The following is a 51,455-nucleotide window of genomic DNA, read 5'->3' on the forward strand; positions in this document are numbered from 1 at the left end:
TCCCGCCTCTTGCACCTCATATCCGCCGTACAAGTGCCTCGACCGCCGATCGGATCGGCGGGCTGCAGCTTATGTCAAAGGCCATTGTCAGCAATCATGAGAGTGGGGACACCCCAGTGGGGAGATGTCCGGCCGGCGCGAAGGATCACTATAGAGCTGTAATTCTGCGCCGCTGCTAACCGCTCAAAATCACAGTGGCGATGGACTGGAGATCCCTCCGTTTCCACCCTCACTATCACGATCTCGTGTGCGTGAAACGTTCCAGCTTGCGGGGACGAACCATGAAAGGGGCTCAACGCGCCGCAGGCGCAAATTCAGGAGGACGCAATGCATTCACTCAGGTTGGTCACGATGGCCGGTCTCGTCGGCCTTTTTGCTTCGCAGGCCTTTGCGGAGGACGCGATGGGGACAATGACGATGATGAAGGGTGGGGAGGTCATGGCGATCATGCCCGATGGGCATATGGGCACCATGATGCCCGACTCGAAGATGAGCGCCGAGATGATGAAAATGGCGAAACCGATCAAGCATTGCATGATGTTGATGACCGACGCCAAAGGCAAGACATTCATGATCGATACGTCTTCGGCAAAGGCTCAGGCCGAATGTAAAAAAATGGCGATGTGACAAAGAAATCGTGGTGAGAACCCGCCGGCTGCTGCCGACGGGTCCACGATGGGATACAAGGCCAGAAGGTCTAGCCGGCTTTTTTCCTGGTCATGAAGGCGGTCAAGGCTGCGCGGGCCTCGTCGGACTTTAGCCGCTCGCGGAAATGCTCGCTCTCCTGGCCGATGCGGTCGACAAGGTCGTCGCGCGAGCCACGCATCAGATCGCGCGCAATCTTCAGGGCTTGCGGCGGTTTGGCCGCGATCTGGCCGGCGGCCGCCAACACCGATGCTTCGAGGGCCTCTTCCTCGACCATCTCGTAGATCAGCCCGGCGGCCTTCGCGCGCTCGGCCGAAAAGCCCTCGCCAAGGCCAAGCAGCGCGAAGGCGCCTTGCCGGCCGAGGATCTGCGGTGCGAGCAGGCTCGAACCTGCCTCTGGCACCAGGCCGAGATCGACGAAGGGTGTCCGGAACACCGTGCGCGGCGTGGCGAAGGTCAGGTCGCAATGCAGGTTGAGCGTGGTGCCGATGCCAACCGCAATGCCGTCGACGCCGGAAACCATCGGCTTTTCCACTTTGGCCAGCGCCATCAGGAAATCCCAGACTTCGGAGCCGCCGTCGCCGCCTAAGGCAACAACCATGAAATCGGCAAGGTCGTTGCCGGACGAAAAGGCGCCGGGCACGCCGAGAAAGACATGGACGCGGATCGCCGGATCGGCGTCGCCGCCGGTAAGAGCCGCCGACATGGTCGCGTACATAGCGCGGGTCAGCGCATTCTTCTTCTCCGGACGGTTGATGCGGATGATCTGGATGGCGCCCTGGCGCTCGACGAGGATGTGGTCTGTCACGGATCGATCCTTTGTGAATTTCGGCACGTTGCGAACGTCAGGCTGAAATCAGCGCCTTGCCGGCAACCGCGAGGCTTTCGGCGCCGCCGACGACGCGCTCCCTCAGGGCATCCACCTCGCCCAGCAGGTTCTCGGCGAAGAAGCGGCAAAGCGCGATGCGGCTTTGATCGGCAAGCGCGCCGCGCGCCAGATAGACGCCGCCCGCGGCAAGCGAGATCAGCCTGAGATAAGGTGTCGCGCCGGCCAGCGCCTCGTCCGAACGGCCTTGGTCGAGCAGGTCTTGCAGGAAACGGGTCGCCTGTGACAGGTCGTCGAGCGCCTGATCGAGGCGATCGGCGGTGCGGCCGAAGCCCTCAACATTCGACGTTCGCACCGCATTGGCGACGGCCTTGAGCTCGGCGATGTAGCCATGCACATGCTGACCGCCGCCAAGCGGCAGTTTGCGCATCACCAGATCGATCGCCTGGATGCCATTGGTGCCTTCGTAAATGGGCGCAATGCGCGCGTCGCGATAAAGTGCTGCGGCCCCTGTCTCCTCGATGAAACCCATGCCGCCATGCACCTGCAGGCCGAGCGAGGCGACCTCGACGCCGACATCGGTGGAAAACGCCTTGGCCAGCGGCGTCAAAAGATTGGCGCGCTCCTGCCAGTGCTTTGCATCTTCGCTCTCCGACGCGAGATCGATGGCGTGGGCGCAGGAATAGCAGATGGCGCGGGCAATCTGGGTCAGCGCCTTCATGGTCAGGAGACTGCGCTGTATGTCGGGGTGATGCACGATCGGCGCCATGCCGGCACCGCGATAGCTTGCCGCCTTGCCTTGCCGGCGATCATTGGCATAGGCGAGCGCGTTCTGCGTCGCCGCCTCGGCAACCGCGACGCCCTGAATGCCGACGGCAAGGCGCGCATTGTTCATCATGGTGAACATGCAGGCGAGGCCTTTGTTCTCCTCGCCGACCAGCCAGCCAATCGCGCCGGGCGTGGTGCCTTCGAACCCATCGCCATAGATCATCGTGCAGGTCGGCGAAGCGTGGATGCCCAATTTGTGCTCCAGCCCGGAGCAGAAGACGTCATTGCGCCCGCCCAGCGCGCCATCGTCGCCGACCAGGAATTTCGGCACCAGGAACAACGAAAGGCCGCGCGTGCCGGCCGGCGCGTCCGGCAGCCGCGCCAGCACCAGATGGATAATGTTGTCGGTGAAATCGTGCTCGCCATAGGTGATGAAGATCTTTTGCCCAAAGATGCGGTAGGTGCCGTCGCCGGCCGGCTCGGCACGGGCGCGCAACGCATTCAGGTCCGAGCCGGCCTGAGGCTCGGTCAGGTTCATCGTGCCCATCCACTGGCCGGAGACAAGCTTTTCCAGATATTTGGCTTTGAGCGCCTGCGAGCCATGCTTGTCGAGTGCTTCGACCGCGCCCATCGTCAGCGTCGGACCGATGCCGAATGCCATTGCAGCCGAGTTCCACATTTCGAGCGCGGCGACGCCGAGCATGGTCGGCAGTGCCTGGCCGCCATACGCTTCCGGCGCCGACAGGGCATTCCAGCCGCCGTCGATCCAGCGGCGATAAAGTTCCTTCCAGCCGGGTGGCGTCTTGACGGCAGCGCCGTTGAGCACCGCGCCTTGCTGGTCGCCGATCTTGTAGAGCGGCGCCACCTCCTCACCGGCGAAACGCCCGGCTTCCGCCAGAATGGCATCGACGAGGTCTTCGCCGAATTCGCCAAAAGTGCCGGCATCAAGCGCCGGCTTCAAGCCGGCGACATGCTTCAGCGTGAAGGCAATTTCCTCGACCGGTGCCCGATACATGCCGTTCGCTCCTCCTCAGTCCGGCCCTCCTCAGTCCGGCCCCCCGCAGTCCGGCAGGTCAACTTAAGACCCGTGCCGAGGCAAAACCATCTGCTTTCGGGCTTCCCTGTCCATGTTCTTTTTACGTAAACGTCAAACTTTGTCACGCAGATTTTGCAATTGCTGCGACGCAGGCTAAATTCGGCAAAGCCGGACACGTTCGACCGGCGGAATCAAGAATACCGGATCGGACCGCCCGTGCTCGCCAGACCTGACGCCTATCGCTGCATCGAATGCGGCCTGCCCTACCGGGCGGCCGGTTTTTGCTATCATGAAGGTAAGATCGAGAACGGCGCATCCTATTGGTCGGATCGCGGCATTCTGTGTTCGCCACAATGCTCGCTGGCCCATCATCGCAAGCGCGAGGCCGAGGGGACGCTGCCGCAAGTGCCGGCGCCCGACCCGTTTCAAATCCCCTCTCGCCATTGACGACGATCAAAACCATCGACGGAGAAGCTGTCCGAGCCGTGTCATCCGCGGGCCGCAGCCGAAAGCATTTCCTTAACCATGGCGGTTCAGGATTGGGCTTTGGCCAGCAAGGACCTGCTGTTTGAAAACGCCGGCGCACCCTCTTGTCCGCTCAGCGCTTCTCCTCGTCGCGGCCGTGACCTTGACGCTGACGCCGGCAAAGGCCTCGGATTTCTCCGAACCGTGGAAGGATGCCGACCGGGCACTGGTCGTCGACGCCTACGAATACAATTCCATCGACTGGGCAGAGCTTGCTACCGACAAGCGCCTTGTCGGCTTCATCAACAAGGCGTCCGACGGCATGCCGCCACCCTATTTCTGTTTCGGCGACGAGACCGAGGTACGGCTCTGCAAGACGCTTTGGAAGCGCCATGCGGTGGCGCGCGAGCTGTTCCAGACGCGCAAGGTCGTGGCCAAGGCGCTTGGCTTGAAATGGGGCGCCTATCACCTCGCCCGTCCCGGCAATCCGGTCGGCCAGGCCAATCATTTCATCGATTTCGCCGAACCCGGGCCGGACGACCTGCTTGCCCTCGACATCGAGGACGACGACCCGACGCAGTGGATGTCGCTCGACGACGCCGAGGAATTCGTCCGCCAGGTGCATCGGCGGCTTGGCCGCTTCCCGGTGCTCTACACCAATGGAACAACCGCCAGGCATATCGCCGACAACAAGTACAAATACCGGCTGCTGTCGCGGCTGCCGCTGTGGTACGCGCGCTACAAGCCCGACATCGACGTGCATTTTCCAATGGGCAATTGGCAAGGCTATGCGCTTTGGCAGTTTTCGGCGCGGGCAAATTGTGGCCGGTTCCGCTGTCCTTACAGGGTTGCGGGCACGCCCAACGACATCGACGTCAACGTCGCGCCGATGAACGCGACGGAATTGCTCGCGCAATGGCCGTTCGGCGGCCTGATCGACGTGCAGCCGGATTACCTCGCCTCGATACCGGTGCCGCTCTCACGCGAAGCCGGGCTCGCCGGCGGCGCCATCACTTATGCTAGCGTGACGCCAGCAAGCTTCGAGGAGATGGTCGCGGTATTCAGGGCGCGCCTGGCCAGGTTCAGCAGCGGCTTTCAAATGCCTGCGGCGAAGGCGGCGCTGAGCCTTCCGCGCGGGATTGCCGAATATGTTGCCTGGACGCGAAACGAAGAGCGCCTGGCATCGGTGTCTGGAATTGCCCCCACCGCCGATGCGGTCAGCAGCGTCTCGACCGGATTCGACCGCGGCCTGCGCTGAGGCTGAGGGCCGCCTGAAGCGTCAATTCGCCTGCTCGCGCGCCACCGCCAGCCAGCCAATGTCGCGGCGGCAAAAGCCTTGTGGCCAGTCGATCCGGTCGAGCGCGGCGTAAGCCTTCTTCTGCGCCTCGCCGACGGTGCGGCCGGTCGCCGTGACGTTGAGCACGCGGCCGTCATTGGCGACGAGTGCGCCGCCGTTGATGGCGGTGCCGGCATGAAATATCTCGACACCGTCACCTGCCGCCGCCTCGACGCCGCGAATGACCGAGCCCTTTTCCGGCGTGCCGGGATAACCCCTGGCTGCCATCACCACGGTGAGCGCCGCTTCGTCGCGCCAGCGCACCGAGGTGTGCGCCAGCTGGCCGTCGGCGGCGGCGTTGAGCAGGACCAGGAGATCGTCCTTCAGCCGCATCATCAGCACCTGGCATTCCGGGTCGCCGAAACGGGTGTTGTATTCGATCAGCTTCGGCCCCTTGTCAGTGATCATCAGCCCGGCAAACAGCACGCCGGAAAACGGTGCGCCTGTTTCAGCCATGCCGCGCATGGTCGGCTCGACGATCTCGCGCATGGTGCGGTCAATGATCTCCGGCGTCATTACCGGAGCCGGCGAATAGGCGCCCATGCCGCCGGTGTTGGGGCCGGTGTCACCGTCTCCGACGCGCTTGTGGTCCTGCGCGGTGCCGAAGGGCAGTGCGGTGGTGCCGTCGCAAAGGCAGAAGAAACTTGCCTCTTCGCCGGTGAGAAACTCCTCGACCACCACTTCCGCGCCGGCCTGGCCGAAGGAGCCGTCGAAACAGGCATCGAGCGCGGCCAGCGCCTCGTCAAGCATCATGGCGACGGTGACGCCCTTGCCGGCAGCGAGGCCGTCGGCCTTGATGACGATCGGCGCGCCCGCCTTCTCGACATAGGCCCTGGCCGAAGCCAGATCGCCGAAGCGGCCATAGGCGGCGGTCGGAATGCCATATCTGGCGCAAAGGTCCTTGGTGAAACCCTTCGAGCCTTCCAGCCGTGCCGCTGCCTTTGACGGGCCGAAGACGCGGATGCCCTCGGCGCGCAGATCGTCGGCAATGCCGGCGACCAGCGGCCCTTCCGGCCCGACCACGACGAGGTCTATTTCTTTCTCGCGGCAAAACCGGACCACCGCTGCGTGATCCGCAATATCGAGCCGCACCAGCTCGGCTTCGCGGCCGATGCCGGGATTGCCGGGGGCAGCGTAGAGTTTGGTCAGCAGCGGCGACGCCGCGATCTTCCATGCCAGCGCATGTTCTCGTCCGCCGGAGCCGATCAGCAAAACACGCATGCCCAGATTCCTCACCGTTCCACGATCAAGACTGCGCTATTGCGCCCCGCCCGACGGGTCAAGACATTTGGATGCTCCTGCGGCGATTGCGCGTGGCGAGCGTGCCGGGCATGCTTCACGCTTGACGGCATTCGCCTCTGCTGCCACTCCAGCAAAATGGAAACCGTCCAGTCGAAAGCGGCCCAGGGCCGCGTCGCCGATGCGCCGAGCGGCCACTGGGTCTATCGCGCGCTGCCGCGGGGATTGTGGCCCTATGCGCAGCTTGCCCGGTGGGACCGGCCGATCGGCTGGCAATTGCTGCTGTGGCCATGCTGGTGGTCGGCTGCACTTGCCGCGAGCGCCTATCCGCGCACTACGGATCCGCTGCTCTCGCTGCTGCCGGCGCCGTGGTATCTGCTGCTGTTTTTTCTTGGCGCGTTCGCCATGCGCGGTGCCGGTTGCACCTACAATGATTTGGTCGACGAGGATATCGACAATCAGGTGGAACGCACACGCTCACGGCCGCTGCCGGCCGGCAAGGTCACGCGCCGGCAGGCCTGGATATTTGTCGTCGTTCAGGCACTGGTCGGGCTCGCCGTGCTTTTGCAGTTCAACAGCTTCGCCATCCTGCTCGGCATCGGCTCGCTGGTCATCGTCGCGATCTACCCGTTCATGAAGCGATTTACCAACTGGCCGCAACTGGTTCTCGGCCTTGCTTTTTCCTGGGGTGCGCTGATGGGATGGGCGGTCGAGTTCGGCGATCTCGATGGCCCGGCCGTCATGCTCTATATCGGCTCGATCCTGTGGGTGATCGGCTACGACACGATCTATGCGCATCAGGACAAGGAAGACGATGCCATCGTCGGCGTGCGCTCGACCGCACGCCTGTTCGGCGACAATACCAAGGCCTGGCTCGTCGGGCTCTATGGCGGAGCGCTGGTCTGCTTCGCCATCGCCTTTGCCTCGGCGCAGGCACCGGTGCCGGCACTGGCCGGGCTGATCGCCGCCGGCGCCCATATGGCACGGCAGATTGCCGTGCTCGACATCGACGATCCGGACCAGTGCCTAAGGCTGTTCAGATCGAACAACCAGGTCGGCTGGCTGATCTTCCTCGGCCTGATCGGCGGCGCGGTCTGGGTGGCGCTGAAGCCGCTGGTGTAGCTATTCCCGCGAAATGAGCTCCTCGCCGCCGATGACCAGCCTGAGGCCGAGGTCGCCGGCGCGGCGGCGGGCCAGGAAGCGTGGGCGGCGCATGGTCGAGACGCGGCCCTTGCGGCGGTCCTGCGCCGGCAGCGCCTTGATGGCGGCGCCAAGCGATTCTTCCAGCGTGCGGGCAATGCCGTCGGCCTCGATCAGAAGCATCGGCAGGCGGTAGGCATCGGCCCAGGCGCGCCAGTCGGCGGCGACATCGTCGAGATCGTCGGCCACCAGCAGCGGCACCGACAGCATCGGGTCGTTGTGCAGAAGCTCAAGCGTCACTGTGACATTGCCATCCGGATCCTCCATCGCGCGGGCGGCGACGCCGCGAAATGCGTTGGCGGGCAGAGCGATGATCGCCGGCACGCCGCTCATCTCCAGCGTGCGGCGGATAACCGCGCCGCGCTGGTCGATGGTGAAGGTAACGTCGCCATAGTCGTCGCGCGTGGCGTAGCTCACCACCTGCGGCAGGCGGAATGGGTCGAGGCGCATATTGCGACCGGCCCAGACTGGCTTCAGTCCAGTGTTCATATCGTGCCTTTCCTGTTTCTCCTGAGAGCCGGTGTTTCCGGTTCTCCGGGCCGGTTTTCCCAGCCTCGTTGTGGAGAAACATTAGCGCGGGCTTCTTATCCCCGCGCTTAAGAAAGTCGGTTAAATTTTGCTGATCTGGGGCGGATGGTTATCGGAATGCGAACCGGCGCAAGCCAGCGAAAGGATCAGATAACCTTACCGGGATTCATAATGCCGGCCGGGTCGAAAGCGGCCTTCACTCTGCGCATCAGCTCGATCGCCATCGGCGGGGCCGTCGCGATCAATTCGTCCCGCTTCAACTGGCCGATGCCGTGCTCGGCCGAGATCGAGCCGTGAAACGAGCGCACAACGTCGTGCACGGCCTTGTTCATGGCGTGGTACAGACCGAGAAACGCCTCGTCATCGCCGCCGACCGGCCGTGATATGTTGTAGTGCAGGTTGCCGTCGCCCATATGGCCGAAGCAGACGACGCGTGCGCCGGGGCTGACCGATTGCACGGCGCCGGCGGCCTTTTCGATGAACGGCGGGATTGACGCCACCGGCACCGAGATGTCGTGTTTGATCGAGGCACCTTCCGGCTTCTGCGCCTCGGGCAGCACTTCGCGGAAATTCCAGAACGCGTCGCCCTGGGCAATGCTTGCCGCGATCACTGCATCGCCGACGATCCCTTGCTCGAGGCCTGCCGACAGCACCTCCTCGATCAGTGCCCTTGCATCCTCCGCCGAGCGCCCCGACGAGATCTGCATCAGCACATACCACGGCCAATCCCCGGTCAGGGGTCGCACCACGCCTTGCGCGTGGCGAAGCGTGAAGTCGTAAGGCCTCTGGGCGATCAGCTCGAAGGCGGTGAGAGCTGCTCCGGCGCGATCCATCGCCAGGCTGAACAGCGAGAGTGCCGCCTGCGGCGATGACAGGCCGGCAAACGCCACCTCGCGCCCCTTTGGCTTGGGGAAAAGCTTGAGCACGGCGGCGGTAATGATGCCGAGCGTGCCCTCCGCGCCGACGAACAGGTTCTTCAAATCGTAACCGGTATTGTCCTTTTTCAGCTTGCGCAGATCGTCGAAGACCTCGCCGGTCGGCAGCACCACTTCGACGCCGAGGCAGAGCTCACGCGTATTGCCATAGGCGAGCACGCCGGTGCCGCCGGCATTGGAAGAAAGATTGCCGCCGATCTGGCAGGACCCTTGCGCGGCAAGCGACAGCGGAAACAGCCGGTCGGCGGCGTCGGCCGCTTCCTGCAGCGTCTGCAGGATGACGCCGGTTTCGACCGTCACCGTGTTGGACAGGGTATCGATCTCGCGAATGCGGTTCAGCCGCGACAGCGACAGCACGATCTCGCGGCCGGAAGCGTCCGGCACCTGGGCGCCGACCAGCCCGGTGTTGCCGCTTTGCGGCACGATGGGCGTGCCCGTTTCGGTCGCCAGCCGCATGATGCGGCTAACCTCGTCAACGCTGCCCGGCCTCAGCACCAGCGCCGTCCTGCCGTGCCAAAGTCCGCGGCGCTCGGCGAGGTAAGGCGCGATGTCCTGCTGGTCGCGCAGCGCATATTTGTCGCCGACAATGGCTGCAAAGCGCTCGATGAGGGCGGGGTCGATATCCGGCGAAATGTCGTTCATGGGTGGAAACTATGGTGCTCGATCGATCTTGTCACGCGGGGCGGCGGCGCGCGAAAGCCGGTCGTTGATCGCCTCGCCCAGCCCGTCGAACGGGATCGGCTCGACGGCGATGGTTTTGGCACCGCTGGCATCGAGATCCTGCATGTAGGCAAAGAGATTGCTCGCCGCCTCACGCAGGTCGCCGGTCTCCGACAGGTTGCGCAGGGCGGCTGCATCGCGCCAGCCTTCGGCACGGCGGCGGCCGAAGGCCAGCAAGGCTTCGCCCGGTGCGACCTCCGCAGCATTGAGCCGCACTGCCGCACCTGGCGCATAGTGCGAGGCGAGCATGCCGGGCGCCTCGATGCCCGAAGCGCCGCGCAGCAACTTTGTCCCGGCCACTGCTTCGATCTCTTCGGCGGCAATCCCGCCCGGCCGCAGCAGCCGCAGCTTTCCAGCTTCGACCTTGACGATGGTCGATTCCAGCCCGACCGGCGCCGCGCCGCCGTCGACCACAAGCTTGATCCGGGGACCGAGATCGGCGGCCACGGCTTCGGCCGTCGTGGCGCTGATCCTGCCCGAGGAATTGGCGCTGGGCGCTGCCAGCGCGCGGCCGAACCTGGCGATCAGCTCGCCGCCAAAGCCTTTCGGCATGCGCAGCGCGATCGTTTCCAGGCCGGCGGTGACCAGCGGATGAATGCCGTTGCCGGGCCGTTGCGGCAGCACCAACGTCAGCGGCCCCGGCCAGAATGCCTGCGCCAATCTTTCCGACAGCGGGTCGAACAGCGCGATGCGCTCGGCCATCGCCGGATCGGCTATATGGGCGATTAGCGGGTTGAAGCGAGGTCGGCCCTTGGCTTCGAAGATACGAGCCACGGCAACGCCATTGGTCGCGTCGCCGGCCAGCCCATAAACGGTCTCGGTCGGGATGGCGACGACATCGCCGCTCTCGAGCAGCGCCAACGCCCTTTCCATCGCCTCGCCGACGGCACAAATTTCAGCCACTGTCGTCACCTCACGGATGCGGGTGCCTAATACGGCGACGCCGGCGGAGCAAGTCCGGGCGTCGGCGAATCGCAAATCGCTAAAATGCAATGTTTCCTCGCAAGCCGGCATCAATTGCCCTCGGCTAGGGTGCCGTCGTCTTGGGCAAGGGGAATTGTCATGCTTTCGGTGCGTATCCTTGGAGCGCTTGGTCTGGCGGCTATCACCAGCACGGCACAGGCTTCGTCGCTCGTTTTTCTCGGGCAAACGACGGCGACCCCCTCGGTGGTCAGTGCCGGCGCGCTCGAACGGGCGAAAACACCGTCGATCATCGCGTCCGGCGAGACGCTGCCCAACGTCGATGAAAACATCACCGATGAAAAGGTCGCGGCGATCCCGAGCCAGCCGAGCCATGGCTTCACCGGAAAGCCGATGATCATTCGCGGCGGTATCGTCGGCGATGCCTTTGCAACGCCCGCGCCCAAAGCCGCGCCGGCCACTGCTGCCGCGCCCGCCGCGGACAGCAAAGCCGATCCAAAGGTGGCAAGCCAAAATCCCGAGGCCGCAACACCGCAGCCTGCGCCGCTCCCCGCCGCCGACAAGCCCCAATAACGCCTGAAGAAACATTGGAGACCAGGGCCGCGCGAGTGCGCCGCCCTGGTTCCCTGGTTCACTGACTGAAGCGGAGTGAAGCGCCTGAAATCTCAGGCTGCTTCTTCTTCGTCCGTATCGTCGGCGTCGTCTGATTCTTCGTCGTCATCAGCGTCTTTTTCGCCGGCGCTTTCGGCCTTCACGCTGTCGTCGTCGTCTTCCTCGTCTTCTTCGTCGTCGTCCGAGAGGGTAGCCGACTTATCGTCTTCGGTACCTTCGTCGTCGGTGTCTTCGTCGTCGCCGTCCTCATCGTCCGACAGATCGGCGGCCTCGACCGCAACGGCAGCGGCCTTGTCGAGCGTCGTTTCGGAGGTGGGTTCAAGCGTCTCGGTCTCTTCTGTCACTTGGATGTCGTGAGCGGAATTCATGAAAGCCTCCGTGGGTTGGGAACATGTCCCTTTTGCCACGCAGAGATCATCGGCATATGACTGTAAGCCGGCTCGAATGGCCGGCAGCGATGATTTTTTCTCGGATGTCAGCCGGCTATCTTCGAGAAGTCCGCGACCCGGTCGGTCGCCGCACGGATGCGGGCGAGCAATGCCAGGCGATTGGCGCGCACGGCCTGGTCCTCGTCGTTTACGAGGACTTTCTCAAAGAATGAATCAACCGGCTCGCGCAACACGCTAAGCGCCAGCATGGCGGCGGAAAAGTCTTCGTTTTGAATTGCTTCGCCGGCTTGCCTCTCGGCCTGATTGACCGCCGCAAACAGCGATTTCTCGGCATCCTCGCGAAATAGAGCCGGCTCTACATGCTCGGCGATCGTCGTTTTCTTCTTCTCCTCGGCCGCCAGAATGTTCGCCGCGCGCTTGGTGCCGGCAAGCAGGTTCTTGCCGTCGTCGGTGTCAAGGAAGGAGCCGAGCGCCTCGACCCGGCGGACGATCTGGAGGAGATCGTCGTTGGACGAAGCCCCCTCATCCGGCCGCTTCGCGGCCACCTTCTCCCCGAGGGGAGAAGAGGTCGCCAACGCCGGCGCCCGCCTCTTCTCCCCAGCGGGGAGAAGGTGGCCCGAAGGGCCGGATGAGGGGGCAGCGCCGCTTGCCAACACAGCATCGATGAGATCATGCCGCGCGCCCTGATCGCGGAGATAGACTTTTAGGCGATCGTGGAAGAAGGCGAGGAGATCTGAACACTTTTCCTCCGACCAACCGGGATAAAATTCCGCAACTCCCAGATCGTCGCTATCGTCTACTGCCTTCACTGACCCGCCAAAACGTCCTTCCAAATCCTCAACAAAATCGTCTGAAATTCCCGACTTCGGTAGCGCCTCTATTTGAGAGAAGGATTCAGACTTCCCGCGAAGGTATAGGGTTGTCAGTACTCGGTTGAAGAGCCGAATTAGTATCGGGCTACCGGCCAAACTCACCCCGTTCTCGACCAAAATCCTGACCACCCCCAGCGCCGCTCTTCTGAGCGCATAGGGGTCCTTCGATCCCGTCGGCTTTTCATCGATCGCCCAGAAGCCGACCAGCGTATCCAGCTTGTCGGCGAGCGCCACCGCAATCGAAACCGGATCGCTCGGCACGCGATCTGACGGACCCTGCGGCTTGTAATGTTCCTCGATCGCGGCGGCAACGGACGGATGCTCGCCCTGCAGCAGCGCATATTTGCGGCCCATGAGACCTTGCAGCTCGGGGAATTCGCCGACGACTTCGGTGGTGAGATCGGCCTTGGCCAGGATGGCGGCGCGTCGCGCCAGCGCGGCAATCTCCCCCCTTGAGGGGGAGATGTCGCCGAAGGCGACAGAGGGGGTCGTCTCGCGTGGAGTGCCGACTTCCTCTTTCTTCGAAAGACCAGATCGCGTCGCGCCAGCCGAAGCGACCCCCTCTGGCCTGCCGGCCATCTCCCCCTCAAGGGGGGAGATTGCGCGCGCCACGATCGGCGCCAGTTCTTCGGCCAGCTGCGCAATCCGCTTCACCCGCTCGCCCTGGGTGCCGAGCTTGGCGTGGAAGGTGACGCCGAGATGGTCGAGGCGGGCCATGCGCTGGTCGAGCGGTTTTTTCAGATCAAGCCCGAACTTTTCCGCCGATCCCCGCAACTGGTCGAGATCCGGCAGGTCACCCTGATCGGTCTTCCAGAAATAGAGCGCGTCGGACAGGCGGGCCCGCACCACCTTGCCGTTGCCGTGGGCGATCTCCTTGCCGCCATCCCTGGCCTCGATGTTGGCGGTCAGGATGAAACGGTTGGAGAGCTCTTCGCCGGCACTGTGTGACCGCGTCACGAAGCACTTCTGGTTGGCGCGGATGGTGAGCCGGATCACCTCGGCCGGAATGGCCAAGAAATCCTGCTCGAATTCGCCCATCAGCACGACGGGCCATTCGACCAGGCCCGACACTTCCTCCAGCAGCCCCTCGTCTTCGACGAGATCGAGCCCACTGGCGAAGGCGAGGTTCCTGGCGTCGGCAAGAATGATCTCTTTGCGCCTGTCGGCATCGAGCACGACCTTCGCCGCTTCCAGCTTGGCGACATAATCGTCGAAGCGGCGCACCGTGATGGCGCCCGGCGCCTGAAAACGGTGGCCGTAGGTGACGTTGCCTGAGCGGATGCCGTCGATCTCGAAATCGATCACCACCGGCTCCTCGGTTTCGGGGCCGAAGGTGCACAGGATCGATTGCAGCGGCCGCACCCAGCGCAACGAGCCGGGCTTGGCCGAAGCCGGCCCCCAGCGCATCGATTTCGGCCAGGGGAAGTTGCGGATGATACCTGGCACCAGCTCGGCGATGATCTGCTCCGCCGGCCTGGCCGGCTTCGCAATATGGGCAACATAGAAGTCGCCCTTCTTCGGATCGGAATGAACATGCGCCTCGGCAATCGAGGCAAGCCCGGCCTTGCGCAGAAAGCCCTGCACCGCCTGCTCGGGCGCCTTGGTCGAGGGGCCTTTGATCTCCTCGCTGATGTCCTTCGAGCGCGCGGTCAGGCCGCGAATGTCGAGCGCAAGCCGGCGCGGCGTCCAATATTCGCGCGCCGCCTCATAGGTCAGCCCGGCGTCGACCAGCCCGTCGGTCATCATCTTCTTCAGGTCGCCGGCAGCTTTCCTCTGCATACGAGCAGGAATCTCTTCCGAACGGAGTTCTAAAAGCAGGTCGGGCATTGATTGTGCTCACGCGGCAAATGGTCCGGGCGGGGCATAGCAACTCGGCTGGCCGCTGTCACCCTTCCCTGCAAGATCGGCGCGTCCAACGGCGATTTCCGAAAAAATTCAGCCGCCTGTCGGACACGGCCCGGCCCGTCCGTCCTTGGGTCAAAGATTTCCATGAACCGAACGCAGCGCTGAAGCGACCAACGCTCAGGCAGAGAGCTATTGGCTGAACGACCATGAAAACGGCATCGATATTCCTGCAGATCCTTGCGCTCAGCGCCTGTTTTACAGCGCAGGTGCATGGCACGTTCTCGATGCCCGGCGTCAGGCAAGCGCTGCGGACAATGGCCGGCTCCAGCGGCCAGGGCGTATTGCCAATCAGCGCTCCTGCCGAAATCGCCTGGAGCTAGGCCGCAAGCCCGCCCGCCTGCGTCAGCAGAAACGCCTCGCCGCAGGCTTTGGCCAGATTGCGCACCCGCAAGATGTAACTCTGCCGCTCGGTGACGGAAATCACGCCGCGTGCATCGAGCAGGTTGAAGACGTGGCTGGCCTTGATGCACTGGTCGTAGGCGGGGAATACCATGCGGTGGTATCCCTCCCCCTTGAGGGGAGGGTGGCCAGACAAAGTCTGGCCGGGAGGGGTCGCCCGCGCAGTGCTCGATGCCTGGCTTGAGGTGCCTTCAGAGATGACCCCCTCTGCCCGCTTCGCGGGCATTTCCCCCTCAAGGGGGGAGATAGGCGCGCCGGCTTCTAGCAGCGCCTTGCACTCGGCCTCGGCGTCCTGGAAATGGCGCAGCAGCATTGCCGTGTTGGCGAATTCGAAATTGTGGCGCGAATATTCCTGCTCGGCCTGCAGGAAGACATCGCCATAGGTCACCTTGTCGGCGCCTTCGCGGCCGTTGAAGTTGAGGTCGTAGACATTGTCGACGCCCTGCACATACATGGCCAGCCGCTCCAGCCCATAAGTGAGCTCGCCGGCCACCGGTGCGCATTCGATGCCGCAGACCTGCTGGAAATAGGTGAACTGCGACACCTCCATGCCGTCGCACCAACACTCCCAGCCCAGCCCCCAAGCGCCCAGTGTCGGGCTTTCCCAGTCGTCCTCGACGAAGCGGATGTCGTGCAGCAGCGGATCGATGCCGATCGCCGCCAGCGAGCCGAGATAAAGCTCCTGCAAATTGGGCGGATTGGGCTTCAGGATCACCTGGTACTGGTAATAATGCTGCAGCCGGTTCGGATTCTCGCCATAGCGCCCGTCCTTGGGCCGGCGAGAGGGCTGGACATAGGCCGCGTTCCAGCGTTTTGGGCCGAGCGCGCGCAATGTCGTGGCCGGGTGGAATGTGCCGGCGCCGACTTCCATGTCGTAAGGCTGGAGGACGACGCAGCCGTAGTCCGCCCAGTAATTATGCAAAGTCAGGATCAGCCCCTGGAACGAGCGGCTGGGATGCATGTGGGCAGGGATATCAGCGGTCACGGCGGCCTCGACGGAGCGGCGGGATGCGGCACCTCGTAAAGTGCCGCTCCGCGACCGTCAAGGCGACGGGTTATCCCTTCGGGGCGGGCGCCGGCTCGGGCTTCACGTTCGGGGTTTCCTGCGCCGTGTTGGATTCGATCGGCGGCAGGCCCTTCATCAGTTTTTGCTGCAAGGCGGCAAGCACGTCCGGGTCCGGCTTCAGGTCGCGGGCCTGGTTCCATTGGAAGGTGGCTTCCAGCTTGCGGCCAACGCGCCAGTAGACGTCGCCGAGGTGATCGTTGAGCACCGGATCCTCCGGCTTCAACGAAACGGCGCGTTCCATTTCGCGCACCGCGTCATCGAACTGGCCCAGGCGGTAATAAGCCCAGCCCAGCGAATCGACGATGTAGCCGTCGCTCGGCCTCAGGTCGACGGCCTTCTGGATCATCGCGAGGCCTTCCTTGAGGTTCATGTTCTTGTCGACCCAGGAATAGCCGAGATAGTTCAGAACCTGCGGCTGGTCGGGGTAGAGTTCCAGCGCCTTGCGGAAATTCGGCTCGGCCTTCGGCCATTCCTTCAGCCGCTCATAGGCGATGCCGCGCTGGTAGAAGATGTTCCAGTTGGCGCTGGTCGGGGTCTTCAGCACCTCGACCGCCTTGTCGTAAAGGTTGGCGGCGGAGCGGAAATCCTCCTTCGAGGAATAGACGCCGCCGAGCGCCAGATAGGCCCGCATATCGTCGGGATGCGCATCGACGATGGCCTTGAGGTAGGCGATCGCCTCGTCCTTGCGGTCGAGATCGGCAAGGTTGAGGCCAAGCTGCAGGTCCGAAAGCTCCTTCAGCGGCGAGCCGGCGGGAATGCGGCGATAGAGGGCGATAGCCCCCTCGCCGTCCTTCAACTGCTCGGCAACGGCGGCAAGCTGAACGAGCGCCGCGTCGTTGTCGGGCCTCAGCGCCAGGGCATATTGCAGATAAAGCCGCACGAACGGCTCGCCGCCGCCGCGGTTGAGCGCGGTGGCGAGATCGAGCAGGATTTCCGAGGCGCCGTCCGACGGACCGGCAACGAAGGGTTCGATCTTTTCGCCCTTGTTGATCTTGTTGCGAAGCGCTGCGATCTCGATCTTGCCGGGCGCAAACGTCTCGGCCTGGTCGAGCACCGACAGCGCCTTGGCCTTGTCGCCCTTGCGGGCGAGGAAAGAGGCATAGGCCTGCGCGTTGCGCATCCATGTTTCGGGAGCGGCGCCACCGGCCGCCGTGTCCTGCAGGGTGGCGGTGTAGAGCGCATCCGCCCTGTCGGGCAGGCCGGAGGCGTCGGCAATCAACGCACGGTGGAAGGACTTGAACAGACCGAACCAGTCGGGGCCCTGCAGCTTGTCGATTGAAGCCATGGCCTCGCGGGCGTCACCCGCACCCTGCTTGGCCCAGCCGGTCATGACGCCGGAGATCAGCCGGTCAAGATCGGATTCCAGCGAAAGCTTGAGCCAGTATTCGGCCTTCGAGAAATCCTTCTTGTGGAAGGAATCGATGGCCAGCGCCAGGCGCGAGAAGCGCTCGACGTCGGGAACCGCCTTGAGCTTGTCGGCATAGACCAGGGACTCATCGAAGCGCCCCTGCGCGATCAGCGACAGCATCAGGCTCTGCTGCAGTCCCGTATCGTTCGGATCGAAGGCGAGCGCCTGCTTGTAATAGGAGATGGCGCTGTTGAGATCGTTGTCGCCTTCGGCAATCCGCGCGGCGAGATAGGCTCCCGAGAAGGACGTGATCCTGACCGGCTCGCTGGTCTGTTTGGCATGAGCCGGCAGAGCCGAGATCGCCATGCCCGTCACTATTGCCAGCCCAGTCAGCCAGCGCGCACATCCTTGCCGCATCGTATCCCTTTCAGCCAAACGCGATGTCCCGCGTCAGCGGGATCGCCGTAGACTCGATCTTTCCAGGTAAAGCATGGCCTTTTTGGGGTCGGGCTTCAACCCGGCCCGAATTCACAATCGGGTCAAGCAATTAATAAACCATGCCGAAAGGGCCTAACTGCGGCCCTCGACCGCATGGCGTCCGCTTCGGCGCTTCCGCTCCGCGCACGAAACTCAGGACCCCAGCGACAGACGTGCGTCCAGCGCCTGCATCGAAACGGTGACCAGAGCGTGCAGCCGCTCTTTCGGCACGCCGTCGCGCGCCTGCACCGACAGACCAAACAAAAGCGTGGTGTAGTAATCGCCGAGGGCCTCCGGGTCCGTGCCCGGTTTGAGTTCGCCGTCCCGAACGCCCTTTCTCAGGCGCTCGACAATCAGTGCATTGCGCGCGTGGCGACGCTCGGCCAGCCAGCGCAGCACACCGTCGTTTTCAACGGCGCAGTTGGTCGCGGCCGAGACAACCATGCAGCCCCGCGACAGGCCCGGCCGGGCATAGATTTCGATTGCATCACGCAGCAATCGTTCGACAAACCGCCGGGCGGTTGGCTCCTCGGCAAGCGCGCGGCTGGCAAAGCTTCCTTCTTTGGTCTCGTACAGAACGATAGCTTCCCGAAACAGGTTCTCCTTCGAGCCGAACGCGGCATAGATGCGCGGCGAGGCCAGTCCAAGCACCGACACGAGATCGGCCATCGAGGTCCCCTCATAGCCGCGCGTCCAGAAGGCGTCGCGCGCTTTCTCCAGCGCCTGATCCCGATCGAACTCCCTTGGCCGTCCTGCCATTGCGACCTCCATTTTTTATCAATCAACAAATAATCCGCTTGACTTCGGATTGCAAATTTAATTCTTTGTCGATCGATAAAGAATCACTGCAAATGGAGATTGACATGAGTTCACTGGATCAAAGCGCGCCGTTCGGCGCCGCGGCAACAGGAGGGGTCGGAGCGAGGCGCGGTGCAACGCTGGCGCTGCTCTCCTTCGCGCAGCTTATCATCGCGCTCGACCTCAACATCGTCTTCGTGGCGTTGCCGGAAATCGGCGCGGGGCTGGGCTTTTCGGGCCAAACCCTGCAGTGGTGGTCAGCGCCTACACCGTCTTCACCGGTGGCTTCCTGCTGTTCGGCGGCAGGGCCGCCGACCTGATCGGCCAGCGCCGGGTCTTCATTTTCGCGCTCTGGCTCTATGCGCTTTCGTCGCTGGTCGGCGGCCTCGCCTGGTCGCCGGAAATGATCATCGCGGCCCGTGCGGTGCAAGGTATCGGCGCTGCGTTCCTGTTCCCGGCCACGCTGTCGCTGATCAATCGCCTGTTTGCCGAAGGGCCGGAACGCAACCGGGCGCTCGCCGTCTGGGGCGGCGCCGGAGCAAGTGGCCTGACGCTCGGCTCGCTGGCGGGAGGGCTTCTCACCAGCGCCTTCGGCTGGCCCTCCGTGTTCTATGTCAACGTGCTTTTGGCCGGGGTCGCCATCATCGCAGCTTTCGCCATCATTCCGCGTGACCGCCAGCGGCATGAACATCGCAGCTTCGATCTGCCGGGCGCGCTGACCGTCACCGCCGGCGCGACGCTGCTCGTCTTCACGCTGGTTCAGGGGCCTGAATATGGCTGGGGTTCGACCGCGATCATCGTCAGTGCCGCACTGGCGGCATTCTTCCTGATCGCCTTCGCAGCGATAGAGGCAAGCAGCGCCGACCCGCTGATGCCGCTGCGCCTGTACCACAACCGCAGCCTCGTCGCCGGCATGACGATCACCTTCCTCTTCATGGGGACGTTCGGGGCCCTGCCCTACTTCCTCACCGTGCTTTTACAGAACGTGCATGGCTTCACCGCCTTGCAGGCCGGCCTTGCGTTTCTCGTGCCATCGGTCGCCATCGCGGCCGGCACGCAGGTCGGCGAACGTCTGGCAACGCGTTTTTCGACACGCGCCACGCTGGTCGGCGGCATGATTGGCGGCGCGATCGGAACGGCCGTGATGGTATCCGGTGCAAACGCCGACAGCAGCTATCTGTCCCTCGTGCCTGGCCTTATCATCTCCGGTGTCGGACAAGGCATCGTCTGGACCGCCATGTGGATCGCCGCCGCTTCGGGTGTTTCCCATGACGAGCAAGGTGTCGCGTCGGGAATGGCCTCCACCATGCTCAATGTCGGCAATGCGATCGGCATGGCGGTGTTGATCGCGATTGCCAACCGCCATGTCGGTGGATTGACAGGGGATGCCTTGAAGATCGCCGTCGCCGACGGCATCCAGGTCGCCTTCTGGCTCGCCGCGGCAGGTATCGTCGTCAGCCTGCTCGCTGCAATGGTTCTTCCGGGGAAACCAAAATGACGGGCGGGCGCCATGCCGGCCACATACCGGCGACGTCTCTCAGTTCACCCGGCTGATGCAGAAATCGATGACGTCGATCAGCGCCGACTTTTGCGGCGTCGCCTCGAGCGGCGCCAGCGCGTCACGAGCGATTTCGCCGAAATGGCGGGCGCGCCCGATGGTGTCGGCAATCGCGCCGTGGCGGAGCATCAGGCCGATTGCCTTTTCCAGCCCGGCATCGTCGGCTGCATTGTCCTCGATGGCGCGTTTCCAGAAGCTGCGCTCGGCCTTGGTGCCGCGCCGATAGGCGAGGATCACCGGCAGCGTCACCTTGCCCTCGCGAAAATCGTCGCCGACATTCTTGCCGAGGTCCTTGCTGGTGCCGCCGTAATCCAGCGCGTCGTCGATCAGCTGGAAGGCAAGGCCGAGATTCATGCCATAGGAGCGCAGCGCGGCGCGATCGTTGCGCGTCGCGAGCGCGATAACCGGCCCGACTTCGGCGGCGGCCGAGAACAGCGCCGCGGTCTTGGCCTTGATCACGGCGAAATGCTCGTCCTCGGTGGTCTCGAGGTTTTTGGCCGCGGCGAGCTGCATCACCTCGCCTTCGGCGATGACCGAGGCCGCACTCGACAGGATGTCGAGCGCCTCCAGCGAGCCGACATCGACCATCATGCGGAAAGCCTGGCCGAGCAGGAAATCGCCGACCAAAACGCTTGCCTGATTGCCCCAGATCATGCGGGCGGTCTTCTTGCCGCGCCGCATGCCGCTTTCGTCGACGACATCGTCGTGGAGAAGCGTGGCGGTATGCATGAATTCGACCGATGTGGCGAGCTTGACATGGCCGTCACCGGAATAGCCGAACATCTGGGCGGCGGCGAGCGTCAGCATCGGCCGCAGCCGCTTGCCGCCGGACGAGATCAAATGGTTGGCGATCTCCGGGATCATCTCGACGTCGGACCCGGCCTTCGACAGGATCAGTTCGTTGACGCGTCCCATATCGGCTGCGGTCAGGTCGATGAGATCCTTGATCGAGGCGGCTTCCCGCTTCCCGTTTTCAATGTTGAGAACGACACCCACGGCAAAACTCCCAACCTCGATATGCACGACGGCAACATGGTCCCTGGACAGACTCTAGGGCGGCACCCACCGATGCGGCAAGAGGCGAATTGGCGCGGCGGCTCTGGTACATGATCACGTCCACGTTTACATCAACGCCGCAAACTGCGAGTTTCATCCGATGATAGAGCTCATCCGCACCAACGACGCCGTCATCATTTCGTTTGTCGAATCGCTGATGCGCGATGCCGGTATCGGCTGTTTCGTCGCCGACCAGAACATGAGCGTGCTCGACGGCTCGATCGGCATCCTGCCCCGCCGTGTCATGGTGGACGCCGACAAGGCCGATGCTGCACGGCGCATCCTGACGGATGCCGGCATCGCCAACGAGATCCGCCAAAAATAATGTCCGCGTCGCCCGCTGCCCTTGTCCCGGACATGCCGGCTCATACGGTCGATGCCTTTCATCGCGGTCGCTTCTGGCTGGTGCAGCCGAGAAAGGCAGGCCACCGCGCCGGCATGGATGCGATGATGCTGGCGGCTGCCGTGCCGTCCTCCTTCGCCGGGCGGCTTGCTGACTTTGGCGCGGGTGCCGGTGCGGCCGGCCTGGCGGTGCTATCGCGCTGCCCCGGCGCCGAGGCAGTGCTCGTCGAGCGTTCCCCGGAAATGGCGGCCTTCGCCACAACGACGCTTGCTCATCCCGGCAATGCGCATCTCAGCGACCGCGCCTCCGTGCTCGTTGCCGATGTCGCGCTGTCGGGCCGGGCGCGAACGGCCGCCGGCCTTGAGGACAACAACTTCGATTTCGTCATCATGAACCCGCCGTTCAATGCCGCCGAGGATCGCGCGACGCCCGATCCGCTGAGAAAGGCCGCGCACGTCTCGGAGGATGGATTGTTCGACAGCTGGGTCCGCAGCGCGGCCGCGGTGGTCAGGCCGGGCGGCGGGCTGGCCGTCATCGCCAGGCCGGAACAGCTCGGCGCCATCCTCGATGCCATCGCCGGCCGCTTCGGCGATGCCGAGATGCTGGCCGTCCACCCTCGCCCCGAGGCGAAGGCGATCCGTATCGTCGTCAGAGCAATTCTCGGCGCACGCGGAAAGCTGTCGATCCAGCCGCCGCTGATGCTGCATGCATATTCAGGCAATGGCCCCTCGGAGCGGACAGAGCTGATCAATAACGGGCTGGCATCGCTGTTCGGAGACTGATCCATTTTGATTGCCGGCGTGACGGCATTGCCGTTGGCCGGCGAATTCCTACATGCCTCAAGCAAATCGACCGGAGACAGCCCCCTCGTGAAACGCCTTTTCAATCGCCTGCTGCCGAAATCCTGGCGCTCCACCGTCGTCACCATTCCGGTCATCCGGCTGCACGGCACGATCATGGCCAGCAGCGGTCAATTCCGGCCGAGCCTGTCGCTAGCGTCGACCGCCGGCCTCATCGAAAAGCTGTTTTCCTTCGAAGCGCCGGCGGTCGCCATCTCGATCAATTCGCCAGGCGGTTCGCCGGTGCAGTCGCGGCTGATCTTCAGGCGCATCCGCGACCTGGCGACGGAGAAGAACAAGAAAGTCCTGGTTTTCGTCGAGGACGTGGCGGCATCGGGCGGCTACATGATCGCGGTCGCCGGCGACGAGATCTTTGCCGACCCGTCCTCCATCGTCGGCTCGATCGGCGTGGTGTCGGCCTCGTTCGGCTTTCCGGAGCTGATGAAGAAGATCGGCGTCGAGCGCCGCGTCCACACCGCCGGCCAGAACAAGGCGGTGCTCGACCCGTTCAAGCCGGAAAAGAAGGAAGACGTCGAGCGCCTGAAGGCGCTGCAGCTCGAGGTCCACGAGACGTTCATCGACGTCGTCAAAGACAGGCGCGGCACCAAGCTCAAGGACGATCCAGACCTGTTCACCGGCCTGTTCTGGACGGCCAAGAAGGGGCTCGAGCTCGGGCTCGTCGATGCGCTCGGCGACATGCGCAGCGTGCTGAAGGGCCGTTTCGGGCCGAAAACCCAGCTCAAGCTGATCACCGCGCCGCGCGGCCTGTTCGGCCGGTTCGGCCTTTTCGGCTCGAGTTTTTCGGCGCCCGATATTGCCGCCGCGGCTGCAAGCGGCGTCATCGATGCGGCGGAAGAGCGCGCACTTTGGGCGCGCTTCGGGCTTTGAAAAGCCGGTGAAAGCGTCTAGCATAAATCATCAACCGACCCGACCGGCCGCCTTGCCGGCCTTGCGAGGGAGGAGTTTGACATGCCGCAGATCATTTTCTTCGCCGTCGTCGGCATTGCCGCCTATTTCGGCTACCGCTCCTTCGTTAGGGAAGCCGACCGGGTGACCGCCAAGGTGCGACGTACCGAAAAGCAGGCCGCCAACGGCACGATGGGAACGCTGGTCAAGGATCCGAAGACCGGCGAATACCGTCTGGCCAAGGATTGACCGTCGTCCCCCTCGCGGCCGAGCCAGTGAACTCCGAGGCCAGCATCCGGGCATCGCATGCGCACGCCAAGATAAATCTGGCGCTGCATGTCACCGGCCGGCGCGCCGACGGTTATCACACGATCGAAAGCCTGGCTGTATTCACGCGCTTCGGCGACCGGATCGAGACGGAACTTGCCGACGGCGACGGATTTTCCGTGTCCGGCAAATACGCCGCCGCGGTACCGGCCGACGACAATAATCTGGTGGTGAGGGCGCGCGACGCGCTGCGGCGCGAGGCCGGTTCCCAGCATGCGCCGGCTGTCGCCATCAGGCTCGAAAAGAACCTGCCGGTTGCGTCCGGCGTCGGCGGCGGGTCGAGCGACGCGGCGGCGGTGTTGCGCGCTCTGGTCCAGACCTGGGGACTTGATGTCGGCGACGCCGAACTGGCGCGGATCGGCCTGTCGCTAGGCGCCGACGTGCCGATGTGCCTCGCCGCCAAACCGCTGATCGCGCGCGGCGTCGGGGACGAGTTGACGCTCGTGCCGGGTTTCCCGGCCCTGGGTCTGGTGCTCGTCAATCCCGGCACTGCCGTCTCGACGGCCGAAGTGTTCGACGCGCTTGGCCGCCGCGACAATGCGGGGCTGCCGCCGCTGCCGCGCATTGTCGACTTCCACGGCATCCGCAACTGGCTGGAGATCACCCGCAACGATCTCGAGCCTGCGGCGCGCGCAATCCAGCCGGCCATCGGCAAGGCGCTTTCCGTGCTGAACAAGGCCGGAGCCGGTTTTGCCCGGATGTCGGGTTCCGGCGCCACTTGCTTCGGGCTGTTCGAGACCGGCAATGTGGCCAAGCGCGCGGCCGTCGATATCCGCGGCCGCCATCCCGACTGGTTTGTCGCAGCAACGCGAAGCCTGACCTCGGAGGCTGAGGCCCATGGCCAGGATTGACGAGAGCCGCCCCTTCGTTCCCGTGCGCATCGCGGTGCTGACCGTTTCCGATACGCGCAGCCTCGCCGACGACAAATCCGGACAGACGCTGGCCGACCGCATCACGAAGGCCGGCCACGTTCTCGCCGCCCGCGACATCGTCACCGACGACCTGGAAAAGATCCGCGACAGAGTCCTGGGCTGGTCGAAGGACGATGCGATCGATGTCGTCATCACCACCGGCGGGACCGGCTTCACCGGCCGCGATGTGACGCCTGAAGCGCTGGAGCCGATCTTCGAAAAGCGCATGGACGGCTTTTCCCAAGTGTTCCACCGCATCTCCTACGACAAGATCGGCACCTCGACGATCCAGAGCCGGGCAACTGGCGGCGTCGTCAACGCCACCTTCGTCTTTGTGCTGCCGGGCTCGCCCGGCGCCTGCAAGGACGCCTGGGACGGCATCTTGAAGCCGCAGCTCGACTACCGGCACATGCCCTGCAACTTCGTCGAGATCATGCCGCGGTTGGACGAGCATTTGCGGCGCGGCTGAGACGGAGCGAGGTATCGGCCGGACGACACCGCCTCAGCGAATGACCGGCTCGCCGTGAAAGCGCCGGCGCGACGGCGGCGAGACGCCGAAGCCGACTTCCATCATCAGCCGCGGCGTGCGCGTCGGCACGGTGCCCATATGGAAGCCGAACGGATCCTCGACAAAGCCGAGGCCGGCCGGCCCGGTCAGCGTGACCGGGCTCTGCTCGCCGTAGACGCCCAGCACCTCTTCCGCCGAGTGGCCGACCAGCAGCGTCAGCTGATGCTTCAGGATGCGGCGGTTGTGGGAGCCGCGGACATAGACATGCGGCCCGGTGTCGGCGTCGACCGGCACCAGGTAGAAAAAGAACTTCAGCATGCGCCAGTCGTCGAGGTCGAAATGGTATTTGCCGAGCGAGGCCATGTTCTTGTCGGCGTCCGAGACGCCACCGGTCGGAAAGCTCCACCAGACGCGGGTCGTGATCAGCTTGGCCTGGCTGCCGAGATAGTGTGCCGCGACGTCGAGAAGCAGCGGATCGCGCTGCACGGCGACCGCAGCGCTGCAGTCGAGAACCCGCTCGAAATAGTGACCGCTGAGCAGCGGTCGGCCGAAATGCTTTTCGGCATCGGCGTGTTTTTCGGGCAGGAATTCGAGCCGGCGGTCGAAATTGCCGAAGCATGGCGTGCGCTCGGCGAAGCGGGCGATCTCCTCATGGATGGCGGCCGGCAGCGTCAGGCCCGAATAGAGCCCCTCGGAGCGCAGCGCGCCGACGACGGCATCGCGGTCGACGCCGGCGAACATCGTTTCACCGACATTGCGCGCCGGCGGAACGGGCTTTGCACCGCGCCAGTGCAGCCGCCGCGCCGGCATGGTGCGCGCCAGCATGAACATCGGCAACCATGCCGGATTCTCGCGAAGGTCGGACAGGTAGGTCGGGATCCGGGCGGCGATGCGGCGCAGCGTACCGCCGTTGCGTGCGATCGCCTCGAGGCTTGCAGCGCCGGATTTGTCAGGGCTTGAAAGGGTCATCGGGGTCCTCAAATGTCTGGGGAACAGCATCGACGATAGTCGTCGCCGCTCCGGCACATCCCAAACCCTATTCGCCCGTTTCGCCGGGAATGGTACCCCCCAGCCACGTTTTGTGCAATGCACAATAAATGAAACCTCGGCAAAAATTCGCTTCGGCAGTTCCCCGAACCGAGACGGTAAGGCGTCACTTCCGCGGCGCCACCCATATCTCGGCGTCGAGCCTTCTTGTCGCCAGGCCGCGGGCAATCGCTTCGGCGCTGCGGGCGCTCTTAGACAGCGCCGCGGCCTGACGCTTGCTGATCACCAAGCCTTCGGCGAGAGCGCGATTTCCGGCAAAGACGCGCGACAGGAACGGCGCGCGGCTGCCGCGTGCCCGCGAAAACCGCGCCGCCATGGTTTGCCTCGCCGTATGAGCGACGACCTCGTCGATCCAGCCCTCCCCCAGCCGCGCTCCCGGCTCCAGCAAAAGCAGCCACTCGCCTTTGGCCTGCCTGATGCCGGCAGCGATGCCGCCGCTGACATAGTGGCAGCCGGCATGTTCGGCGACGCGGTGCGTCTGGTCGGTCGAGCCGGTGTCGCAGACGACGACGTCGCGCACCACGCCCTCGACCGCGCCGCCGATCAGCGAGGCGAGCGTGCGGGCAAGGCCCTCCTCGTCATTCAGGGTTTCGATCAGAACGCTGAGCATCTTTAGCCGAATAGCGGAAAGCGCTGGGCTGCGCCAGTTTTTGCGGCGTGCCGCTAAAAAGTTCTTGCTTTGTTCTCACCAATCAAATAGGAATAGTTTCCATGAGCAGAGCGATTCGACAGCGGGCAGACAGTCCCTGGGAGAGGGCCAAAATGGAACAGATCGTGCGTGCCGATATTGCAGCCTTCGGAGCTGGCAGGGCCGAGATGGCGAATGCGATGATCGAGCAGAGCGGCATGCGCGTGCGTCCGGAACGCAATCGCGGCAGGTCGGCGGGCATCAATCCGTCCGGCCGTTTCGAGCCGGTCAGCCGGCATGTGTTCGACGACGGCTGGAATTCGCTGGAGGAGCTGCCGCCCTTCAAGACCGAGGTACAGGTCGAGAAGCCGCGCACCATCATCACCCGCAACGAATCGCCCGACATCTCCTTCGATCGCTCGATCAACCCCTATCGCGGCTGCGAGCATGGCTGCGTCTATTGTTTCGCACGGCCGACGCACAGCTTCATGGGCCTGTCGGCGGGGCTGGATTTCGAATCGAAGCTGTTCGCCAAGCCGGATGCGGCGCGGCTGCTCGACAAGGAATTGTCGAAGGATAATTACCAGCCGCGCACCATCGCCATCGGCACCAACACCGATCCCTATCAGCCGATCGAGAAGCAATACCGGATCATGCGCGAGATCCTCGAAGTGCTGGAGGCGCGCGGGCATCCGGTCGGCATCGTCACCAAATCGGCGCTGGTGACACGCGACATCGACATCCTGTCGCGCATGGCCGAGCGCGGGCTGGCTAAGGTGGCATTGTCGGTGACGACAATGGACCGGATGTTGGCCAGAACGATGGAGCCACGCGCGTCGACGCCGACCAAGCGGCTGGAGGCGATCCGGCAGCTTTCGGATGCCGGCATTCCGGCCTCGGTCATGGTCGCGCCGATCATCCCCGGACTGACCGACCCGGAGATGGAGCGCATCCTCGATTCGGCGCGGGCCGCAGGCGCGCGCGAGTCGGGCTATGTGCTGCTGCGCCTGCCGCTGGAGGTCGCGCCGATCTTCAAGGACTGGCTGCTGCGCCACTATCCTGACCGCTATCGCCACGTCATGTCGCTGATCCGTTCGATGCGCGACGGCAAGGACTACGATTCGGAATGGGGCAAGCGCATGAAAGGCTCCGGCCCCTATGCCTGGCAGATCGGACGGCGCTTCGAGATCGCCGCCAAGCGGCTCGGCCTCAATGCCGAGCGGCGCTCGCTGCGGACCGACCAGTTCATCCCCGCTGCCAAGGCAACCGAGCAGCTGATGCTGCTGTGAAGTCTTTGTTTATGCATGTCGTTTTCCCAAAACCGCGACACACTTTTGGGCGACATGCAGTGTTGGCGCCGGCCGCCATTGGCTGGGGCGAAAAATCCCGTCCGGCCTGTCCTGTCCCCGGGCTTCAGACGGTAACCCTCCGGGTCCGGTGCCCCGCCCGACCCAGAGGGACTTGCGGAGAATCGGAGCCGATGCGAACCTCGCCGCACCATGGCTCGCGCGCGTTCCGATTCTCCGCTTCTCTTCGAAATCGTCGAGAAACCCGACTTCTCCTTCGAAACGAAGGCGATGGCCGAAGGCCTGTGGCCGGTGGCGGGGATGGACGAGGCCGGTCGCGGCCCGCTCGCCGGGCCGGTCGTTGCGGCAGCGGTGGTGCTCGATCCTGCCAACATCCCCGATGGGCTCGACGATTCCAAGCGGCTGACGCATTTGCAGCGCGAGGCGCTGTTCCTGAAAATCCTCGGCTCGGCCTTGGCCGTGTCGATGGCGTCGGTCAGCGCGGAAGGCATCGATGCCAGCAACATCCTCAAGGCCAGCCTAGAGGCGATGCGCCGTGCCTTGGCCGGCCTGTCAATCCGGCCGAAGCTGGCGCTGGCCGATGGCCGCGACGTGCCGCCCGGCCTGCCCTGCGAGGGCAGAGCGCTGATCAAGGGCGACCAGCGCTCGCAGTCGATCGCCGCAGCCTCGATCGTCGCCAAGGTGATGCGTGACCACATGATGTGCGGCTGCGGCAGCCATCATGCGCATTATGGCTTCGAGCTGCATATGGGCTACGCCACTGTGCGCCATCGCACGGCGATTGATCTGCATGGGCCGGTGGCACGGCTGCACCGCGCCTCCTTCGCACCGTTCCGGTTCGGCGGGACTGAGGTGCTGGAGGAAGAGAGCCTTTCGGGCCTGGATTGAGGTGAAAGCGGCTAGCCGTATATCTCCCCCCTCGAGGGGGAGATGTCGCCGAAGGCGACAGAGGGGGTCGGTACGTCCTGGCGCGACGCCATGAGGGACGAAGGAGAGGGTTGGCGCTCCACGCGCTGCTACCCCCTCTGGCCTGCCGGCCATCTCCCCCTCGAGGGGGGAGATTACGCTCCGCTTAATTCAACTTTGACTTCAAATCCTGCAGCGAGGATTTGAACAGGTCGGCGCCGGCCTTGGCGTCGATCTTGCCGGCAAGCAGTGTGCGGACGGCTTCGACGGCGATGTCGACTGCGCTGGCGCACACTTCGCCGATCGCCTCACAATCGGCCTCTACTTTTTTAAGTCTTCGTCACAGCATCACAATATGTACTTAAAATCATCTAAAGAGCAATCGATGAGCTTCACGCTCACATACCATTGAGCTTGCGGAGTTAGATGTCCGTCGTGATCGATTGATTTATTCGCGCCATCTCCACATGCGACAGAAATGTCCGTATCCGACGAAATATAAATAACGTGAAACGTTCTGCCTGACCCTTGCTGTTCCACAAAGTTCGTATCTCCGACGAAAGGGTTCCTCCAATAAAATTGTTTCTGTCAATTCGAATCAATACGGGGCTATATATAAATATAAACGATAGCGTTCCGAATAATGTGGCGATGGCTAACAGTAAGAACAAGAATTTCTTCATGGTCTTTTATTCCGGCACGCCACATCTGGCTTTGATGTCGTGCCAGGACGTACCGACCCCCTCTGTCGCCTTTGGCGACATCCTCCTCCTCGAGGGGGGAGATTACGCGCTCAGCCGGTTTCGCTAAAAAAGCCGCCAGGTTTCCCAGGCGGCTTTCGATGAATTCTCGATGAAGTCACTTAGTTCAGCTTCGACTTCAAATCCTGCAGCGAGGCGTTGAACAGGTCGGCGCCGGCCTTGGCGTCGATCTTGCCGGCCAGCAGCGAGCGCGCCGCTTCCACCGCGATGTCGACGGCGCTGGCGCGCACTTCGCTGATCGCCTCGCGCTCGGCCTGGCCGATCTTCTGCTCGGCCAAGGCGGTACGCCGGGCGACATAGTCCTCGGTCTTCTTGTGCGCCTCGGCAGCAAGCATGTCGGCCTCGCGCTTGGCGGCGGCGACGATGTCGGCGGCCTCCTGCTCGGCTTCCTTGCGCTTGCGCTGGTATTGGCCGAGCAGTTGCTGGGCCTCTTCGCGCAACCGGCGCGCTTCCTCGAGCTCGCTGCTGATCTTGTCGGCACGGGCATCGAGCGCCTTGGCGATCATGCCCGGCACTTTGATGTAGACGGCAATGCCGAGGAAAATAATCAGGGCAACGGTTGCCCAAAGCGTCGCGAGAGATGTTGCGTCCATGATGCGCTCCTCACCCGGCCACGGATTTGACCGCGGCCGCGATCTCGGCCTTGCTGGCCTTGCCGCCGACAAGCGCCTCGACGATGGCCGAAGCGGTGTCCTCGGCGATCGTGCCGACTTCCTTCATGGCATTGGCCTTGATGGAAGATATGCGCGCCTCGGCCTCGCCAAGCTTCTGGTCAAGCGCTGCTTCGATCGTCTTGCGGGCAGCCTCCGCTTCCGCCTTGGCGGCATCGTTGGCCTGCTGGCCGATTGCATTGGCCTTGCCCTTGGCTTCCGCCAGTTCCTGCTCATAGGCGGCAACGGCGGCATCGGCCTCGCTTTTGAGCCGGGCAGCATGGTCGAGATCCTGCGTGATGCGGTCGTTGCGAACGTCGATGATGCCGCCGACGCGCGGCATCACTACCCGTTTTAAAAAGAGATAGAACAGCCCGAAGGTGATCGCCAGCCACAGAAGCTGCGAGGGGAACGTCGCCGGATCGAATGGCGGAAACGTGCCATGCGCCTCGGCAGGCACGCCGGTGGCGGAATGCGTGTCGCCTTCCGTTGCGGTGGGCGCGGACTCTTGCGCAAAGGCAGATGTCACGAACATGGACTATCCCCGAAATTCAGGCCCGCCGCAGGATCGCGGCCGGCCCGTTCAATTCTTCGCAGTATTCAGCCGAACAGAGCGAGAAGCGCGATGAGAAGCGAGAAGATTCCCAGCGCTTCGGTCACGGCGAAGCCGAAAATCAAGCGGCCGAACTGGCCGTCGGCCGCCGACGGGTTGCGCAGCGCGCCCGCCAGGTAGCTGCCGAAGATGTTGCCGAGGCCAATGCCCGCGCCGCCCATGCCGAGGCATGCGATGCCGGCGCCGATGTACTTTGCTGCTTCTGCGTCCATTTGTTCAACTCCTTTGGATCTAAAATTCCGTTGCAAATTCCATCCGGCGGCAATGCCGGAAACGTTGTTAGTGCCCGGGATGCAGGGCGTCGTTGAGATACATGCAGGTCAGCACGGCAAAGACATAGGCCTGCAGGAAGGCGACCAGCAGCTCCAGCGCCGTCAGCGCCACGGCCATCGCCAGCGGCAGAACCGAGCCCGCCACGCCGACCGCGCCGAGCGCGCTCAGGCTGACGACAAAGCCCGAGAACACTTTCAGCGTAATGTGACCGGCGAGCATGTTGGCGAACAGACGAACCGAGAGGCTGACCGGGCGCGAGACGAAGGAAATCACTTCGATCAGCACCACCAGCGGCAGCAGGTAAACCGGCACGCCATGCGGGACGAACAGCTTCAGGAAGCCAAAACCGTGCTTGGTGAAGCCGTAAGCGACGACCGTTCCGATCACCAGCGCCGCAAGGCCGAAGGTGACAATGATGTGGCTGGTGACGGTGAAGAAATACGGGAACAGCCCAAGCAGGTTGCCGACCAGCACGAACATGAACAGCGAGAACACGAAGGGGAAGAACTTCATGCCCTGCGTTCCCGCGGCGTCCCTCAGCATATTGCCGACAAATTCATAGGCCATTTCCGAGACCGACTGAAGGCGGCCCGGAACGAGGCTGCGGCTCGATGTGCTGAGGTAGAGAAACGCCGATGCGACAGCAACCGTCGCAACCATGAACAATGCCGAATTGGTAAAGGACAGGTCGTAACCGCCGATATTGATCGGAATCAGCTTGGTAATATGGAACTGGTGGATCGGATCGACCTTGTCAGCAGCCACGTTCACATCCCCATCAAAAGCCGCACGCGGCTTTAGCGTCCTGTTCAATGCGCCGGCATGCGGCGCCTCAATTCATTCTTTCGGATCGCGCGGCTTGTCGCCCGTTCCGAATTCCGACACAAGCCCGGCTGAACGCAGGACATTGAGCACGCCTGCGCCAAAACCCAGCAGCAGCCCGACTATCAGACCCCATGGCGATGTCCCCGCCACGCGATCGATAAACCAGCCGAGAGCCGCACCGACCACTATCCCGGCGATGAACTCGCTGGACAGCTTGAGCGCCTGGCCGTACCCGACCGCACTGCCCGCTTTCGCGTCGTCTTTCCCCTCGAGCCGATCCGGCCGCCTTGTCGCAAGCGATGCTTCAAGGTCGCGCCGGCGGCGCTCAAGATCGTCGTCGCGGTTGTCGGCTTCATGCTGCTTGCCGCGGCCGGTTTTTCCGGTTCCGTCTGGCCCATTCTTGTCGGCCACGCAACCCCCCTGCCCGGTCAGACCGTCACCGTCCGTCCGCTTCTTAAAGTCGCCGGCAACATAGTTAGAGGGTCCGCGCCCGTCAAGCCACGGGCGGACGTTCAAGCTCAAGTATTTTTTTGTTATAAATCAGCTACTTGCTTGGGTGCGACATCGTGCCCGACACGGGTCCCCGGCATGCTGCGGCCGAATCCCCACGGCGACGGGTCTTCGATCGGCCGCTCTCGCGCGAAAGATGCAAGGGCTACCCGAGCACTCAGCTCCAGCCGCCGCCATAGGTGCGGTAGAAGATGTGCAGGCCGATCCTGGTCATTTTCTGCATCGTCCGCGCCCAGCCCGGATGGACGTAGTTGGCGTAATAATGGGTCGACGAGCCGACTTCCGGAATGAAGATCTTGCCGGCTGTGACGGCCATGGCGACATCCTGGGCGGTCTTATAGGAGGCGGGATTGTCGATGCGCTTCTTCCTGCCGTCACAGGCGAAGGAAAACTGGCAGCGGTTGAACCAGTTGTCGTTCTGGTAGACGACGCCGCAGATCGAGTTCGGATAGGCCGGGTTGCGGACGCGGTTGAGGATGACCTGAGCGACGGCGGCCTGGCCACGCACGGATTCGCCGCGCGCCTCGAAATAGATGCCGTTGGCGAGACAAGCCTGCTCCGGTTCGGAAAAGACGCTCGCCGGCAGCGGCGTCTGCATCCACGAATGATCGCCCTTGCTCAGCGGTGGAATGAAGCGGCCATCGTTCGGGTCCTCGTCCTGCAGCAAGGCCTCGAAAGGCGACGCCTTGGCGTAATCGGGGGCCGACGAGGCATAGGCGGTCGCCAGCACGTCGGGATGATCGTTGTTGACCAGCGCGGCAAGCATCGCCGGCACGCCGGGATCCGGCTTCTTGTCGGCGCGCGTGTGGAAGGCTGCGGCGATCTGGATTTCCTTGCCTTTGATCTCGGGCTTGGCGAAAGCCATCCTCAGGCCGCTGTCCATGCTTGGGCGGAGCAGTGAGGAGGTGCGCTCGAAGATTGACCCGGCGTTGAAGTTCTTCGGCGGCGAGACGGGCGAGACCTGGATGATGCGGCCCTTCTTGTCGGCGCGGATGATGCGGTCCTCGTCCGGCGTCGTGCCGGCGACGCTGCCCTTGCCGCGAAACGACACGGCACCGATGCCCGGCAACTGGACGCCGGAGCCGGAGAGCGAGCCGGTGCTGCTGGAATCGACGAACGGCATTTCGGCGGCGTGGACGGAACCGGCGACGGATTTCTCGACATAGGCGTTCCAGCGGACGCTCGGCGCCTCGAGGCCGGAGACCAGGCTGGTCATGTCCTGATAGGCGGTGACGGTCGGAAAGCCGACCCAGATGCCAAGGCCAATAATGAACGGAGACAGGAAGGAACGCTTTTTCTCACCGGCGGCGGCGATAAGCCGCGTCAAAACACGTCGATGCACGGAACTCTCCAGAAACGCAACGGACCCCACTGGAGAGCTACAATGATGCATTAACCTTGATGGGGCGTTAACAGCTTAGCACGTTGTTTTCCCATCTCATGTCGAAGTCAGGCGCTTTTGCGGCCATCGCTTGACGGAAGAAAGATCGGCCAGGCGATCAGTGCGCAAATGGCCGCAGCCAGCCAAACGCCTGCCCACGAGCAGAGCACGAGAAGCCCGGGAATGGCGATCGGCACCAGGAAAAACGCGATGAAGACCAGGCTGTTGGCGAGGCCGAGTGCCGTTCCGGCCTGGCTTGCGCCGGCCAGCGTCGCCAGTTCGGTATAGGCGACGCCATGCCAGGAGGAGACGCAGACGCCGGCCACGACCAGCACCGCGACGATCGCCGGCGACAGCATCGGTGCTTGTGTGGTGGCGGACAACAGAACCATCCCCGCAAGCACGGTGAAGGCGATCACGCTCAGCATACTGCAGAGACGCAGGAACGACCGGCGGTTGCCGTGACGGTCGGTGTAGCGGCCGCTCCAGACGCGCATCACCATGGCGCCGACCTGCACGGCAGCCAGGCTGGCGCTGATCACGGCTGTCCCCCTGCCGGCGAAATCATGCAGGAAAACGGAAGCAAAGGTGAGCACCGCCACCTGCGGAAAGCACAGCAGGCCGATGGCTGTTGCGATGCGCCAGACGGCTAGGTTGCGCAGTGGCGCCGGGCCAGCCGGCAATGCCGTGCTGCCCGAATTGGCATCGTCATGCGCCGGCGGCTGATGCAGCCAACGCCAGGCGAGCGAGGTCGAGACGACGGATGCAGCCGCCAACAGGCCGAACACCGCCGCGAAGCCATGGACTGAGGCGAGCGACGGCAGCACCAGCGCGCCAAGCCCGCCGCCAAGCGGCACCGCCGTCTGCCTGATGCTCATGGCAAAGCCGCGCTCGCCTTCGCCGAACCAGGCCATGATGGCGCGGCCGCTGGAGCCGTTGACGCTGCCGCCGAGCAATCCGGTGACCAGCAGAGCAGCGGCCAGAAGCGCGATGCTGGGAATATGGGCTGGTGACGGCACGACCAGCGCGGCCATGACAAGCAGCCACACCGCGGTTGCGCCGACCCCGGTCAGCAGCACGCGGCGGTCGCCCCAGCGATCGGTCAGCAGCCCCCACGGCAATTCGCTCAGCGCCACGCCCAGGCCGAGAAGGCCAAGCGCCAGGCCGAGTTCGCCATTGGAGAGATGGTAGCCCGAGCGCAGGAACACCGCCGTCGCCGGAATGCCGGAGAAGGTCGCGGAAAAGCAGGCATTGGCGGCGACGCCGATGCCCAGCACCTTCCAGCGATGATTGGCTCGAAGCACCGCCGCCTCTGACGGGGTGGTAACGGCGGCCGGGCGAAGCGGTTTGCAATCTGCTCGTGTGGCGACAGCGGACATGGTTCAGCTCCTGCATGGGCCGGCTGCATTCGGTCTTGACGCGCTGTCTCTACCGCCATAGCTTCGTACTGAATATCAGGAAATTTTTGACGTAATGTCCCAAATATCAGGATTATTGCCATGCGACGCGTGACATTCGATCTCGATGTCCTGCGCAGCTTCGTCACCGGCATGGAGCTGGGCAGTTTCGCCAAGGCCGCCGACCGGCTCGGCCGTTCGACCTCGGCAATCAGCGCGCAATTGAAGAAACTGGAGGAGCAGGCGGTGACGCCGATCTTCCGCAAATCGGGACGCGGCCTGGCGCTGACGGAGGCGGGCGAGACCATGCTCGGCTATGCGCGCCGGCTGATCGAGCTCAATGACGAGGCCGCCTCCGCCATCCACGATGTGGAGCTGGAGGGCTGGGTACGGCTTGGATTGCAGGAGGATTTCGGCGAGGCGGTGCTGCCGGAAGTGCTCGGGCGCTTCGCCCGCGCCCATCCCAAGGTCAAGATCGAAGCCAGGATTGCGCGCAGCTACGAGCTTGCCGAACGGATCACCTCGGGCAGCCTGGATATCGCGCTTGCCTGGCACAATGGCGCGACGCTGCCTTGCAGCCGGCATGTCGCCGACGTCCAGATGCGCTGGATCGGCCCGGCAAGACAGATCGAAACCAGCCTGCGCGAAGGCGAGCCGTTAGCGCTGGTGGCGCTCGAGGCGCCGTGCCTGCTGCGCAGCGTGGCGACTGAAACGCTGGACCGTGCCGGCCTGTCATGGCGGATGGCCTTCTCCAGCCCGAGCCTTGGCGGCATCTGGGCAGCCGTCGCCGCCGGACTCGGACTGACGATCCGCACCGATATCGGCCTGCCGGCCACCGTCAGGGCGATGACGCCGGAGATCGCCGGGCTGCCCGCCTTGCCCAAGATGGCGCTGTTCCTGCATCGCAAGGAGGCCGAGCCCGACGCGGTCGCGGCGCGGCTTGGCGACATCCTGCTGCAGGCAGCGCTGGAAGCGTTGCCGCAAGGTGCGCGGATGGATGAGGGGCTAAGAGACGTCGCTTAGGTTTCGACAAGACAGTTTTGAGGCGACGTCGCAGGACTTCCGAAGGCACAGCGATCCAGAACCGCACATCCTGCGTCGAATTTCTTCACACCCCCCTCTGTCCTGCCGGACATCTCCCCCCTCAAGGGGGGAGATTGCCAGCTTCGTTCTTGGCACCTTTCTTGCAACGTTAGAGATTGGCGAAGGCATTCGCGAAATCCAATCTCCCCCCTTGCGGGGGAGATGTCCGGCAGGACAGAGGGGGTGCTGTCCCGCCAGCGTTAGCAAAGATCCTGCACCGCAACGGCGCTCTTGCGTTACTCCCGAGCCGAGCGCAGGCGCAGCGCCCCTGAAAGCTCCCCTCAGTGGCGCTTCTTGGCCCTGCCGGCGAACGGGTTGTCCGAAGTGCGCAAGGCGATGCGGATCGGCACGCCGGGCATGTCGAAAGCCTCGCGCAGGCTGTTCGAGAGATAGCGGACATAGGATTGCGGCATCGCATCGGGGCGAGAGCAGGAGACGACGAAGCCCGGCGGCCGCGTCTTGGCCTGCGTGACATATTTGATCTTCAGCCGACGCCCGTCATCGGCGAGCGGTCTCTTGCTTCAATGAGGTTTTTCGGTGGCGTGCTGCGGTCAGGGGCTAATTCCCCGAGGGCCCCGGCGTAGCTGAATCTGGCGGGTACCGCAGCATTTCTTGAACTTCATACCTGAACCGCAAGGACATTGATCATTGCCGCCGCGTTGCAGCCGGCCGACCAGGGGCAGCAGCGCTGCGGAAGGCAGGAGCGCTGCCGCAAGGGCAGCCAACTTGGCCGAGATTCCCGGTACGACGAGGCGACGACCGGATTTGAACCCTCGCCACGCCCGTTCAGCCACATACTCCGGATCCACCTTGGGCAAGATGTTGAAGAGCACCGTCTGATTGGCGCCTGACCTTGCGAGAAACTCCGTCGACACCGGGCCTGGTGCAACGCATGTGACCGTCACACCGGTTCGGCGCAATTCCTGGTGAAGCGCCTCTGAGAAGAAGCGCACGAAAGCTTTGCTAGCGAAGTACAGAGCCATATAAGGCCCGGGAACGAACCCGGCCACGGAACTGAGATTGAGCACCCCGCCCCGTCGGCGCGCCACCATTCCCGGCAGAAAATGGAGGGTCAGTTCTGTGAGGGAATGTATGTTGAGATCGATGATGCCGAGTTGACCATCAATAGGCAGCGCCGTCGTCGCGCCCCGCAGGCCATAGCCGGCGCTGTTGACCAGGACATCACAGACCAGGCCGTGTGCGGACAGGAAGCCCTCCAGGCGCGTTGGCGCATCGCCTGCCACGAGATCCAACTCGAGCGTGAATGCCTCGCCACCCCTCTCCCGAACCTCAGACGCCGCAGCGGCCAAACCCTCGGGCGAGCGGGCAACCAGCACAACCGCACCGCGCTCCCGTGCAGCGACGCTCGCAATTGCCCGGCCAATTCCACCCGAGCCGCCAATCACGACGACGGCTGGCCGGAATTCACAGCGCGAAATCATGTCGCGTTCCTCTGTCCTGCAGGAGCGGCAACACTTTGATCGAGCAGCATCACTTCATTGGCGACAATGCCGTTCAGGATCTTTTCGAATCTCTCCAGTGCTCGTGCAACGTTCGCTCCATCCATGACCCGGTGATCGTAGTGGATGCGGACATTCACCGATCCGTCTTTGCCGATGGGACCGTAGTTGAGAAGCGTGGTCAATGGTGTCAGCGGGTTGAGTGATTCCGCACCGAGACCAGAATAGACGGACAGTTGGAAGGTACCGAAGTAATTTGACCTTTGCCGGGCGATGTTCAACCCTAGCCACATAAGCAGCCACCTGACTGGCGCGGGCGCACCTGCCATGCGCAAGGCACGCCGGAACTCCGGGACCTCCAGGATCGGCCGTGATCGAGCCGCGTGGATGGATCCCTCAAGTTCCGTGATGGAGTAGCGCTCCGGGCGCTTGATGCAGCTCAGCAGAACGGCCGGCTCGCCATCATATTCGCGCTCGTGGGCAATCGAGGCTACGCTTGCCGGATACTCGTAAAGCTGCGGCCAGGGCAACTTGACATAGGCGCGCCGCAGCTCCGGCATCTCTAGGGCGAGAAGCGCATATCCTTTCAGGAAGATCGCGGTCCACGAGGGCCTGGCCTGCTGCGCCATCCTAGCCCTTACGAGTGGGCCGAGGTTCATCTGACGCTGCACCGCGACCCGTGGCACGCCGATCGAAAACCTCATCAGATCGCCAACAAGGCGCCGGGGCGCGGAAAGCTTGAGGGCTCGGCCTCGCATCAAACGTACCTCTAATAAAGATAAGGGAATATTCGCTTGGTCTTTTCCATATAGGCACGGTATTGCGGGCCGAAATTCTCCAGCATCATACGCTCTTCCTCGTCCACTCTCAGCAGGAAAAGGACTGCGAACCCAATCAAACCCGATATGCCCGCAATCCAGTTCGGCAGCAGAAAGACCTGGCCGAGCCCCATAAGCAGGAAAGAGGTGTACATAGGGTGACGGACCAAGGCGTATGGCCCGGCGCTGACCAGTTCATGCCGTTCGCGGATCTCCAGCGTAATCGACCAGTTCCGGCCAAGTTCCTTGTGGGACCTGCGAAAAACCCATAGCGCGGAGCAGAAGATGATTGTGCCGAGAGCCACGGCCCACGCGCTGGCCGGGTGGTCAGCCGCTGCGGGCATGCCGGTGACAACATAGAAGGCAGGCAGGATTGCGAGGCCAAACAGAGCAGATGCAAGCCCGACGATGTCGGAACGTGAGCGGTAGCCAGTTACAATTCGCACGCGCCTTGCCCGGCGCTCGAAGGGATACCGGATCACGTACCAAGCAACGATGCCGATTACCCAAATGACCTCGCCAAGTGAGGCTGCCGCAATGCTCACTTCAGGTCACCAGCGCCCTTTCTGCGATCGCGACTGTAGCAGTTGCCCCTGAGTATGGCCAGTTCACCCATCGCCTCGATTTCGTCACCGGCCGACCTTCAGGCGCAGCGATCCTCTCCGAGTTAGTCCGCAGACGCGAAAGCCGGAGGGGCAGTACCGATCGCATTCGGTCCCATTCATCCCTCGAATCTTGGTTATGTATTCATCTCCCGAAGCTCGGTTATGAATTGTTGCGGCCGGAGCTGAATGGCGGGAGTCTTATATCCCATGGAATGAGCGATGTCCGCCACGAAGCCGTTGCAGTTCAAGACCGTCGCCTGCCAGACATGCGAGCTCGCCTGCAGCTTGCGGATGTAGGCAACGACTTTGTCGTATTCGGCCCGGGTCAATATGATTTGCCAGCTTGCGGATCTGTATGGTTCTTCCAGATCACCGTCGCTCCACCCGGTTTCGGCTGGCACCGGCACGATATGGCCCAGAACATAGGGAACCGCACTGTTCGAAGCCGGGTGAAGGCCCGCGACTTGGGGATCGATCATTCTCCCGGCCCGGTCCAGGCGCCCAAAAACTGCGTAGGTGTGGCCGTAGCTTAGGGCGTAGCGGGAGCGGAACTCGATGAAGTACCGCTCGTCGTTTTTTTGAGGCGCAGCTCCGCCATCGGCATAAGATACGAAATTCGGCTGGGGCGGCAGGTCTTTCGTCTGACATGCCGCTGCCGGGAGGGCCACCAACGCCACAAGCAAGAGACGGCTACTTACAAGCGTCATCGCCGCGTCCATTCCCGAACTTCACGAAGCACAGACCTAATAACGGCCTATGCCCGCCAACCGCGCCGTATGCTATGAAGCCGGCCAAAGCCCCGGCTGCGTATATATGGGGAAGGGCTTGGCACCCCTTCCCCATACAAGCCGGTCCTTACTTAATCACTGGTTCCTCTACCGGAGCGGGTGCCGGAGCCTTACCCTTTCCTTTGCCGATCCAGTCGTTCGCGCAGCCGCTCAGGCTGGCAACGGCGAGCACAGTAACCATTGCAATCAATATCCTGTTCATCAAGCAATCCTTTCCCCGGGGGCGGAATAGCCTATAGAATCGCCACAACTAGAACGATATGCAGCCCCACCAAGTTAGCTGCGATCTACACCAACGCCTAGTGCAGAAATGACACAGTTGGCACCTGGTTGCCGGCGGCACCTTTGCGGTGACGTGCTGGCAGGGTTCACCATCCAACGGAGATCAAGCCTGCCCACCATCAAACAACCACCACCGTCGTGCCCAAAGGAGTACGGTCGTAGAGGTCAATGACGTCGTCATTTATCATACGGATGCACCCGTTCGATACCGCTGTGCCTATCGTCCATGGCTCGTTTGTACCATGTATCCGGAAGTGGGTGTCGTGCCCGTCGCGATAGAGATAAAGGGCACGCGCACCAAGCGGGTTGTTTGGTCCGCCAGGGACCCCCCCTGCATACTGCACCAGGCGCGGCTTGCGCTTCATCATGCTGGCGGTGGGTGTCCACGACGGCCAGTCCGCCTTGCGGCCGACGGTCGCTGTACCCTTGAACGAAAGTCCCTGCTCGCCGACGCCGACGCCGTAGCGCGTCGCCCACCCGTCCGTCTCGACGGCATAGAGAAAACGTTGCGAAGTATCGACGACGATTGTTCCGGCCGGCTCGTTTCCGTCGTACCGCACATGCTGCCGTCGGTAACGAGGATTCAGGCCACGCCTTGGTCCGAACGCGGATGAAATCGACGTACATCCGGAGACCATCAGAGCCAGACTACCCAGCACGAGCCCCCGGCGCGCAATGTGGTGTTCTTCCATTTCTACCTGCTAGGAAACTGGTCATCTACCGCCGCCCTCGTCTCTACCATTCCAAGGGCTGCGGGCCAAGTCTCGCTGTGTGGTGGCAAAAATGAATTCACAGGATTGACAAGCGAATTGGAGCGAAACTTCTTGCGATAACCGTCTGCCTCTGTTTCGGTTATGTCAAAATGGGCATAGGACAGAGACGATGAAGCCTGACTTCCATAGTAAAGTCGCGATTGTGACCGGCGCAGGCTCCGGAATAGGAGCCGCTGTTTCACGGCAACTCGCGCAAGGAGGAGCCGAGGTTGTTGTCGCCGACCTTGATGCCGAGGCCGCGCAGTGCAAAGCCGCCGAAATAAGCTCGCAAGGAGGCAGGGCCTACGACTTTGCGGTAGATGTCACGGATGCAGCAGCCGTGGAAAAGCTGATCGAGTTCACTGTCCAGAAATGCGGCGGACTGGATATGGCGGTAAACAATGCAGGTATCGACGGCGTTCGAAAAGCAACGGCAGACTATCCGCTCGACAACTGGCACAAGCTGATAAACGTCAATCTTAATGGCGTTTTCTACAGCATGAAGTACGAAATCGCCGCGATGCTGGATCGAGGCGGAGGCGCCATCGTGAACATGTCCTCCGTTCTCGGTTCCGTCGGCTTGCCAACTGCGTCCGCATACACGGCAGCGAAACACGGAGTCGTTGGACTAACCAAAGTTGCGGCGATCGAATATGCCAGGATGGGCATCCGGATCAATGTAGTCGGCCCCGGCTGGATCGAAACGCCTCTTTTATCGGAGCAAATGGAGGCATTAGCCAGCCGGCGCATGGCAGGTCTTCAGCCGATGGGCAGGCGCGGGAAACCGGAAGAGGTAGCGGCTCTTGTATGCTTCCTCTTGTCCGACCAGGCCAGCTTTATCACTGGGAGCTACCATCTGGTGGACGGAGCTTACACCGCCCATTAGGTGCAGAGGCTGCCCCCACTCGCGCCGGCCACCGTCAGGGCGATGACGCCGGAGATCGCCGGGCTGCCCGCACTGCCTGAGATGGGCCTGTTGCCGCATCGCAAGGAAGGCCGAGCCAGACCCGGTGGCGGCGCGACTTGCCGACATCCTGCTGCAGGTGTCGGTGGAATCGCCTTCCCGAAAATGTGCAGGCGCTGCCCGCGAGCGGCCTGCGGAGCGTAGCCTGATGCTGGCGCCCAGAAGACGCGCAGCTCAGCGGCGCTTCTTCGCCTTGCTGGCGAACGGGTTCTCCGAGGTGCGCAAGGCGATGCGGATCGGCACGCCAGGCATGTCGAAAGCCTCGCGCAGGCTGTTCGAGAGATAGCGGACATAGGATTGCGGCATCGCGTCCGGCCGTGAGCAGGAGACGACGAAGCCCGGCGGCCGCGTCTTGGCCTGCGTGACGTATTTGATCTTCAGCCGGCGTCCGGCGACGGCGGGCGGCGGATGATGCGCCAAAATACCTTCCAGCCAGCGGTTGAGCTTGCCGGTCGAGACACGGCTGTTCCAGACCTTGTGCGTCCTGATCACCGCATCCATCAGTTTGTCGAGGCCGCGGCCGGTCTCGGCTGACACCGGCACCGCCTGCATGCCGCGCGCCTGCGGCAACAGCCGCTCGGTTTTTTCGCGCAGCTCGGCCAGCAACTCCTGGGGATGGTCGATCAGGTCCCATTTGTTGAAGGCGATCACCGGGGCACGGCCCTCGCGGATGATCAGGTCGGCGATCTGCAGATCCTGCTTCTCGAAGGGAATAGTCGCGTCGAGCACGATGATGACGATCTCGGCAAAGCGGATGGCGCGCAAGCCGTCCTGCACCGACATCACCTCGAGCTTTTCGTGGATCCTAGCCTTGCGGCGCATGCCTGCGGTGTCGAACAGTTTCAACCGGCGGCCATGCCAGTCCCAGTCGACAGAAATGGAATCGCGGGTGATACCGGCCTCGGGGCCGGTCAACAGCCGCTCCTCGCCGATCAGCGCGTTGATCAGCGTCGACTTGCCGGCGTTGGGACGGCCGACGACGGCGATGCGCATCGGCTTGGTATCGTCATAGCTCGGCTCGGCGTCCGGGTCAGTGATGTCTTCGCCGATCAGCACCTCGCTGGCGGCGATCTCCTCCTCGCCGGCCTCTTCGTCCTCGCCGAAGGCGCGCGCCTCGCCCAGTGCCGCGATCACCGCATCGCGCAAATCGGGCAGGCCCTGGCCATGTTCGGCCGAGACCGGGATCGGCTCGCCAAGGCCGAGTTCCCATGCCTCCAGCATGCCGCCTTGGGCGCCGCGCGCCTCGGCCTTGTTGGCCACGACGACAACCGGCTTGCCGGATTTGCGCACGATCTCGGCGAAGGTCTTGTCGTCGGGCATCAGCCCGGACTTGGCATCGATCGTGAAAAAGATCAGGTCGGCCTCGCGGATGGCGATCTCGGTCTGGGCGCGCATGCGGCCGGGCAGCGTCGAAGCAGCAGCATCTTCGAAGCCGGCGGTGTCGATAACGTCGAAATGCAGATCGTAGAGCTTGGCGGCGTGGACACGGCGATCGCGGGTGACGCCGGGTGTGTCGTCGACAAGCGCCAGCTTCCTTCCCACCAGCCGATTGAAAAGGGTCGATTTGCCGACGTTAGGCCGGCCGATGATGGCGACTTTGAAGGTCATCCGGCCCTACATCTGCTATGCATGTCGTTGTCCCAAAACCGCTGCGCACTTTTGGGCGACATGCATTACGATACACCGCCCGAGCCGCGGATCAGCTCGGACATCAACGTTGCCCGCTCGCGCGTGTTGCGCGGGGCGCCGTCATCCGCGGCGATCTGGTCGAACAGCTTCAACGCGTCCGCCGCCTTGCCTTCCTTCCAGGCGGCAAGGCCGAGCGCCTCGCGCGCCGTATGGCGCAGCGTGTTGGTGTCGGCGGTGAGCGACTCGACGCGGCTGGAGACATCGGCGAAAGAGCCGTGATCGACCAGAAGCAGCGCGGCCCTGAGGCGCGCCATGTCGCGAATGCCGAAGGGGATCTTGGTGTCGGCGGCGACCTCGTCGAAATCCTTGACGGCGGCGTCGACGTCGCCCTTGTCCGCCTTGACGGTTGCCGCGCGCATGCGGGCGAGCAGCGGATAGGCGCCGTAGCCATCCTTCTCCAACGCCTCCAGAGCGGCAAGCGCCTCGTCGTTCTTGCCGTCATTGGCGAGCTTGAGCGCCTGCGAAAAAGCATCGCCCGAGCGGTTGGCGCGGGTCTCGTCCCAATAGCGGTAGCCGACCACGGCAGCAGTGCCGAGCACCACCAGCACAGCCAGCACGAGCAAGGCGGGACCGAAACGGTCCCACAGCGCATGCGCCTGGTCGCGACGAATCTCTTCGTTGACTTCGCGGATAAAACTGTCGTCCGACATGGATCAAAACCATTCATGCCCCGGGCGGGGCGGTTGATGAGCCCGCGTTTTAGCGAAATTTTGCCGGCATGGAAGGGGTTCGGCAGGAAAATCGCCCATTCATGCGGCAGCCGCCGCCAACGGCGGCCGCACAGGTCGATCGCACCCGTGCCATATTTCACCGGTAGGCGGTGCTTCTATATTCCTTGATCCGGTCAGATGCCTTTGCCCCGTTTGTCCCGCGTTGTTGCGTTGTCGATTGCCGCGCTTGCTACCGGCGCGGCTTTTGCCGACCCGCCGGCGGCGCCGGCAAAACCGAAGCAGACCGTCATCATCTCGTTCGACAGCGCCCGCGATATTTCGCAATGGCAGCGCAGCCGGGCGCTGGCCCAGCGCACAGGCGCGCATTTCACCTATTTCGTCTCCTGCGTGTTCCTGCTGTCACCCGAGACGCGCAAGGAATACACCGCGCCGGGCAAAACGGCCGGCAAATCGAATATCGGCTTTGGCGCCTCCAAACAGGAAGTTGCCGAGCGGCTCGAGCAGATCAACCTCGCCGCCAGGGAAGGCCACGACATCGGCAGCCATGGCTGTGGTCATTTCGATGGCAAGGACTGGAGCAAGGCCGACTGGCTGAGCGAGTTCGGCTCGTTCAAGCACATTCTCGAAAACGCCTATTCGATCAACGGCATCGCACCCGAACCAAAGGGCTGGCGCGATTTCGCAGGCAAGGCAGTGGTCGGATTCCGCGCGCCCTATCTGTCGGCAAACACGGCGCTTTACGAGGCGCTGCCCGTGGCCGGCTTCCTGCTCGACGCAAGCGGCGTTTCGCGTGGGCCGGTCGAGCCGCCGACTGTCAACGGCATCACGCGCTTTTCGCTGCCGCAGATCCCGGAAGGGCCGAGTTCAAGGCGGGTGATCGCCATGGATTACAATCTCTATGTCAGACATTCCGGCGGCTTCGAGCGGCCGAGCATGGCAGAAGAGTTCGCCGACCGGACCTATCAGGCCTTTCGCGCCGCCTTCGATGCGCAATACCAGGGCAAGCGCATCCCGCTTGAGCTCGGCTTCCACTTCACGCTGATGAACGACGGCGCCTACTGGAACGCGCTGGAGCGCTTTGCCGGCGAGGTCTGCGTCAAGGCGGACGTCGAGTGCATCAGTTTTCGCGATTATATTTCGCGGCACCGCGCAGACGAAAAGCAAGCGGCGGTGGGCGGCTGAGCCGCAGCGATCGCGGCCCGCCATCATCAGCTTGCCGGCTGGTCCTCTGGCCGTAGCCCAGTTTGCTCCCGTTCCAGATAGTGCTGATCGATCTCCGGCAGCGGTTCGCCCTTAATCGTGGCTTCGAACGCTCGCAGCCGCTTGTGGACTGACAAGAGCTCAACGATCGTTGACCAGGAATTAACAAGATATTGGAACGAGCTGGTCACTTGGCTGAACGCGGAACTGACCTGGTTGACGAGACCCAACGTCAAGGTTCCGGCGATCAACGAAGGAGTCATCAAAAAAAGAGGGAATATGGTATTTAGTTGCAAGTAGAGATAACGGACCACATTGAAATAGACGTAGTGGAAATAGAGCCGGAAGTAATTCTGGCGCACATTTCCGAACAATTCGGAAACGGTCGGCGGCTGCGCTCGGGACTGATCGTCCTCACCATAAACAAGTTCCTTGCGGTAAGCGGCTTCGACGCGCTGGTTGCGAAATTGCAAACCGGGCAGCTTTATGCCGGCGGTGGCAATGCATACCGTCCCAAAAATTGCCCAAAAGATCGCAGCCAAAACCAACGGCTGCGGCACCTGACCGATGAAAGGCAATGCCGTAATGTGCTTTGAGTAGGCAAGCAAAATCGGCATGAAGGCGATCAAAGTCATTATCGAGTCAATAAAGCTGGTCCCAAGATCTTCCATGATCTTTGAAAAGCGCATCGTGTCTTCCTGCACGCGCTGGGAAGCTCCCTCGATGCTCCGCACCCTAGGCCAGTAGGACATGTAGTAGTCGTTCATCGCTGTCCGCCAGCGAAACACCCAATGGCTCACAAAGAAATTTGTCAGAACGTAAACAGTAACAGCCACCAGAGCGATGCCGAGGAAAGTTATTAACTGCGCATAAACATCATACTCTATGGCCTTCACACTTTTGCTGACAATGCCCTGGATCAGATCCCAGAACGGCCCGTACCAGGCATTGATCGCTACACTCACCTGAACCTGAAAATAGGTCGTGAACAAGATCAGCGAGGAACCCAGGATTGACCAGCGGTCCCACGGGTGCGGGGAATACCAATGCCAGAACGCGTAAAAGAGCAGTACACCAAGGGTAAAATAGATGTAGAACCAAAGGAACGGAGGCGACCAGAAAACGGAAACGCCAATGATCGGCGCCGCGTCCACTTCGGGAAGGGGCAATCCGACCAAAGCGCCTAGCTGGTCGCCGCCGAGAAACCACACGGCCACCATGACCGCACTCCAGACGGCGGCCGAGGTGAAAAAGAGCTTCGGCTGCGGGAAGAAGGATACGAACACTGTGGGGAAATCCTCGGTCGGTGCGCAAATCAGCGGCGTTGCTGTTCAGCGGGCATAAGGTCACACATTAGCTGGAAAGAAAATGCCCGTGCCCGATGCCCGCAACCGAGCAAGACCATAATCATGGCGATTTTGGCGCAGCCGACCAGGCGATAGCACCGGACGCGAGCAGGACGGCGGCAGCCACGATCGAGGCGAGGAAAAAGTTACCCGAGGCCTGCGCAAGCAGCCCGGCGACGATCGGGCCGACGATCTGGCCAAGGCCGAAGGCGGCCGTCATCACCGCCAGCATCCGGCGTGGTGCTTGCGGAGCAAGCTGTCTGCCGGTCTGCAGACCAAGCGCGGTGATGGCCATGAAGGTGCCGCCGACGAGAAGACCGCCGAGCAGCGGGCCGATGCGCCCGCCCATGGCGACACTGGCGCTGACGCCGACCACCTCGACCAGGCATCCCAAAGCATAGGTGGCATAAAACCCGATTCTGGCCGCGAGCTTTTGCCAGAGCCAGACCGAGGGAAAACCGGCAAGTCCGGTGACCATCCAGACCACGGCCTCGAAGATGCGGCCGCCGCCGCCCTGGCGGACGATGGCGACCAGGAACGTTGCCGTGACGATATAGCCGAAGCCGAACAGGCCGTAGGCGACGATGATCTTCACCAGCGAGCTGTCTTTCGGCAGCGCCGGCTCGCGGCCGGTGGCGCTGTTCGCGGTCGAGGTGTTGCCTGCCAGCAAGGCAACGGCGGCAAAGCCGCAGGCCGAAATCACCGCGGACCACAGCCAGCCCGCCGCCCAGCCGGCATGTTCGGTGACGAGGACTGCCAACAGGGCCGAGGACGCCGCGATGCCGAGACCGACGCCGCCGAAATACAGCGCCTGCAGGTCGTTTCGCCCGGCCGCTGCGAGGTGGCCGAAGACGATGCTGGTCATGAAGACCAGCACGAAGGCGCTGGCGAGGCCGGCAAGAAAACGGATCACGAGAAAGGCGGCCATCGTGCCGGTCAGGCCCATCAATCCGGCGAGGATCGCAGTGGCGGCCAGACCGGTCAGCATCAGCTGGCGCTCGCGGCCTTGCGCCCAGCCGCCGGTGGCGGCAAGCGCGCCGATGAGATAGCCGAGATAGTTTGCCGATGCGATCCAGCCGGCATCGGCCGGCGACAGGCCAAGCTCTTCCATCATGCCGGGTAGGATCGGCGTATAAACGAAGCGGCCGATGCCCATGGCGACGGCCAGGGCAATCATGCCGGCGATTGCCAGGCGCAAAGGCGAAACGATGTTCATCGCAGTGCACAATAGGTGCGCCCGCCTGTGAGACAATCCGCCTTTTGTTGGGCCAGAAATGTTCGCGACCACGGTCGGCGGTCGGGCTCGACGGCGGCGCCAAGCGCAGAAGATGGCGAGCCGAGAGCCGTCGTTCCTCGAAGCTCAGCCGCAACAGGTTCCTGCCGAGGTCTCCTCATAGGCTGTTCGCCGGGCAGTCAGCCGGAACGGCATGTCGGCGAGCTCGCGTTCCGACATGGTATCGAGGACCGGATGCGACAGCGGATCGGCCACCCAGCTGATGGCATGGCTATCTTGTCGGCGCTGCTGCGTTCCGATTGGGGAAAAGGCTCCGAGCCATGATAAAATCTTCACCACTTTCGCCTCCTCAAATTTGCATCGCCTGCCTAGAATCCGCCGTTCGGCAGCGTCTGGCAATTGAGATTTCAGCCGTTCGAGTTTAGAAAAACTGTATGGCTATGCTGAACCGCGTCCATCTCAACGGCTTGCGTGCCGTCGAAACCGTCGCCCGCCTGGGTTCGCTTGCGGCGGCGGCCGGCGAACTCAACGTGTCGATGAGCGCCGTCAGCCAGCAGATCAACCGGACCGAAAAGCAGCTCGGCCGGGCGCTGTTCGAACGAACGCCAGCCGGCCTCGTGCTTACCGAATTCGGCGCCGTCTTCACCGCGCGGCTCAGTGCCGGGTTTCGCGAACTCGCGCAGGCGGTGGCGCTTGCCGACGAAACTTCGGAATGCACGCTGGTGGTTTCGGTGGCGCCGGCTTTCGCCTCAAAATGGTTGTTGCCGCGGCTGTCGCGGCATTTCGCCCGGCATCCGAACGTGCTCCTGCGCATCGATGCCTCGGTGCGGCTTGCCGATCTCGATCGTTCGGACATCGACGTCGCCATCCGGCTCGGCGACGGCAAATGGCCAGGCGGGCGGGCCGAATTGCTGCTCGCGCAGGAGATCTTCCCGGTCTGTTCGCCGGCGATCGCCAGCAGGCTGAAGACGATCGACGACCTCGCTCTGACCTGTGCGATCACCGACGAAAGGTCGATGATCAGCTGGGAAAGCTGGTTCGAAGCAGCCGGGGTCGAGCCGGTCGCCTTCATGAAGGGCGCGCGCTTCACCGATCCGATGCTGTGCCTGGAATCGGCGATTGCCGGCCACGGCGTCATGCTCGGCTGGCAATTGCTGGCCGCCGACGCACTGGCCGACGGCCGTCTCGTCGCGCCGTTCGGCGTGCGCGCGCAGAGCGGCCTCGGCTACTGGCTGGTGACCTCGGCCAGCAAGAGCGAAAGCCGCAAGGTCAGGGATTTCAAGATCTGGATCCGCGAAGAGATCGAGGCGACGATGGCGCAGTTCAGGTCGCTCGAAAGCGCGGGCTAAGCCTGCCGACACATCACCGGTGGAAAGGGCCGCGATGCCGGTCTATGTAAGAAACAGTCCCCAAATCACGGCAGGCAGGATCATGACCACACATTCGCGCGGCGTTTCCGCAAGCATCGACCCGGTGAAGCTCGACAGGCTGGCGGAGGTCGCCGTCAAGGTCGGGCTGCAATTGCAGCCGGGGCAGGATCTGGTGCTGACCTCCTCGATTGCGGCGCTGCCTTTGACGCGGCGGATCGTCGAGCACGCCTACAAGGCAGGTGCGGGCCTGGTGACGCCGATCTTCAACGACGACGAGATCACATTGGCACGCTTCCGCTACGGCGCCGACGCCGGCTTCGACCGCGCCGCCGGCTGGCTCTATGAAGGCATGGCGAAAGCCTTCGCCAACAATGCGGCGAGACTTGCCGTGCGCGGCGAGGATCCCTCGCTGCTTTCGGCGCAGGACCCGACAAAGGTAACGCGCGCCAACAAGGCGAATTCGATGGCCTACCAGCCGGCGCTGGAGAAGATCACCGGCTTCGACATCAACTGGAACATCGTGGCGTATCCCGATAAGGCCTGGGCCAAGCAGGTATTTCCGGACGATGCCGAAGACGTCGCCGTGGCCAAGCTCGCCGACGCCATCTTTGCCGCCTCGCGGGTGGATGTCGACGACCCGATCGGTAACTGGACGGCACACAATGCGGCATTGAAGAGCCGCACCGAATGGCTGAACGGCCATAATTTCCACGCGCTGCATTTTACCGGTCCCGGCACCGACCTGACCGTCGGGCTGGCCGATGGCCACGAGTGGATGGGCGGCGCCTCGACCGCCAAGAACGGCATTACCTGCAATCCGAACATCCCGACCGAAGAGGTTTTCACCACGCCGCATGCAAGGCGCGTCGAAGGTCATGTCACGAGTACAAAGCCTCTATCCTACCAGGGCACGCTGATCGACGGCATTGCGGTGCGTTTCGAGGCGGGGCGCATTGTCGAGGCCAAGGCCACGAAGGGCGAGGATGTGCTCCAGAAGGTGCTGGACACAGACGAGGGCTCGCGCCGTCTCGGCGAGGTGGCGCTGGTGCCGCATTCCTCGCCGATCGCAAAGAGCGGGCTGCTGTTTTTCAACACGCTGTTCGACGAGAACGCCGCCTGCCACATCGCACTTGGCCAGTGCTATTCGAAGTGCTTCGTCGACGGCGCCTCGCTCAGCCAGGACGAGATCGCGGCGCGCGGCGGCAACAAGAGTTTCATCCACATCGACTGGATGATCGGCTCGGACAAGATCGACATAGACGGCGTCCATAAGGATGGCAGCCGCGTGCCGGTGATGCGCAAGGGCGAGTGGGTCTAGGCCAAGTGGGCCTCTAGATAGGGCCGGCAAGCAGCTGCGCCTGCTGGCCCATGTGGAGTTGGCAATGGAGCTCGCGGTCAAGCGCATCTACGAGCAGCCCGCGCCCGGTGACGGGCAGCGTGTGCTCGTCGACCGGATATGGCCTCGCGGCGTCCGCGGAAAAGACGCCGCGCTAACGGTCTGGCTTAAGGAGATCGCGCCAAGCAATGCGTTGCGCAAATGGTTCGGCCATGAGCCGGCGCGCTGGGAAGAATTCCAGGAGCGATACCGCGATGAGCCCGACCGGAATGGCGAGGCGGTCGGGCAGCTGCGCGTTCTGCTGGGCAAAGGCCGGGTGACGCTGCTCTACGGCGCGCATGACGAGAACCACAATAATGCGGTGGCGCTTGCGGCGTATCTGCGCGGGACGGATTGAAGCGCGAGCCTGCGTCCCGTGACTTTGGAGATTGGCGAAAGCCGTAGCGGCGGCCAGAGGGGGTGCTTCCCTCCGACCCCTCAAGACTTGGGTTCCTCGCCCTCCGCGAAGCGGGGGAGAGGTGGCCGCGAAGCGGCCGGAGAGGGGTGTTTCGTAGGGCGGCGGTGCCCGCTCCGTGGGGGGGGGGGCGGGGGGACCCACCCCCCCCTGGGGGGGGGGGGGGGCCCCG

Annotated in this window: 54 protein-coding genes and 2 pseudogenes; 22 read left to right on the forward strand and 34 right to left on the reverse strand. The window is 63.2% G+C overall.

The annotated features are described in order from the left end of the window. Nucleotides 1-351 precede the first annotated feature (351 nt). On the forward strand, nt 352-627 hold the full coding sequence (locus tag NKJ94_RS26450; protein WP_352529228.1) for a hypothetical protein: 276 nt from the start codon (nt 352-354) through the stop codon (nt 625-627). A 70-nt stretch (nt 628-697) separates the two neighbouring features. On the opposite strand, the gene NKJ94_RS26455 is transcribed toward NKJ94_RS26450, so the two are convergent. Beyond that, nucleotides 698-1,453 carry a crotonase/enoyl-CoA hydratase family protein gene (locus NKJ94_RS26455; protein WP_352529230.1) on the reverse strand — a complete coding sequence of 252 codons (756 nt, stop codon included), beginning with the start codon at nt 1,451-1,453 and terminating at the stop codon, nt 698-700. 37 nt (nt 1,454-1,490) lie between these two features. Next, nucleotides 1,491-3,254 (reverse strand): acyl-CoA dehydrogenase family protein, encoded by a 1,764-nt coding sequence (locus NKJ94_RS26460; RefSeq protein ID WP_352529232.1) that lies wholly within the window; start codon nt 3,252-3,254, stop codon nt 1,491-1,493. A 237-nt stretch (nt 3,255-3,491) separates the two neighbouring features. Here NKJ94_RS26460 and NKJ94_RS26465 point away from each other — a divergent pair, with 237 nt between their 5' ends. Next, entirely contained in the window at nt 3,492-3,722 is a 231-nt protein-coding gene (locus NKJ94_RS26465; protein ID WP_352529234.1) for a hypothetical protein, read from the forward strand. A gap of 121 nt (nt 3,723-3,843) precedes the next feature. Further along, on the forward strand, nt 3,844-4,998 hold the full coding sequence (locus NKJ94_RS26470) for a glycoside hydrolase family 25 protein (RefSeq protein WP_352529236.1): 1,155 nt from the start codon (nt 3,844-3,846) through the stop codon (nt 4,996-4,998). 21 nt (nt 4,999-5,019) lie between these two features. Here NKJ94_RS26470 and purD read toward each other — a convergent pair whose 3' ends face one another. Further along, the gene (gene purD / locus NKJ94_RS26475) at nt 5,020-6,297 is read right to left on the reverse strand and encodes a phosphoribosylamine--glycine ligase (RefSeq protein WP_352529238.1); all 1,278 of its coding nucleotides are present in this window, start codon (nt 6,295-6,297) and stop codon (nt 5,020-5,022) included. Between the two features lie 156 nt (nt 6,298-6,453). On the opposite strand from purD, the gene ubiA reads away from it, so the two are divergent. Further along, nucleotides 6,454-7,437 (forward strand): 4-hydroxybenzoate octaprenyltransferase, encoded by a 984-nt coding sequence (ubiA, locus tag NKJ94_RS26480; RefSeq protein ID WP_352529240.1) that lies wholly within the window; start codon nt 6,454-6,456, stop codon nt 7,435-7,437. On the opposite strand, the gene NKJ94_RS26485 is transcribed toward ubiA, so the two are convergent. The 3 genes from NKJ94_RS26485 to NKJ94_RS26495 all read right to left on the reverse strand — a co-directional run bounded on the left by NKJ94_RS26485 (nt 7,438) and on the right by NKJ94_RS26495 (nt 10,601). Next, entirely contained in the window at nt 7,438-8,004 is a 567-nt protein-coding gene (locus NKJ94_RS26485; protein WP_023674094.1) for a DUF6101 family protein, read from the reverse strand. 185 nt (nt 8,005-8,189) lie between these two features. After that, nucleotides 8,190-9,620 (reverse strand): FAD-binding oxidoreductase, encoded by a 1,431-nt coding sequence (locus NKJ94_RS26490; protein WP_352529242.1) that lies wholly within the window; start codon nt 9,618-9,620, stop codon nt 8,190-8,192. 9 nt (nt 9,621-9,629) lie between these two features. After that, complete coding sequence (locus NKJ94_RS26495) at nt 9,630-10,601, reverse strand: L-threonylcarbamoyladenylate synthase (RefSeq protein ID WP_352529244.1); 972 nt, start codon at nt 10,599-10,601, stop codon at nt 9,630-9,632. A gap of 264 nt (nt 10,602-10,865) precedes the next feature. On the opposite strand from NKJ94_RS26495, the gene NKJ94_RS26500 reads away from it, so the two are divergent. Then, nucleotides 10,866-11,192 carry a hypothetical protein gene (locus tag NKJ94_RS26500; RefSeq protein ID WP_352529246.1) on the forward strand — a complete coding sequence of 109 codons (327 nt, stop codon included), beginning with the start codon at nt 10,866-10,868 and terminating at the stop codon, nt 11,190-11,192. A 92-nt stretch (nt 11,193-11,284) separates the two neighbouring features. On the opposite strand, the gene NKJ94_RS26505 is transcribed toward NKJ94_RS26500, so the two are convergent. Continuing rightward, the gene (locus tag NKJ94_RS26505; protein WP_352529248.1) at nt 11,285-11,599 is read right to left on the reverse strand and encodes an ATPase; all 315 of its coding nucleotides are present in this window, start codon (nt 11,597-11,599) and stop codon (nt 11,285-11,287) included. 107 nt (nt 11,600-11,706) lie between these two features. Beyond that, nucleotides 11,707-14,319, reverse strand: coding sequence for a glycine--tRNA ligase subunit beta (glyS, locus tag NKJ94_RS26510; RefSeq protein WP_352529250.1), 2,613 nt, complete (start codon nt 14,317-14,319; stop codon nt 11,707-11,709). Nucleotides 14,320-14,543: 224 nt separating this feature from the next. Here glyS and NKJ94_RS26515 point away from each other — a divergent pair, with 224 nt between their 5' ends. Then, nucleotides 14,544-14,717 carry a hypothetical protein gene (locus NKJ94_RS26515; RefSeq protein ID WP_352529252.1) on the forward strand — a complete coding sequence of 58 codons (174 nt, stop codon included), beginning with the start codon at nt 14,544-14,546 and terminating at the stop codon, nt 14,715-14,717. Here NKJ94_RS26515 and NKJ94_RS26520 read toward each other — a convergent pair. The 3 genes from NKJ94_RS26520 to NKJ94_RS26530 form a co-directional block, all read right to left on the reverse strand. Next, entirely contained in the window at nt 14,714-15,781 is a 1,068-nt protein-coding gene (locus tag NKJ94_RS26520; protein WP_352529254.1) for a glycine--tRNA ligase subunit alpha, read from the reverse strand. The two genes, NKJ94_RS26515 and NKJ94_RS26520, sit on opposite strands and share 4 nt — an antisense overlap. 70 nt (nt 15,782-15,851) lie before the next feature. Beyond that, on the reverse strand, nt 15,852-17,627 hold the full coding sequence (locus NKJ94_RS26525; RefSeq protein ID WP_352529308.1) for a tetratricopeptide repeat protein: 1,776 nt from the start codon (nt 17,625-17,627) through the stop codon (nt 15,852-15,854). Nucleotides 17,628-17,840: 213 nt separating this feature from the next. Beyond that, the gene (locus NKJ94_RS26530; RefSeq protein WP_352529256.1) at nt 17,841-18,458 is read right to left on the reverse strand and encodes a TetR/AcrR family transcriptional regulator; all 618 of its coding nucleotides are present in this window, start codon (nt 18,456-18,458) and stop codon (nt 17,841-17,843) included. A gap of 92 nt (nt 18,459-18,550) precedes the next feature. On the opposite strand from NKJ94_RS26530, the gene NKJ94_RS26535 reads away from it, so the two are divergent. Both NKJ94_RS26535 and NKJ94_RS26540 read left to right on the forward strand, forming a co-directional pair. Next, on the forward strand, nt 18,551-18,805 hold the full coding sequence (locus NKJ94_RS26535; RefSeq protein WP_352529258.1) for a hypothetical protein: 255 nt from the start codon (nt 18,551-18,553) through the stop codon (nt 18,803-18,805). After that, nucleotides 18,736-19,983 (forward strand): MFS transporter, encoded by a 1,248-nt coding sequence (locus NKJ94_RS26540; RefSeq protein ID WP_352529260.1) that lies wholly within the window; start codon nt 18,736-18,738, stop codon nt 19,981-19,983. Before NKJ94_RS26535 ends, NKJ94_RS26540 begins: the two co-directional genes overlap by 70 nt. Nucleotides 19,984-20,022: 39 nt before the next feature. On the opposite strand, the gene NKJ94_RS26545 is transcribed toward NKJ94_RS26540, so the two are convergent. Then, nucleotides 20,023-21,039 carry a polyprenyl synthetase family protein gene (locus tag NKJ94_RS26545; RefSeq protein WP_352529262.1) on the reverse strand — a complete coding sequence of 339 codons (1,017 nt, stop codon included), beginning with the start codon at nt 21,037-21,039 and terminating at the stop codon, nt 20,023-20,025. A 160-nt stretch (nt 21,040-21,199) separates the two neighbouring features. On the opposite strand from NKJ94_RS26545, the gene NKJ94_RS26550 reads away from it, so the two are divergent. The 6 genes from NKJ94_RS26550 to moaB all read left to right on the forward strand — a co-directional run bounded on the left by NKJ94_RS26550 (nt 21,200) and on the right by moaB (nt 24,894). Next, a complete protein-coding gene (locus tag NKJ94_RS26550; RefSeq protein WP_023674082.1) occupies nt 21,200-21,424 on the forward strand; it encodes a putative signal transducing protein in 225 nt (74 codons plus the stop codon). After that, nucleotides 21,424-22,224, forward strand: coding sequence for a tRNA1(Val) (adenine(37)-N6)-methyltransferase (locus NKJ94_RS26555; protein WP_352529264.1), 801 nt, complete (start codon nt 21,424-21,426; stop codon nt 22,222-22,224). The genes NKJ94_RS26550 and NKJ94_RS26555 overlap by 1 nt, the downstream gene beginning before the upstream one ends. Before the next feature lie 87 nt (nt 22,225-22,311). Beyond that, the gene (locus tag NKJ94_RS26560; RefSeq protein ID WP_352529266.1) at nt 22,312-23,169 is read left to right on the forward strand and encodes a S49 family peptidase; all 858 of its coding nucleotides are present in this window, start codon (nt 22,312-22,314) and stop codon (nt 23,167-23,169) included. Between the two features lie 81 nt (nt 23,170-23,250). Next, nucleotides 23,251-23,436 carry a hypothetical protein gene (locus NKJ94_RS26565; protein ID WP_352529268.1) on the forward strand — a complete coding sequence of 62 codons (186 nt, stop codon included), beginning with the start codon at nt 23,251-23,253 and terminating at the stop codon, nt 23,434-23,436. Between the two features lie 26 nt (nt 23,437-23,462). Continuing rightward, nucleotides 23,463-24,365 carry a 4-(cytidine 5'-diphospho)-2-C-methyl-D-erythritol kinase gene (locus tag NKJ94_RS26570; RefSeq protein WP_352529310.1) on the forward strand — a complete coding sequence of 301 codons (903 nt, stop codon included), beginning with the start codon at nt 23,463-23,465 and terminating at the stop codon, nt 24,363-24,365. Then, entirely contained in the window at nt 24,352-24,894 is a 543-nt protein-coding gene (gene moaB, locus NKJ94_RS26575; protein ID WP_352529270.1) for a molybdenum cofactor biosynthesis protein B, read from the forward strand. The genes NKJ94_RS26570 and moaB overlap by 14 nt, the downstream gene beginning before the upstream one ends. Nucleotides 24,895-24,927: 33 nt before the next feature. On the opposite strand, the gene NKJ94_RS26580 is transcribed toward moaB, so the two are convergent. Together NKJ94_RS26580 and NKJ94_RS26585 are read right to left on the reverse strand one after the other, a co-directional pair. After that, entirely contained in the window at nt 24,928-25,902 is a 975-nt protein-coding gene (locus NKJ94_RS26580) for a phytanoyl-CoA dioxygenase family protein (RefSeq protein ID WP_352529272.1), read from the reverse strand. Nucleotides 25,903-26,086: 184 nt separating this feature from the next. Further along, complete coding sequence (locus NKJ94_RS26585) at nt 26,087-26,590, reverse strand: glycosyltransferase (RefSeq protein WP_352529274.1); 504 nt, start codon at nt 26,588-26,590, stop codon at nt 26,087-26,089. Between the two features lie 152 nt (nt 26,591-26,742). Here NKJ94_RS26585 and NKJ94_RS26590 point away from each other — a divergent pair, with 152 nt between their 5' ends. Then, a complete protein-coding gene (locus NKJ94_RS26590) occupies nt 26,743-27,897 on the forward strand; it encodes a PA0069 family radical SAM protein (protein WP_352529276.1) in 1,155 nt (384 codons plus the stop codon). A 210-nt stretch (nt 27,898-28,107) separates the two neighbouring features. After that, nucleotides 28,108-28,803 carry a ribonuclease HII gene (rnhB, locus tag NKJ94_RS26595; protein WP_352529278.1) on the forward strand — a complete coding sequence of 232 codons (696 nt, stop codon included), beginning with the start codon at nt 28,108-28,110 and terminating at the stop codon, nt 28,801-28,803. A 184-nt stretch (nt 28,804-28,987) separates the two neighbouring features. Here rnhB and NKJ94_RS26600 read toward each other — a convergent pair. From NKJ94_RS26600 to NKJ94_RS26635, 8 genes and pseudogenes are all read right to left on the reverse strand, one after another. Further along, nucleotides 28,988-29,143 (reverse strand): annotated as a pseudogene (locus NKJ94_RS26600) (ATP F0F1 synthase subunit B); the annotation flags it as partial. A 540-nt stretch (nt 29,144-29,683) separates the two neighbouring features. Further along, nucleotides 29,684-30,175, reverse strand: a complete 492-nt coding sequence (locus tag NKJ94_RS26605) for a F0F1 ATP synthase subunit B (protein ID WP_352529280.1) — start codon at nt 30,173-30,175, stop codon at nt 29,684-29,686. 10 nt (nt 30,176-30,185) lie between these two features. Beyond that, entirely contained in the window at nt 30,186-30,767 is a 582-nt protein-coding gene (locus NKJ94_RS26610) for a F0F1 ATP synthase subunit B (protein WP_352529282.1), read from the reverse strand. A gap of 65 nt (nt 30,768-30,832) precedes the next feature. Continuing rightward, on the reverse strand, nt 30,833-31,057 hold the full coding sequence (locus NKJ94_RS26615; RefSeq protein WP_006206606.1) for a F0F1 ATP synthase subunit C: 225 nt from the start codon (nt 31,055-31,057) through the stop codon (nt 30,833-30,835). Nucleotides 31,058-31,124: 67 nt separating this feature from the next. After that, complete coding sequence (locus tag NKJ94_RS26620; RefSeq protein WP_352529284.1) at nt 31,125-31,883, reverse strand: F0F1 ATP synthase subunit A; 759 nt, start codon at nt 31,881-31,883, stop codon at nt 31,125-31,127. A gap of 72 nt (nt 31,884-31,955) precedes the next feature. Continuing rightward, a complete protein-coding gene (locus tag NKJ94_RS26625) occupies nt 31,956-32,354 on the reverse strand; it encodes an AtpZ/AtpI family protein (RefSeq protein WP_352529286.1) in 399 nt (132 codons plus the stop codon). A gap of 256 nt (nt 32,355-32,610) precedes the next feature. Next, a complete protein-coding gene (locus NKJ94_RS26630) occupies nt 32,611-33,795 on the reverse strand; it encodes a cell wall hydrolase (RefSeq protein ID WP_352529288.1) in 1,185 nt (394 codons plus the stop codon). A gap of 107 nt (nt 33,796-33,902) precedes the next feature. Beyond that, a complete protein-coding gene (locus NKJ94_RS26635) occupies nt 33,903-35,213 on the reverse strand; it encodes an MFS transporter (RefSeq protein WP_352529290.1) in 1,311 nt (436 codons plus the stop codon). Nucleotides 35,214-35,333: 120 nt separating this feature from the next. On the opposite strand from NKJ94_RS26635, the gene NKJ94_RS26640 reads away from it, so the two are divergent. Beyond that, nucleotides 35,334-36,254 (forward strand): LysR substrate-binding domain-containing protein, encoded by a 921-nt coding sequence (locus NKJ94_RS26640; RefSeq protein ID WP_352529292.1) that lies wholly within the window; start codon nt 35,334-35,336, stop codon nt 36,252-36,254. Nucleotides 36,255-36,595: 341 nt separating this feature from the next. On the opposite strand, the pseudogene NKJ94_RS26645 reads toward NKJ94_RS26640, so the two are convergent. The 7 genes and pseudogenes from NKJ94_RS26645 to NKJ94_RS26675 form a co-directional block, all read right to left on the reverse strand. Further along, nucleotides 36,596-36,826 (reverse strand): annotated as a pseudogene (locus tag NKJ94_RS26645) (ribosome biogenesis GTPase Der); the annotation flags it as partial. A 39-nt stretch (nt 36,827-36,865) separates the two neighbouring features. After that, entirely contained in the window at nt 36,866-37,756 is an 891-nt protein-coding gene (locus tag NKJ94_RS26650; protein WP_352449937.1) for an SDR family NAD(P)-dependent oxidoreductase, read from the reverse strand. Continuing rightward, nucleotides 37,753-38,532 carry a hypothetical protein gene (locus NKJ94_RS26655; protein ID WP_352449938.1) on the reverse strand — a complete coding sequence of 260 codons (780 nt, stop codon included), beginning with the start codon at nt 38,530-38,532 and terminating at the stop codon, nt 37,753-37,755. The genes NKJ94_RS26650 and NKJ94_RS26655 overlap by 4 nt, the downstream gene beginning before the upstream one ends. Nucleotides 38,533-38,543: 11 nt before the next feature. Then, a complete protein-coding gene (locus NKJ94_RS26660) occupies nt 38,544-39,131 on the reverse strand; it encodes a protein-S-isoprenylcysteine O-methyltransferase (RefSeq protein ID WP_352449963.1) in 588 nt (195 codons plus the stop codon). 200 nt (nt 39,132-39,331) lie between these two features. Continuing rightward, nucleotides 39,332-39,904: a hypothetical protein gene (locus tag NKJ94_RS26665; protein WP_352529312.1), complete on the reverse strand. Its 573-nt coding sequence runs from the start codon at nt 39,902-39,904 to the stop codon at nt 39,332-39,334. A 148-nt stretch (nt 39,905-40,052) separates the two neighbouring features. Then, nucleotides 40,053-40,187 (reverse strand): ABC transporter, encoded by a 135-nt coding sequence (locus NKJ94_RS26670; protein ID WP_352449939.1) that lies wholly within the window; start codon nt 40,185-40,187, stop codon nt 40,053-40,055. Between the two features lie 199 nt (nt 40,188-40,386). Further along, nucleotides 40,387-40,959, reverse strand: coding sequence for a L,D-transpeptidase (locus tag NKJ94_RS26675; protein ID WP_352449940.1), 573 nt, complete (start codon nt 40,957-40,959; stop codon nt 40,387-40,389). Nucleotides 40,960-41,149: 190 nt separating this feature from the next. On the opposite strand from NKJ94_RS26675, the gene NKJ94_RS26680 reads away from it, so the two are divergent. Further along, nucleotides 41,150-41,905 (forward strand): SDR family NAD(P)-dependent oxidoreductase, encoded by a 756-nt coding sequence (locus tag NKJ94_RS26680; RefSeq protein WP_352449941.1) that lies wholly within the window; start codon nt 41,150-41,152, stop codon nt 41,903-41,905. 252 nt (nt 41,906-42,157) lie between these two features. Here NKJ94_RS26680 and der read toward each other — a convergent pair whose 3' ends face one another. Beyond that, on the reverse strand, nt 42,158-43,591 hold the full coding sequence (gene der / locus NKJ94_RS26685; RefSeq protein ID WP_352529294.1) for a ribosome biogenesis GTPase Der: 1,434 nt from the start codon (nt 43,589-43,591) through the stop codon (nt 42,158-42,160). A 65-nt stretch (nt 43,592-43,656) separates the two neighbouring features. Beyond that, a complete protein-coding gene (locus tag NKJ94_RS26690) occupies nt 43,657-44,322 on the reverse strand; it encodes a tetratricopeptide repeat protein (protein ID WP_352529296.1) in 666 nt (221 codons plus the stop codon). A gap of 204 nt (nt 44,323-44,526) precedes the next feature. Between NKJ94_RS26690 and NKJ94_RS26695 the strand changes: the two genes are divergently transcribed. Further along, nucleotides 44,527-45,525: a polysaccharide deacetylase family protein gene (locus NKJ94_RS26695; RefSeq protein ID WP_352529314.1), complete on the forward strand. Its 999-nt coding sequence runs from the start codon at nt 44,527-44,529 to the stop codon at nt 45,523-45,525. A 26-nt stretch (nt 45,526-45,551) separates the two neighbouring features. Here NKJ94_RS26695 and sbmA read toward each other — a convergent pair whose 3' ends face one another. From sbmA to NKJ94_RS26710, 3 genes are all read right to left on the reverse strand, one after another. Beyond that, nucleotides 45,552-46,829: a peptide antibiotic transporter SbmA gene (gene sbmA / locus NKJ94_RS26700; RefSeq protein ID WP_352529298.1), complete on the reverse strand. Its 1,278-nt coding sequence runs from the start codon at nt 46,827-46,829 to the stop codon at nt 45,552-45,554. A 121-nt stretch (nt 46,830-46,950) separates the two neighbouring features. Next, nucleotides 46,951-48,105 carry a YbfB/YjiJ family MFS transporter gene (locus tag NKJ94_RS26705; protein ID WP_352529300.1) on the reverse strand — a complete coding sequence of 385 codons (1,155 nt, stop codon included), beginning with the start codon at nt 48,103-48,105 and terminating at the stop codon, nt 46,951-46,953. A 144-nt stretch (nt 48,106-48,249) separates the two neighbouring features. Further along, the gene (locus NKJ94_RS26710; protein WP_502896026.1) at nt 48,250-48,459 is read right to left on the reverse strand and encodes a hypothetical protein; all 210 of its coding nucleotides are present in this window, start codon (nt 48,457-48,459) and stop codon (nt 48,250-48,252) included. 98 nt (nt 48,460-48,557) lie between these two features. Between NKJ94_RS26710 and NKJ94_RS26715 the strand changes: the two genes are divergently transcribed. From NKJ94_RS26715 to NKJ94_RS26725, 3 genes are all read left to right on the forward strand, one after another. Further along, the gene (locus NKJ94_RS26715; protein ID WP_352529302.1) at nt 48,558-49,472 is read left to right on the forward strand and encodes a LysR substrate-binding domain-containing protein; all 915 of its coding nucleotides are present in this window, start codon (nt 48,558-48,560) and stop codon (nt 49,470-49,472) included. A gap of 82 nt (nt 49,473-49,554) precedes the next feature. Further along, a complete protein-coding gene (locus NKJ94_RS26720; RefSeq protein ID WP_352529304.1) occupies nt 49,555-50,811 on the forward strand; it encodes an aminopeptidase in 1,257 nt (418 codons plus the stop codon). 58 nt (nt 50,812-50,869) lie between these two features. Further along, nucleotides 50,870-51,226, forward strand: coding sequence for a DUF488 domain-containing protein (locus tag NKJ94_RS26725; RefSeq protein WP_352529306.1), 357 nt, complete (start codon nt 50,870-50,872; stop codon nt 51,224-51,226). Nucleotides 51,227-51,455 lie beyond the last annotated feature (229 nt).

It is taken from the genome of Mesorhizobium sp. M0060 (assembly GCF_040323155.1).
Lineage (GTDB): Bacteria > Pseudomonadota > Alphaproteobacteria > Rhizobiales > Rhizobiaceae > Mesorhizobium.

What these genes read in the sequence shown, in the direction of transcription:
- NKJ94_RS26675 (WP_352449940.1), bottom strand. Translation starts at nt 40,959, where the DNA reads ATGGAAGAACACCACATTGCGCGCCGGGGGCTCGTGCTGGGTAGTCTG.
- NKJ94_RS26555 (WP_352529264.1), top strand. Translation starts at nt 21,424, where the DNA reads ATGTCCGCGTCGCCCGCTGCCCTTGTCCCGGACATGCCGGCTCATACG.
- purD (WP_352529238.1), bottom strand. Translation starts at nt 6,297, where the DNA reads ATGCGTGTTTTGCTGATCGGCTCCGGCGGACGAGAACATGCGCTGGCA.
- NKJ94_RS26505 (WP_352529248.1), bottom strand. Translation starts at nt 11,599, where the DNA reads ATGAATTCCGCTCACGACATCCAAGTGACAGAAGAGACCGAGACGCTT.
- NKJ94_RS26665 (WP_352529312.1), bottom strand. Translation starts at nt 39,904, where the DNA reads ATGACGCTTGTAAGTAGCCGTCTCTTGCTTGTGGCGTTGGTGGCCCTC.
- moaB (WP_352529270.1), top strand. Translation starts at nt 24,352, where the DNA reads ATGGCCAGGATTGACGAGAGCCGCCCCTTCGTTCCCGTGCGCATCGCG.
- NKJ94_RS26690 (WP_352529296.1), bottom strand. Translation starts at nt 44,322, where the DNA reads ATGTCGGACGACAGTTTTATCCGCGAAGTCAACGAAGAGATTCGTCGC.
- NKJ94_RS26485 (WP_023674094.1), bottom strand. Translation starts at nt 8,004, where the DNA reads ATGAACACTGGACTGAAGCCAGTCTGGGCCGGTCGCAATATGCGCCTC.
- NKJ94_RS26535 (WP_352529258.1), top strand. Translation starts at nt 18,551, where the DNA reads ATGAGTTCACTGGATCAAAGCGCGCCGTTCGGCGCCGCGGCAACAGGA.
- rnhB (WP_352529278.1), top strand. Translation starts at nt 28,108, where the DNA reads ATGGCTCGCGCGCGTTCCGATTCTCCGCTTCTCTTCGAAATCGTCGAG.
- NKJ94_RS26705 (WP_352529300.1), bottom strand. Translation starts at nt 48,105, where the DNA reads ATGAACATCGTTTCGCCTTTGCGCCTGGCAATCGCCGGCATGATTGCC.
- NKJ94_RS26565 (WP_352529268.1), top strand. Translation starts at nt 23,251, where the DNA reads ATGCCGCAGATCATTTTCTTCGCCGTCGTCGGCATTGCCGCCTATTTC.
- NKJ94_RS26610 (WP_352529282.1), bottom strand. Translation starts at nt 30,767, where the DNA reads ATGTTCGTGACATCTGCCTTTGCGCAAGAGTCCGCGCCCACCGCAACG.
- NKJ94_RS26450 (WP_352529228.1), top strand. Translation starts at nt 352, where the DNA reads ATGGCCGGTCTCGTCGGCCTTTTTGCTTCGCAGGCCTTTGCGGAGGAC.
- NKJ94_RS26530 (WP_352529256.1), bottom strand. Translation starts at nt 18,458, where the DNA reads ATGGAGGTCGCAATGGCAGGACGGCCAAGGGAGTTCGATCGGGATCAG.
- NKJ94_RS26525 (WP_352529308.1), bottom strand. Translation starts at nt 17,627, where the DNA reads ATGCGGCAAGGATGTGCGCGCTGGCTGACTGGGCTGGCAATAGTGACG.
- NKJ94_RS26715 (WP_352529302.1), top strand. Translation starts at nt 48,558, where the DNA reads ATGGCTATGCTGAACCGCGTCCATCTCAACGGCTTGCGTGCCGTCGAA.
- glyS (WP_352529250.1), bottom strand. Translation starts at nt 14,319, where the DNA reads ATGCCCGACCTGCTTTTAGAACTCCGTTCGGAAGAGATTCCTGCTCGT.
- NKJ94_RS26680 (WP_352449941.1), top strand. Translation starts at nt 41,150, where the DNA reads ATGAAGCCTGACTTCCATAGTAAAGTCGCGATTGTGACCGGCGCAGGC.
- NKJ94_RS26635 (WP_352529290.1), bottom strand. Translation starts at nt 35,213, where the DNA reads ATGTCCGCTGTCGCCACACGAGCAGATTGCAAACCGCTTCGCCCGGCC.
- NKJ94_RS26720 (WP_352529304.1), top strand. Translation starts at nt 49,555, where the DNA reads ATGACCACACATTCGCGCGGCGTTTCCGCAAGCATCGACCCGGTGAAG.
- der (WP_352529294.1), bottom strand. Translation starts at nt 43,591, where the DNA reads ATGACCTTCAAAGTCGCCATCATCGGCCGGCCTAACGTCGGCAAATCG.
- NKJ94_RS26615 (WP_006206606.1), bottom strand. Translation starts at nt 31,057, where the DNA reads ATGGACGCAGAAGCAGCAAAGTACATCGGCGCCGGCATCGCATGCCTC.
- NKJ94_RS26585 (WP_352529274.1), bottom strand. Translation starts at nt 26,590, where the DNA reads ATGCTCAGCGTTCTGATCGAAACCCTGAATGACGAGGAGGGCCTTGCC.
- NKJ94_RS26605 (WP_352529280.1), bottom strand. Translation starts at nt 30,175, where the DNA reads ATGGACGCAACATCTCTCGCGACGCTTTGGGCAACCGTTGCCCTGATT.
- NKJ94_RS26655 (WP_352449938.1), bottom strand. Translation starts at nt 38,532, where the DNA reads ATGCGAGGCCGAGCCCTCAAGCTTTCCGCGCCCCGGCGCCTTGTTGGC.
- NKJ94_RS26490 (WP_352529242.1), bottom strand. Translation starts at nt 9,620, where the DNA reads ATGAACGACATTTCGCCGGATATCGACCCCGCCCTCATCGAGCGCTTT.
- NKJ94_RS26515 (WP_352529252.1), top strand. Translation starts at nt 14,544, where the DNA reads ATGAAAACGGCATCGATATTCCTGCAGATCCTTGCGCTCAGCGCCTGT.
- ubiA (WP_352529240.1), top strand. Translation starts at nt 6,454, where the DNA reads ATGGAAACCGTCCAGTCGAAAGCGGCCCAGGGCCGCGTCGCCGATGCG.
- NKJ94_RS26590 (WP_352529276.1), top strand. Translation starts at nt 26,743, where the DNA reads ATGGAACAGATCGTGCGTGCCGATATTGCAGCCTTCGGAGCTGGCAGG.
- NKJ94_RS26650 (WP_352449937.1), bottom strand. Translation starts at nt 37,756, where the DNA reads ATGATTTCGCGCTGTGAATTCCGGCCAGCCGTCGTCGTGATTGGCGGC.
- NKJ94_RS26460 (WP_352529232.1), bottom strand. Translation starts at nt 3,254, where the DNA reads ATGTATCGGGCACCGGTCGAGGAAATTGCCTTCACGCTGAAGCATGTC.
- NKJ94_RS26640 (WP_352529292.1), top strand. Translation starts at nt 35,334, where the DNA reads ATGCGACGCGTGACATTCGATCTCGATGTCCTGCGCAGCTTCGTCACC.
- NKJ94_RS26670 (WP_352449939.1), bottom strand. Translation starts at nt 40,187, where the DNA reads ATGAACAGGATATTGATTGCAATGGTTACTGTGCTCGCCGTTGCCAGC.
- NKJ94_RS26580 (WP_352529272.1), bottom strand. Translation starts at nt 25,902, where the DNA reads ATGACCCTTTCAAGCCCTGACAAATCCGGCGCTGCAAGCCTCGAGGCG.
- NKJ94_RS26550 (WP_023674082.1), top strand. Translation starts at nt 21,200, where the DNA reads ATGATAGAGCTCATCCGCACCAACGACGCCGTCATCATTTCGTTTGTC.